General features: G+C 70.2%; 44 protein-coding genes, 1 tRNA gene and 1 pseudogene. 27 read left to right on the top strand and 19 right to left on the bottom strand.

The genetic code is table 11. The features are described from left to right. Positions 1–105: 105 nt before the first annotated feature. Positions 106–1,494, top strand: coding sequence for a type VII secretion integral membrane protein EccD (eccD, locus tag AB0C01_RS22695; protein WP_357572053.1), 1,389 nt, complete (start codon positions 106–108; stop codon positions 1,492–1,494). 73 nt (positions 1,495–1,567) lie between these two features. Here the strand turns inward: eccD and AB0C01_RS22700 are convergent, their stop codons facing one another. Then, on the bottom strand, positions 1,568–2,359 hold the full coding sequence (locus tag AB0C01_RS22700; protein ID WP_357572054.1) for an SUKH-3 domain-containing protein: 792 nt from the start codon (positions 2,357–2,359) through the stop codon (positions 1,568–1,570). A gap of 137 nt (positions 2,360–2,496) precedes the next feature. Here AB0C01_RS22700 and eccB point away from each other — a divergent pair, with 137 nt between their 5' ends. The 3 genes from eccB to AB0C01_RS22715 all read left to right on the top strand — a co-directional run bounded on the left by eccB (position 2,497) and on the right by AB0C01_RS22715 (position 4,722). Next, complete coding sequence (gene eccB, locus AB0C01_RS22705; RefSeq protein ID WP_357240935.1) at positions 2,497–3,924, top strand: type VII secretion protein EccB; 1,428 nt, start codon at positions 2,497–2,499, stop codon at positions 3,922–3,924. A gap of 162 nt (positions 3,925–4,086) precedes the next feature. Next, a complete protein-coding gene (locus AB0C01_RS22710) occupies positions 4,087–4,416 on the top strand; it encodes a WXG100 family type VII secretion target (RefSeq protein WP_357240938.1) in 330 nt (109 codons plus the stop codon). An 18-nt stretch (positions 4,417–4,434) separates the two neighbouring features. Then, positions 4,435–4,722 (top strand): WXG100 family type VII secretion target, encoded by a 288-nt coding sequence (locus AB0C01_RS22715; protein ID WP_357240941.1) that lies wholly within the window; start codon positions 4,435–4,437, stop codon positions 4,720–4,722. 115 nt (positions 4,723–4,837) lie between these two features. On the opposite strand, the gene mycP is transcribed toward AB0C01_RS22715, so the two are convergent. Beyond that, the gene (mycP, locus tag AB0C01_RS22720; RefSeq protein WP_357572055.1) at positions 4,838–6,133 is read right to left on the bottom strand and encodes a type VII secretion-associated serine protease mycosin; all 1,296 of its coding nucleotides are present in this window, start codon (positions 6,131–6,133) and stop codon (positions 4,838–4,840) included. Between the two features lie 152 nt (positions 6,134–6,285). Between mycP and AB0C01_RS22725 the strand changes: the two genes are divergently transcribed. The 6 genes from AB0C01_RS22725 to AB0C01_RS22750 are packed head-to-tail and all read left to right on the top strand — an operon-like array spanning position 6,286 to position 24,341. Beyond that, positions 6,286–6,678 (top strand): YbaB/EbfC family nucleoid-associated protein, encoded by a 393-nt coding sequence (locus AB0C01_RS22725; protein WP_357240948.1) that lies wholly within the window; start codon positions 6,286–6,288, stop codon positions 6,676–6,678. Then, complete coding sequence (locus AB0C01_RS22730; protein ID WP_357572056.1) at positions 6,675–7,019, top strand: hypothetical protein; 345 nt, start codon at positions 6,675–6,677, stop codon at positions 7,017–7,019. The genes AB0C01_RS22725 and AB0C01_RS22730 overlap by 4 nt, the downstream gene beginning before the upstream one ends. A 45-nt stretch (positions 7,020–7,064) precedes the next feature. Further along, positions 7,065–22,181, top strand: coding sequence for a toxin glutamine deamidase domain-containing protein (locus tag AB0C01_RS22735; protein ID WP_357572057.1), 15,117 nt, complete (start codon positions 7,065–7,067; stop codon positions 22,179–22,181). Beyond that, positions 22,178–23,062: a DUF6406 domain-containing protein gene (locus AB0C01_RS22740; protein ID WP_357572058.1), complete on the top strand. Its 885-nt coding sequence runs from the start codon at positions 22,178–22,180 to the stop codon at positions 23,060–23,062. Before AB0C01_RS22735 ends, AB0C01_RS22740 begins: the two co-directional genes overlap by 4 nt. Continuing rightward, positions 23,059–23,691 (top strand): hypothetical protein, encoded by a 633-nt coding sequence (locus AB0C01_RS22745; RefSeq protein WP_357572059.1) that lies wholly within the window; start codon positions 23,059–23,061, stop codon positions 23,689–23,691. The genes AB0C01_RS22740 and AB0C01_RS22745 overlap by 4 nt, the downstream gene beginning before the upstream one ends. A gap of 23 nt (positions 23,692–23,714) precedes the next feature. Continuing rightward, positions 23,715–24,341, top strand: a complete 627-nt coding sequence (locus AB0C01_RS22750) for a hypothetical protein (protein WP_357572060.1) — start codon at positions 23,715–23,717, stop codon at positions 24,339–24,341. A 65-nt stretch (positions 24,342–24,406) separates the two neighbouring features. On the opposite strand, the gene AB0C01_RS22755 is transcribed toward AB0C01_RS22750, so the two are convergent. After that, positions 24,407–24,952: a hypothetical protein gene (locus tag AB0C01_RS22755; protein WP_357572061.1), complete on the bottom strand. Its 546-nt coding sequence runs from the start codon at positions 24,950–24,952 to the stop codon at positions 24,407–24,409. Positions 24,953–25,101: 149 nt separating this feature from the next. Here AB0C01_RS22755 and AB0C01_RS22760 point away from each other — a divergent pair, with 149 nt between their 5' ends. Further along, positions 25,102–25,452 carry an STAS domain-containing protein gene (locus AB0C01_RS22760; protein WP_357240969.1) on the top strand — a complete coding sequence of 117 codons (351 nt, stop codon included), beginning with the start codon at positions 25,102–25,104 and terminating at the stop codon, positions 25,450–25,452. A 9-nt stretch (positions 25,453–25,461) separates the two neighbouring features. Here AB0C01_RS22760 and AB0C01_RS22765 read toward each other — a convergent pair whose 3' ends face one another. Further along, positions 25,462–26,706 (bottom strand): PP2C family protein-serine/threonine phosphatase, encoded by a 1,245-nt coding sequence (locus AB0C01_RS22765; RefSeq protein WP_357572062.1) that lies wholly within the window; start codon positions 26,704–26,706, stop codon positions 25,462–25,464. 232 nt (positions 26,707–26,938) lie between these two features. Continuing rightward, entirely contained in the window at positions 26,939–28,321 is a 1,383-nt protein-coding gene (locus AB0C01_RS22770) for a lectin (protein WP_357240975.1), read from the bottom strand. Positions 28,322–28,815: 494 nt separating this feature from the next. Here AB0C01_RS22770 and AB0C01_RS22775 point away from each other — a divergent pair, with 494 nt between their 5' ends. Both AB0C01_RS22775 and AB0C01_RS22780 read left to right on the top strand, forming a co-directional pair. Beyond that, entirely contained in the window at positions 28,816–30,036 is a 1,221-nt protein-coding gene (locus AB0C01_RS22775) for a DUF418 domain-containing protein (RefSeq protein ID WP_357240978.1), read from the top strand. Between the two features lie 97 nt (positions 30,037–30,133). Continuing rightward, positions 30,134–31,540, top strand: a complete 1,407-nt coding sequence (locus AB0C01_RS22780) for a glycoside hydrolase family 6 protein (RefSeq protein ID WP_357572063.1) — start codon at positions 30,134–30,136, stop codon at positions 31,538–31,540. 148 nt (positions 31,541–31,688) lie between these two features. Here AB0C01_RS22780 and AB0C01_RS22785 read toward each other — a convergent pair whose 3' ends face one another. Then, entirely contained in the window at positions 31,689–32,912 is a 1,224-nt protein-coding gene (locus AB0C01_RS22785) for an MFS transporter (RefSeq protein WP_357572064.1), read from the bottom strand. Positions 32,913–33,194: 282 nt separating this feature from the next. Between AB0C01_RS22785 and AB0C01_RS22790 the strand changes: the two genes are divergently transcribed. The 3 genes from AB0C01_RS22790 to AB0C01_RS22800 all read left to right on the top strand — a co-directional run bounded on the left by AB0C01_RS22790 (position 33,195) and on the right by AB0C01_RS22800 (position 36,736). Continuing rightward, positions 33,195–33,845: a CGNR zinc finger domain-containing protein gene (locus tag AB0C01_RS22790; protein ID WP_357572065.1), complete on the top strand. Its 651-nt coding sequence runs from the start codon at positions 33,195–33,197 to the stop codon at positions 33,843–33,845. A 356-nt stretch (positions 33,846–34,201) separates the two neighbouring features. Continuing rightward, complete coding sequence (locus AB0C01_RS22795; protein WP_357572066.1) at positions 34,202–36,154, top strand: serine hydrolase domain-containing protein; 1,953 nt, start codon at positions 34,202–34,204, stop codon at positions 36,152–36,154. A 237-nt stretch (positions 36,155–36,391) separates the two neighbouring features. Continuing rightward, positions 36,392–36,736 (top strand): DUF1801 domain-containing protein, encoded by a 345-nt coding sequence (locus AB0C01_RS22800; protein WP_357240996.1) that lies wholly within the window; start codon positions 36,392–36,394, stop codon positions 36,734–36,736. Positions 36,737–36,870: 134 nt separating this feature from the next. Here AB0C01_RS22800 and AB0C01_RS22805 read toward each other — a convergent pair whose 3' ends face one another. Both AB0C01_RS22805 and AB0C01_RS22810 read right to left on the bottom strand, forming a co-directional pair. Continuing rightward, positions 36,871–38,196 (bottom strand): sugar efflux transporter, encoded by a 1,326-nt coding sequence (locus AB0C01_RS22805; RefSeq protein WP_357572067.1) that lies wholly within the window; start codon positions 38,194–38,196, stop codon positions 36,871–36,873. A 93-nt stretch (positions 38,197–38,289) separates the two neighbouring features. Beyond that, a complete protein-coding gene (locus tag AB0C01_RS22810; protein ID WP_357572068.1) occupies positions 38,290–38,481 on the bottom strand; it encodes a hypothetical protein in 192 nt (63 codons plus the stop codon). 44 nt (positions 38,482–38,525) lie between these two features. Between AB0C01_RS22810 and AB0C01_RS22815 the strand changes: the two genes are divergently transcribed. Together AB0C01_RS22815 and AB0C01_RS22820 are read left to right on the top strand one after the other, a co-directional pair. Continuing rightward, on the top strand, positions 38,526–39,458 hold the full coding sequence (locus AB0C01_RS22815; RefSeq protein WP_357241002.1) for a helix-turn-helix transcriptional regulator: 933 nt from the start codon (positions 38,526–38,528) through the stop codon (positions 39,456–39,458). Next, entirely contained in the window at positions 39,455–40,060 is a 606-nt protein-coding gene (locus AB0C01_RS22820) for a short chain dehydrogenase (protein WP_357241005.1), read from the top strand. The genes AB0C01_RS22815 and AB0C01_RS22820 overlap by 4 nt, the downstream gene beginning before the upstream one ends. A 104-nt stretch (positions 40,061–40,164) precedes the next feature. Here AB0C01_RS22820 and AB0C01_RS22825 read toward each other — a convergent pair whose 3' ends face one another. Then, a complete protein-coding gene (locus AB0C01_RS22825) occupies positions 40,165–40,341 on the bottom strand; it encodes a hypothetical protein (protein ID WP_357572069.1) in 177 nt (58 codons plus the stop codon). A 500-nt stretch (positions 40,342–40,841) separates the two neighbouring features. Here AB0C01_RS22825 and AB0C01_RS22830 point away from each other — a divergent pair, with 500 nt between their 5' ends. After that, the gene (locus AB0C01_RS22830) at positions 40,842–41,219 is read left to right on the top strand and encodes an SH3 domain-containing protein (protein WP_357572070.1); all 378 of its coding nucleotides are present in this window, start codon (positions 40,842–40,844) and stop codon (positions 41,217–41,219) included. Between the two features lie 788 nt (positions 41,220–42,007). On the opposite strand, the pseudogene AB0C01_RS22835 reads toward AB0C01_RS22830, so the two are convergent. Continuing rightward, positions 42,008–42,121, bottom strand: a pseudogene (locus tag AB0C01_RS22835) (hypothetical protein); the annotation flags it as partial. A gap of 361 nt (positions 42,122–42,482) precedes the next feature. Between AB0C01_RS22835 and AB0C01_RS22840 the strand changes: the two are divergent. From AB0C01_RS22840 to AB0C01_RS22855, 4 genes are all read left to right on the top strand, one after another. Beyond that, positions 42,483–42,827: a helix-turn-helix domain-containing protein gene (locus AB0C01_RS22840; protein ID WP_357241014.1), complete on the top strand. Its 345-nt coding sequence runs from the start codon at positions 42,483–42,485 to the stop codon at positions 42,825–42,827. 48 nt (positions 42,828–42,875) lie between these two features. Beyond that, positions 42,876–43,520 carry an NAD(P)-binding domain-containing protein gene (locus AB0C01_RS22845; protein WP_357572071.1) on the top strand — a complete coding sequence of 215 codons (645 nt, stop codon included), beginning with the start codon at positions 42,876–42,878 and terminating at the stop codon, positions 43,518–43,520. A 647-nt stretch (positions 43,521–44,167) separates the two neighbouring features. Continuing rightward, a tRNA-Arg gene (locus AB0C01_RS22850) sits at positions 44,168–44,243 on the top strand. 267 nt (positions 44,244–44,510) lie between these two features. Then, the gene (locus tag AB0C01_RS22855) at positions 44,511–45,752 is read left to right on the top strand and encodes an MFS transporter (RefSeq protein ID WP_357572072.1); all 1,242 of its coding nucleotides are present in this window, start codon (positions 44,511–44,513) and stop codon (positions 45,750–45,752) included. Positions 45,753–46,030: 278 nt separating this feature from the next. Here the strand turns inward: AB0C01_RS22855 and AB0C01_RS22860 are convergent, their stop codons facing one another. Genes AB0C01_RS22860 through AB0C01_RS22870 form a run of 3 tightly spaced genes read right to left on the bottom strand, consistent with a single transcriptional unit; the run spans position 46,031 to position 49,153 of the window. Then, positions 46,031–46,825 (bottom strand): ABC transporter permease, encoded by a 795-nt coding sequence (locus AB0C01_RS22860; protein WP_357572073.1) that lies wholly within the window; start codon positions 46,823–46,825, stop codon positions 46,031–46,033. Positions 46,826–46,838: 13 nt separating this feature from the next. Then, positions 46,839–48,356 (bottom strand): ABC transporter permease subunit, encoded by a 1,518-nt coding sequence (locus tag AB0C01_RS22865; protein WP_357572074.1) that lies wholly within the window; start codon positions 48,354–48,356, stop codon positions 46,839–46,841. 47 nt (positions 48,357–48,403) lie between these two features. After that, positions 48,404–49,153 carry an ATP-binding cassette domain-containing protein gene (locus tag AB0C01_RS22870; protein ID WP_357241030.1) on the bottom strand — a complete coding sequence of 250 codons (750 nt, stop codon included), beginning with the start codon at positions 49,151–49,153 and terminating at the stop codon, positions 48,404–48,406. A 117-nt stretch (positions 49,154–49,270) separates the two neighbouring features. On the opposite strand from AB0C01_RS22870, the gene AB0C01_RS22875 reads away from it, so the two are divergent. Then, complete coding sequence (locus AB0C01_RS22875; protein WP_357241033.1) at positions 49,271–50,416, top strand: HAMP domain-containing sensor histidine kinase; 1,146 nt, start codon at positions 49,271–49,273, stop codon at positions 50,414–50,416. Further along, positions 50,413–51,075 (top strand): response regulator transcription factor, encoded by a 663-nt coding sequence (locus tag AB0C01_RS22880; protein ID WP_357241036.1) that lies wholly within the window; start codon positions 50,413–50,415, stop codon positions 51,073–51,075. The genes AB0C01_RS22875 and AB0C01_RS22880 overlap by 4 nt, the downstream gene beginning before the upstream one ends. A 163-nt stretch (positions 51,076–51,238) precedes the next feature. On the opposite strand, the gene AB0C01_RS22885 is transcribed toward AB0C01_RS22880, so the two are convergent. Both AB0C01_RS22885 and AB0C01_RS22890 read right to left on the bottom strand, forming a co-directional pair. Next, positions 51,239–52,117 (bottom strand): DUF1963 domain-containing protein, encoded by an 879-nt coding sequence (locus AB0C01_RS22885; RefSeq protein WP_357241039.1) that lies wholly within the window; start codon positions 52,115–52,117, stop codon positions 51,239–51,241. 203 nt (positions 52,118–52,320) lie between these two features. After that, entirely contained in the window at positions 52,321–53,205 is an 885-nt protein-coding gene (locus AB0C01_RS22890) for an NAD(P)-binding domain-containing protein (protein ID WP_357572075.1), read from the bottom strand. Positions 53,206–53,251: 46 nt separating this feature from the next. Between AB0C01_RS22890 and AB0C01_RS22895 the strand changes: the two genes are divergently transcribed. Next, positions 53,252–53,623 carry a helix-turn-helix domain-containing protein gene (locus AB0C01_RS22895; protein WP_357241045.1) on the top strand — a complete coding sequence of 124 codons (372 nt, stop codon included), beginning with the start codon at positions 53,252–53,254 and terminating at the stop codon, positions 53,621–53,623. A 101-nt stretch (positions 53,624–53,724) separates the two neighbouring features. Here AB0C01_RS22895 and AB0C01_RS22900 read toward each other — a convergent pair whose 3' ends face one another. The 4 genes from AB0C01_RS22900 to AB0C01_RS22915 all read right to left on the bottom strand — a co-directional run bounded on the left by AB0C01_RS22900 (position 53,725) and on the right by AB0C01_RS22915 (position 56,309). Further along, entirely contained in the window at positions 53,725–54,075 is a 351-nt protein-coding gene (locus tag AB0C01_RS22900; RefSeq protein WP_357241047.1) for a DoxX family protein, read from the bottom strand. A 176-nt stretch (positions 54,076–54,251) separates the two neighbouring features. Next, on the bottom strand, positions 54,252–55,016 hold the full coding sequence (locus AB0C01_RS22905; RefSeq protein WP_357572076.1) for a hypothetical protein: 765 nt from the start codon (positions 55,014–55,016) through the stop codon (positions 54,252–54,254). A 71-nt stretch (positions 55,017–55,087) separates the two neighbouring features. Then, on the bottom strand, positions 55,088–55,669 hold the full coding sequence (locus AB0C01_RS22910; RefSeq protein ID WP_357242342.1) for an ATP-dependent Clp protease proteolytic subunit: 582 nt from the start codon (positions 55,667–55,669) through the stop codon (positions 55,088–55,090). A gap of 154 nt (positions 55,670–55,823) precedes the next feature. Then, complete coding sequence (locus AB0C01_RS22915; protein WP_357241053.1) at positions 55,824–56,309, bottom strand: helix-turn-helix transcriptional regulator; 486 nt, start codon at positions 56,307–56,309, stop codon at positions 55,824–55,826. A gap of 277 nt (positions 56,310–56,586) precedes the next feature. Between AB0C01_RS22915 and AB0C01_RS22920 the strand changes: the two genes are divergently transcribed. Next, entirely contained in the window at positions 56,587–57,600 is a 1,014-nt protein-coding gene (locus AB0C01_RS22920) for a potassium channel family protein (protein WP_357241056.1), read from the top strand. Positions 57,601–57,671 lie beyond the last annotated feature (71 nt).

Here is a 57,671-nt window from a genome sequence, read left to right on the forward strand (position 1 = left end):
GACCGGACCGAACCGGCGCCCGCGCCATGGCACATGGTAGGTAGCCTTCTCTCGTCATGACAGCCGCGGGCCACGTCGGCCCGCTCCTCGTTCGAGGGGTCGTCAGTGGTCACCCAGGCCGGAACCGGACTCGCGCGCATCGCCGTCGTCGCCCCCAACCGGCGGCTTGATCTCGCTCTACCCGAGCATCTGCCGCTGGTCGGGCTGCTCCCCGCCGTCCTACGGCAGGCGGATGAGCACCCGTCGGACGGGACGGCACACGGTGGCTGGATGCTGCGCCGCACCGACGGCACCACTGTGGACCTCAATCGTACGCTCGCCGTACAGAACGTTCGGGACGGCGAGACGCTGCATCTCGTGCCGCGCCGCACCGACTGGCCGGAGCTGGCGTACGACGATCTGATGGAGGCCGTCGCGGCCGGCGCCCGCCGACGCGGGGTGGCCTGGAGCCCGCTCGCGACCCGGCTGACGGGCCTGATCGTCGCCGGTGTGCTGCTGCTGCTCGGCCTGGTCGTCATCGTCACGTCCGACGAGCCCGGCATGCTCGGCGGCGTGATCGCCCTCGGCACCGCCGGGGTGCTGCTGCTGGTCGGGATCGTGCTGTCCCGGGCGATGGCCGACTCCCTCGCCGGGGCCGTGGTCGCCGCGGCCGGCCTGCCCTACGCCTTCGTCGGCGGCGTCCTGGTGATCGGGACCGGCGAGTCCGTCTGGGCGCTCGGCGCACCGCACGTGCTGCTCGGTTCCGCCATCCTGTTCCTCACCGGCCTGCTCGGTTTCCTCGGGGTGGGCGACGCGACCCGGGTCTTCGTCGCGGCGGTCTTCGCAGGTTTCTGGGGCATGCTCGGCGGCCTCTTCGCCCTCGGCACGATGGACGCGGCGCAGGGCGCGGCGATCATGGTCAGCGCGGTGACCCTGCTGCTGCCGGCGATGCCGCTGCTCGCCGTACGACTCGGCAAGATGCCGATGCCGGCGCTGCCGCGCACCGCCGAGGACCTGCTGCGCGACGAGCCGCAGCCCCGGCGCGAGCTGGTCTATCAGGCCACCGCCCGGGCCGACGAGGTCCTTACCGGCATGATCTTCGGCTCGTTCCTGGTCACCGTCGGCTGCCTGATCGTGCTGACCGCCCACGGCTCGGTCGCCGCCCTGCTGCTGGCCGGTGTGGTCGCGCTCGGTCACCTGCTGCGGGCCCGGCTGGTGCCGACCGTGCGGCACCGCGTGCCGCTGCTCGCCGGGGGTCTGGTGGGGTTGGCCCTGCTGCCCCTGGTCGGCGCGGCCGACGCCGGGACCGGGCTACGCGTACTGGCCGTGCTTCCGGTGGCGGTGGTCGCGGCCGGGATCTCGGTCAGCGCCGGGCTCGCCTACAGCCGTCGTGCCCCGTCGCCCCGGCTGGCCCGTCTCGGGGACACCCTCGACATCCTGCTGCAGTTGGCCGTGGTGCCGGTGGCGTGCAGCGTGCTGGGCCTGTACGCGTTCATGCGAGCGCTGAACGGCTGACGCGAACGTCGGCGCCGACGAAGAGGTCGTCCACGCTGCGCGTCCCGTCCGACGATCACCCGACTCTGCTCGATCAGGGCTGGCGGTCTGAGTACCATTCGGGCATGGGCGCCGGCTCGTCCCAGGTGAGGTCGCTTGCCTCCGGCATGTCGCCACCGCGGACGAGCTTGACGATCGCGGAGTCGATGTCGGGGCCAACGAAGAAGTCGTCGGCCCAGTGCAGCATGAAGACCCGCCCCTGGGCGTCGATGACGAGTTCGGAGGGCCCGTCGGCGTTGTTGCCGAGCGGGTAGACGGGGTTGTCGAACTCCTCGGTGAAGATGCGGGCATCCTCGGCGAGCACTCCACCGCGGGTGGGGTGGATGTAGCTCCAGTAGCCCTCTTCTGGCTCGCCGAATCCGCCGAACTGGGGCAGGCGTAGCCCGCCGAATTCGACGAGTGCGGCCCGTGCGGCGGCGGAGAACTCCAGGCCGTCGAGTTTGTCGGCGAAGCGGGTCAGCCAGTTGTTGACGGAGGCGGTCATGTCGCGGCCGGGGAACCAGCCGGCCTTGTCCAGTACCGCTCGGACGTCCGGCGGGAAGCGGCCCTCGGCGGCGCGGCGCTGCGCGTAACGCTTGGCAATTGACGCACCGGCCAGCGAAGGCCACTCGGACAGCTCGCCGGTCTCCCGGTCGATGACGATTGTGGGCTGTCCGGTGGCCGACGGTGGTCGGGGTGGTCCGTTCGTCGGCTCTGGCCGGGGTTCGCGGCGGGAGACGACGAAGCCGAGGTCGAACTCGTACATGTCGACCTCGGGCGGCGGACCGGGGTGGCCGGCGGCGGCCCACTCACGGGCTCGGGCCAGTGCCTCGTCACGACTGATCATCGGAACTCCTCGCGTCGTGGTCGTCCTGGTCACCGGCCCCGGCCGGATGCCGGCACCACAGCGGTCGACGCGGTGCCTATCGTAGGCACCGCGGTCCGGCACCTGTCCGTGCCGACCGTACGCCAGGGGGAGGTGCCATGCCGTCACGGCGGGACCAGGTCCAGTCGTACCAGTTCTTCGTCCAGCGGATGACGTCCGCGCTCGTGGCGCGCGAGCCTGATCCGGAGGCCGCGCCGTTCCGGCGGCTCGGCGGCGCCGGCCTCGCGGGCATCATGGTGGCGGTGCTCTGCCTCGCCGCGGTGGGCGTCTACGGGTTGCTCCGCCCCGGTGGCGCCACCAAGTGGAAGTCGGCCGACTCGGTCATCCTGGAGAAGGAGACCGGCACGCGGTACGTCTACCGGGACGGCCGCCTGCACCCGGTGGTCAACTACTCGTCCGCGCTGCTCGCGATGGGGTCGGCGGTGCCGACCATCTCCGTCTCCCGCAACTCACTTGTCGGTACGCCGCGCGGGCCCCGGATCGGCATCCCGAACGCACCGGACGCCCTGCCCGACCCGAAACGGATCCTCACCGGCCCGTGGACGCTCTGCACCCAGCCGGCGCGGGACCAGGCGGGTGGGACCGTGGCCACGACGGTGCTCACCCTCGGTAGAGCACCCAACGGTGGGCGCGAGATGGGCGACACGGCGCTGCTGGTCAAGGACACCACGACCAAGCGGTTGCACCTGGTCTGGCACGACCACCGGTACGAGATCCGCAACCAGGCGGTCGTCCTCGAAGGACTGACCATGACCGCGGAACCGGTGGTCGAGGTTGGCGGGGCGTGGCTGAACGCGTTGCCCGCCGGTGAGCCGATCGGCTCCGAGGACGTGGCTGGCCGCGGCGAGTCGTCGGCCGCACTGCAGGACGCCCGGGTCGGCCAGATCTTCGTCGTGCAGAGTCAGAACGGCAGCCGTCAGTACTACCTCGCCAACCGCGACCGGCTGCGTCCGCTGACTCCGCTGCAGGCAGACGTGCTGCTCGCGGACCCGGAGACACGGCAGTCCTACCAGGGCGAGTCGGCTCCTCAGGCCCTGACGCTCGGGGCCGGGGCCGCCGCGGCGGCCCCCAAGGCGCCGCCTCCGGCCGAGGGGCGGCACCGCGCACCCGGCGAACGCCCCGACATCGCCCGGCTGACCGGTGATCAACCGGCGATCTGCGCCGCCTACCGTCCGGGGCAGGATGAGCCGACCCTGCTGTTGGACGCGCAGGTGCAGCCGGTGAAGGAGCCGGTACGCACCGCCGAGCAGACCGGCGACGGCATCCCGCTCGCCGACCGGGTGGTCATCGAGCCGGGGTACGGCGTCCTGGTTGCCGCCATGGCGTCACCGGAGATCACGACGGGCACCCTGAGCCTGGTGACCGACCTGGGCTACCGGTATCCGCTGGCGTCGAAGGAGGTGTCGGAGATGCTCGGCTACCGCGGTGCGCGACCCGTCGAACTGCCCGCGAGTCTGGTCGTCCGGCTTCCGGCCGGCCCGGCGCTCGACCCAACCAACGCGAAGCGGGCACTGGACCCGGAGTGACCGGTGCTGCCACAGTGGAGGTAGTTGCGAGTCTGAATGCGGCCGGCCTAGCGCGGGCTGGACATGACCCGTTACCGTTCGTAGAGCAATGGCGCGTCAGCGCCACAATAGAGGCTGCCCCCGGCGATGGGGGGCTATCGATGAGGACGGGGGTGACTCACCATGTCGATGGGTACCGACACCGGCTTGATGGTGAAGACCGAGGGCGACGTAGATGCCGTCGCGGATCGGCTCACCGGTAACCTGAACCAGCTGATGGACCAGCTCGCACCGCTGTACGACCAGTGGAAGGGTGCCGCTGCCGGCTCCTTCCAGGAGGTTCGGACGAAGTTCGACGAGGACATGGCCCGGTTGAACGTGGCGCTGCGGGCGATCGCCGAGGCCGTCGGGTCCGCCGGTAAGGACTACGACGTCAGTGACGACGAGCTCCGGTCCGAGATGACCTCTGCCGGCGCTTCTGCCGGTCAGATCACCGCAGCGCTCAAGCTCTGACGGGGGAGGAGTTCCGAAATGGAAATTCGTTACAACTTCGGTGCACTGAACGCTGCCGCGGACAGCTGCGGCGGTGCCGTGCGGAATGTGACAGGTGAGCTCGAAGGGCTCAAGTCGGGCATCGCGCCGCTGCTCGCTACCTGGGACGGTGACGCCCGCGAGGCGTACTTCCGTCGGCAGAGCGACTGGGAGGCGGCGGCGAACGACCTTCGTGACCTGCTCGGGCGCATCGAGAAGACGCTGCGCGAGTCGGCGGCCAGGATGCAGGCCCGTGAGGCCGCGAACCGGGCGAAGTTCGGCGACTGAGCCCGACCGTACGAAGCGATGGCCCGGCCGCGTGCCGGGCCATCGTCGTTCGCACTGTCGTCTGTGCCGCGACTGCCGGGCGTCGTGACGATGCGTGTCGGCCTCGGGCGGGCCGTCAGCCGCGGGGCAGCGAGGTGGGCACCCGGAAGAACAACTCTTCGGGCTCGTCGATCTCGCCGACCGGAGTCGGCGGGGCCGCCGGCCGGGTCGGTCGCCACCGCAACCGGCGTCCGCGCGGCAGCAAGGAGGCCATCGCGCCGATGGCGAGCGCGATCACTGCGACCAGCAGCCCGACCCAGAGGGCCACCCGGCCGAAGACGCTCCACCGCTCCGAACGCTCCTGCGCCGCCGCGTCGAACGACGGGTCGGGCATCGGGGGTTGGGCAACCGGCGCGTCATTGGTCAGCCGTTCGGTCACCGCCCGGTACGGATTCAGCAGGCCACGCCCGTAGCCCTCCCCGGGGCCACCACGCGCCGGGTCCACCGTCGCGAGGAGACGGCGGCTGACCCCCTCTGCGGGCAGGCCGGGTTCGGCAGCACGGATCAGGGCGGCCGTTGCGCTCACCAGCGGGGTTGCGAAGCTGGTGCCGCTCCAGACGTCGTGGCCGGCGAGGCGGGTCGCCGCCACCACCGCGCCGCCAGGGGCCACGAGGTCGACGTACGGCCCGACCTGCGACTGCTTCACCCGCACGCCCTCCTGGTCGATGGCGCCGACCCCGATCACACCGTCGTAGGCGGCGGGGTAGGGCACCGGATCCGGACGGTCACCGTTCTGGTGCAGGTTGCCGGCAGCGGCGACCAGCACGACGTCGTGCTCCCGCGCGTACTTGATCGCGCTCTCGACGGCGGGGTCGGGGCGGTAGAGCGTCACGGACATGTTGATCACGGCGGCACCGTCGTCGACCGACCCGCGGATGGCCTGCGCGAAGACCTCCGCGGAGACACTCTGACCCCGCGCCTCCTCGCCCTCGTTGCCGGCGCGTTCGCTGACCCGGATCGGGATGATCGTTGCGTCCGGGGCCAGGCCGTGGAAGCCGACGCCGTTCTGCGGGCGGGCGGCGATGAGGCTGGCGACCGCGGTGCCGTGCGAGACACAGTCGACGTTGCCACCGGGTGTCCCACGCAGGGAATCGAAGCCGGTGGCCACCCTGCCGCTCAGCTGCGGGTGGGTGTCGTCGGTGCCGGAGTCGATGACGGCCACCTTGACGTTGACGCCGGTGCTGAAGGGCCACACCCGTTGCGGCGCGAGCCACCGCTGGTGCCATGGCGTCTCGCTGATGACCTGACCCGGATCGCTCGGGTTCTTGCAGATCGCCGGGGCCGCGACAGCCCGAACCGGCACGCCGAGGATTGTCGAACCCATCAGCGCCACCACCAGAGCAGCGGCGGACGTACGACGGTCGAGACCCATTCCGCGCTCACCTCCCGTCACTACGGCGCCGGTGCATCGTAACGATCCTCGGACGATTACCGGATCCCCGATGTCGCGTCGATTCAGTATGGTCGAGGTGTCACGCCGTTGGCGGGTTGCGGCGGCACGTGGACGTGCAGGGGGAGGACGCCATGGACACGCAAGGACTGCGCGCTCGGGCCGACGAGCTGATGGCCCAGTTCGAGCGGATGCGCTCGGGCGTGGGTGACCTTCAGCAGCGGCTCAAGGCAGTGAACGCCACCGTCACCTCCGAGGACGGCTTCGTCTCGGTGACGGTCGGCCCGCGTGGTCAGGTGGTCAAGGTGGAGTTCGACCCGCGCATCTACCGCCGGCCAAACTCGAAGGAACTCTCCGCCACCGTCACGGAGACGATCCGGAGGGCCACCGAGAAGGCGATGACCGAGGTCGAAGAGCTGATGCGGCCCTTCGTGCCGGACAGCCAGTTCCAGGCGTACATGGGCCACGACCTGGACGGCATCTTCCGTCAGCTGGACAGCGAACTTCCACGGGAGGACGACCGATGACCGACGCAGACGAGACTTTCCTCAAGCCCGACGCCGCCCGGGCTGGTGCCCAGCGGCTCGGCGTCGCCGGCGCGACACTGGCCAGCCGTTGGGCGCAGCACGCCGCCACTATCTCGTCGTTGAACGCCTCCGCCCCCTGGGGCACCGACGAGCCGGGCCAAGGCTTCAACAAGCACTACCTGGAGGGTGGCGACAAAGCCCCCGCCACCAACGTCCTGAGTGGGGGAAAGGCCATCGTGGACCTGATCAAGGTGCTGGGACCGGACGTCCTCAGCGCCGTCGATGGAACGGTCGAGGTCGACGACATGGTCGACAAGTGGTTCGGCGGCGACGGTAAGTAACGTCCGACCTCCGAGCGGTCTGGTGAGGACAGAGGGGCAGAGCGGGTGGCGGTACCAAATCCCAGGGGCATGCTCGGCGAATACACGTGGGTCTGGGACGCCGTCTGCTGGGCCAGTGCCGGTGAGGCATGGCCGACCGGTGACGAGGACCGCATGCGCGACCTCGCCGACGCGTGGGAGGGCCTGGCCAAGGCGATAGGCGACGCCCTTGCCGACGCGGACCCGGCCGCCATGAAGATCCTCCAGAACTGGGGTGGCGGCGCCGGCGGCGCCTTCGGGCAGCTCTGGAACCAGATCGGCGTCGATCCGGGCTCCGGCCTGCCGCTGATGCAGGAGGCCGCGTCCGCCTTCGCCAGCGGTTGCGACAACGCGGCCATGGAGATCGAGTACGCCAAACTCACAGTCCTCATCGCCGTCATCATCACCGTGATCGCGGTCTTCGTGGCTCTGCTGATGGCCTGGTTGGGTGGGGTCTCGGCCGGAGCGATCCCGGGCATCCTCGCCGCCGGGCGGCATGCCGTGACTATCGCGTTCCGGCGGCTGATCGCGCAGATGGGCCGGCAACTCCTCACCCGCGCCGGGATGCAAGCGGCCCTGCGTACCGCAGGCACCCAGATCACCCGGCGCGTCACCAGCGAGACGCTGCGCAACGCCGGGCGACGGTTCGCCCTCGAGCTCGCCGAGGAGGTCGGTGAGGAACTCATCATCGACATCGGCGCTCAGGCCTACCAGATGAAGAACGGCACGCGGACGGAGTGGGACGTCCGCCGCACCGCCACCGCGGGTGTCGGCGGCGCCTTCGGCGCGGTCCTCGGCACCGGCCTGAACGCCGGCACCCGCTTCGCCCGCAACAATGTGGCGCCGCGGATGCCGATCTCGTTCAGCCCGCCCGCGATGAACTTCCGTGGCGCCGGGCTCGTCCGCTGGGGAGGTAACTCGCTCGCGGCCGGTGCGCAGAACGCCGTCATCTCACCAGCCGCCAGCGTCCTGGCCAACGGCACCATGTCCGGTCAGTGGAGCATGCCCGGGGGCGACGCGTTCCTCGGTGGCTTCAGCAGCGGTGCCGGTCGCGGCGGCGCCACCTTGGCGGGCAGCAATGCCGGCGCCGGCCTGGCGAATTTGCACAACAGACTCGCCGGCTTCGACCCCGGCGCCGCGACGGGCAACGGCACCGGAACCGGCAACGGGACCGGCACGGGCACCGGAGACCCGACCGTTGGCGAAGCGGACCTCGGCAACCTCGGCGGCACGGGCAATGGCACGGGCTCGGGCAGCGGTTCCGGGAGTGGGTCGGGTTCGGGCAGTGGTTCAGGTTCGGGCAGTGGGTCGGGTGCGGAGAGTGGCTCGGGCTCGGGTTCGGGCAGCGGGTCGGGCTCGGGCAGTGGATCGGGTTCGGGCAGTGGGTCGGGTGCGGAGAGTGGCTCGGGTTCGGGCAGTGGGTCCGGCTCGGGTTCGGGCAGCGGTTCGAGCGACAGCAGCCAGGGCGACGGCAGCACCGATGCCGGCCCGAGCAACGCGCCGAACACCGGGTCCGGATCGATCTCACTCGCCCCACCGACCGTCGATGCCGGCGCTCCGCCGGTCGCGGACACGTCCGACCCGTCGGGCACGGGCACGGGTCAGGGCACCGATCCGGCCGCGACCGCCGGTTCGCCGGCCACCGGCACCCCGGTCGCCGCCGAGGCGCCCGCCGCTGGTCCGGTTGCCGACCAGGCAGCCGATGTCAGTTCCGGTGCGGGGACAGACTCCGACGCCAGCGCCGCCCCGGGCACCGGACCCGATACCGAAACCGCTGTCCCTCCCGCGGCGGACACGAACGCCGGCGTGGATTCCGGCAACTCGGCTGGTGGCGTCAACGGCGACACGTCCGGTGGTGGCAGAGCAGGGTCAGACACCTCGACCACCGGCGGCCCTCAGGTCGACACGTCCACGACCAACGAGAGCAGTTCCGGTGGACCCTCGTCGGGCTCGACGGTGGACAGCTCGCCGTCGCGGGTCCCCGACAGTTCCGTGCCGGGTAACACGAGGTCGGACTCCGCGAATGACCCGCTCTCCAGCGACCAGGCACCCGCGGTCGTACCCGGCACGACGGTGGGCACCCCTGCGGCCGCCGGACCTGCACCGGGCGCCGTGTCGTCGGCACCGGTCACGGGTGGCACCGCCACGAACCCAGCCGTAGCCGGGTCGCCGGCACCGACGACCGCGCAACCGGCTGCCACCACGAACGCGCCTGCCACGAACGCGCCTGCCACGAACGCGCCTGCCACGAACGCGCCTGCCACCGGCACGAGCAGCCAGACCACGACGGCTCCCCAGACCACACAGGCGACCAACACTGGCACGAACACCCAGCCGGCCACCGGCCGCCCGACTCCGACGGTCAACCCGACGGTGGCGAACTCGGCCGGCTCCATCTCGCTCACCCCCGCCACCACGCCTTCGACAAGTGCCCCGACGACAAACACCGTGCCGGACGGCAGCACCACTCAGGGCGCGACGAACCAGCCGGGCACACCGGTGCAGCAAGCGGAGACCAACCAGCCGGGCACCAGCGAGACCAGTCCGTCGGGACGGCCCGACGGGCGTACCCCGGTCGTCGGGGTTGGGCCCACGGACGTTGCCGCCGCGCCGGATGGGTCGACTCGGCCGGATGCGGTGCTGGACGGTTCGACTCGGCCGGATGCCGTTCCGGCTGTTCCGGAGACGAGCGGTGACGCCAACCCGTCGAACACGCCGGACCCGACGGCCGACCCGGACGCCAGCACCGATGCGACGACGGACCCGGTTCCCGCCCAGCGGACCCCCGGCGACGGCGTGGTGATCGTCGTCCCTGGTTCGACCAGCACCACCGACCCGACCACGGGTACTCCGACCGGGCCAAATGCCAACACCGGGACGGTGGACCCGGCGACGCTGAAGCGCTCCGAGGGCCCGACCGGAAAGGGCACCCACAGCTGGCACCTCGACCCGATCACCGTCCCCGGTGACCCGAACGGCCCGGACGCTGAACGGATGCTCATCGAGGCGTCCCGGACGTTGGCCGAGACAGTCCGGACGGCCGTCAAGGCTAAGACGATCTCCAAGGGCAAGATGCCGGGCATGGCGGGCGCGCTGATGATGCCGAACGGCGACATCACCACCCACACCAGCATGCAGGGCAATAAGAGCACCAAGCCGGCCACCCAGCCGGCGGTGCACCCGCTCGCTCAGGCCGCACTCGCTCGGACCAAGGTGGCCTTGGGCACCGGAAAAGGCGCTGGCCACGGCAACTGCGCCGAGGTCGCCCTGGTTTCGGACCAGCTCTACCGGCTCGAACAACAGTGGCGGGAGGCCGGTGAGCCGGGCACCTTCGAGCAGTACGCGTCAGATGGTCTTAAAGGCGCAAGAATCGTCACCCATCAGATCAAGTCTGCTCTCGAGGAAGGCGTCGAGTACGACCTGGGCCACTATCGTCCGCCGTGTCGATCCTGTAGGCATTTCCTGCCGCAGTTCGACATCAAGGCGATCGAAGATCCGGAGCGGTCGCCAGCGAACTACCAGCCATCGGTCCCCGGGGTGGTGGGCACCGGGCGACCGCTGAGCGACGCTCGTCCGTACGGGGATCCCCAGGGCCTGGTCCCGCCGGACCCGGCCGACCAGCAGACACTCGACGATGCCGTGCCCCGCGACCCGGAGACCGGCCGCCCGGAAGTGCATCCCGATCCCACCAAGGGCATATGGGCACGCCTGCTCAACGACGGCGGCCCAACGGTCTCCGGTCGGGCGCGGAACTGCGCCGATGCTGGTCTTTCCTTCCTGTCCACCTGGTTCGGCCGGCCCGAGGTGGCAGCGGCCGTGGCGGTCCCGGGGAGCGTCGAGAGCAACAGCACCGCCCGGCAGGAACAGGCGTTGCGCACCCCATTCAGCCACCGTGGCACCGGACCGGCCGGGCTGGCCGATGTCGCCGCTGCTCTGCGGGAGGCCGGTCACGGCTCGGCTGCCCTCATCATCACCGCACCCGCGGACGCCAACGGCCGAGCGCACACCTGGAACGCGGTGAACCACCAGGGCACGATCGTCTGGGTCGACGCTCAGACGGGAGAGGTCTCCGACACGGACCCGATCCACAGCGTCGACAATGTCTGGTCGATCACGCTCGACGCCGAAGGTGACCCGATCACGCCGGCAATCGACCGGACCGGCACCGACGCGACGGCCGCAGAGCCAGACCCGGTGCCGCCGCACTCCACCGCACCGGCGGATCCGAATTCCGAGATCAGCGCCAACGACCCCTCGGCCGCGCCGGACTCGACGGGAACGACAGACAGCGAGTACCTGAGCGGGTTGTCCGACACCGACCAGACGACGTTGGTCGAGGCCGTCGCTGCTGCCCTGCAGGATGCCAACCAGATCCTCGTCGACATGCAGGGCGTCGCCGCCGAGGTGAACGAGCAACTCGGACTGACCGGCGAGAATGCGCTGCGGACCCTGGGCGAGGGCAACCGGGTCAAGCCTGCGGAATCGCTCGCCCGCAAGTTCCGCACCGAACTTGAGCCCATGGGTCATGACCTGGAAAGCGCGCTGCAAACCGTCAATGACATCGTGCGTTTCTCGGTTCGCGGTCCGGAGTCCGAGGCGTACGGTCCGGCCGTCGACCAACTGCTCAGCAGCCTGGAGACCAACGGCTATCAGGTCACCGACCTGAAAAACTTCTGGCATCCCGGTAACCGGTTCTTCGGACTGAACTGCACGCTCGTGTCCCCGAACGGCCGTACCTTCGAGCTGCAGTTCCCGACCGCGACCAGTTACGCGATCGGCAATCAGACCCACATACCGTACGAGGTGATGCGGGATCCCGCATCACCTGCCGTCGACCAGGTCCACGCGTACCTCGACATCCTGGCGATCAACAAGGCGAACGGTGCGGCAGCGTCCATGCCCGGGGGCACGGACAGTCGACCGGATCGATTCGGTACGCCGAAGGACACGAGCTTCGCGGCCTGGGCTGCCAAGCCGACCCAGGCGGACCTCTTGCAGGAGTACACCGCCGAGTTGGCCGCACAGGGCCGTACATTCCAGGAAGCCCTCGCCGAGCGCGGGTTGGATGCCTCCGACCTGCCCGGCTTCGATCCCGCCTCCCTGGGGAGCACCGATGGCCGAACCCAACTTCCGATACCACCTGTTGTTCCGCCCGGACAATCCGGAAGTGCCGGTCAACCTGATCGCGCTGCTCCGGAGCAGCGGACCGACGAAGGCCGTGATCTGGGACCGTCCACCCAAAGCGTGGACCTTCAGGCCGGACGTGGCGACGGCGATCCTGTACGCGAACCCGGAACGCCATCTGACAAGAGCGGTCGACCGGGCCACGGCCGAGAGGGAGACGGCCCACTTCACGACGGTCCCGCTGCCGACGGAAGCGGAATTGACGGAGATCTGCCGCCAGGGGACCTGACCGTTGACGACGCTTTGGCCGAGGAGACGGCCGGCGAGCAGACTGTCGAAGATTTGTCCGGGGACGACCAGGCCGAGGGTTACCCGGACATGCGGGGCTGGCCGATGCCGGACACCAGGCGTTTCGGGCCGGACGAGCTGACGCAGCTCGAGGATCCCCAATTCCAGGACGATGTCGCCGACAGCCTCTTGACTCCCGACGGGTACGCCACCCTCAGGGATCCGTCCGTCCACCCATACGGCCAGCTGATCAACGACGGTGGCCCTGGCCAGCCTGGCCGGAGCAACAACTGCATCGATTGCGCGTTGGCTGCGCTGGCCAGCTTCCTGGGCGATCCCCAGGTAGCCCTTCCGCGCTGGCCGGACCAGCTCGAAGATGGCTCCCTCGACACTGAGACCGGTGAACTGGACGGCTTCGGCCGGGTGGAGAGTTGGATCGGCGGCGAGTGGATTGGCGACAGCGACGCGATGCCGTCGGCTCCCGCTGAACGCGCTGCAGCAGTTGCCGATCGGTACGCAGAGCTCTACCAGCGGATTCGGGACGCCGGCCCAGGGGCAGCGGCGGTCGTGGTCGTCGAGTGGCTCGCCTTCGACGAGAACACCGGTGAACCCGCGCTCGACGAAGACGGCAACGTGCTCGGGGCCGCGCAACACGCCTTCCTGATCGTGTTTCCGGAGGGTGCGGACGGGCCGGTCTGGTGGGATCCGCAGAGCGGCGACACCACCTCGGAGGCGCTGCCCGGAGACTACGTTGATGGGACGTACGACCTATGGTCGATGGAGGTGGAGCCGAGCGATGGCGATGACCAAAGAGGAAGCCAGGCAACTGATAACCCGCCTACTGGGGACCAGCAACCCGGTGGCGGTGATCCCGTTCGAGTTCGGCTGGGCGGCTCAGGAGACCCTCTCGCCACAGCAACGAGCGCAGGGCAGGCATCTGGGCCAGGGGGTCTTCATCATCGACGAGACGGGAGTGGTGACGGCCCACTCCAGCCTGCCGCCACCCCTGGTGATGAAGCGGTACGCGGCGGCACGCCGGGAGGGTCGGGTAACCGGCCGGCAGGTGTGGCCGAAACTGGCCCAGCCGGACTGACCCCAACCGCTGCCGACACCGACACGACCGCGCCTACCGTCGACAGCGACAGCGACAGCGACAGCGACACCGACACCGACACGACCGCGCCTACCGTCGACACCGACACCGCGCAACCGGCGACCTCGGGCAGCACCGACGCGCCCACCGACGCCAACGTGGCGACCGACGGACCGATCACCGCGAGCGCGGTGCCCGGCACGGCCTTCCATGGCGAGGGACGGGCGCAGGCCGATCCCGACGCCGTCCTGGACCGGGCGCGGACCGCGCTACCCGGTGTGGCCGCGCACGCCGGTGTGCAGGCCGTGACCGCCCTGGCCGACGGGACGTACCAGGTCACCCGCGCTGACGGTAGCCAGTTCAACCTCCGGGTGGACAGCGGGCCGGTGGCCGACCGCGCGGTCGCGGCCAGCGCGTTCGACACCGACGGTACGGCCGTGGTGACGGTCTCCGACCGGGCGGCCGACGCGGTGATCGATCGTGCGGTGGCCCACGAGGTGGCCGAACTGGCTGCCCTCGGTCAGCCACTGGCGGACGGCGCACCGGTCGTGACGCCGCTCAGCCCCGCCGACGTGGCCGAGCTGGTGACGGCCGCGCACCAGGTCGAGATCGCCAACGCGTCGTCCCGGACGGCGGTGCGGCGGGAGTTGGCCGCCATCGTGGACCGGTTGGGTCTGCGTGACGGGATGCTCGGTTCCGAGCAGAAGATGGCCGCCCTGCCGGCCGACGTGCGGGCCGCGCTGGCCGACGCGACAAGCCACCGTTCGACGTGGACGAGCGAGCGTTCCAGAGTGCGAGCCGAGCGCCGCACCGCCTTGGCGGAAGCGAACGGCCGCCCGGTCGGCCTGCCGCGGATGAGGACGTACCTGGCCACGCATTTCACCGTGAACTCGATCCTGGTCGCGCTGGCGACGAAGCTCACCCTGGATGCCGGAGGGCGGCCGGAGCTCGCCCTGATGCTGGGCGCCGGCGCAGTCGTCGGAGCCGTCGCCACCGGCCCGGCGAAGTGGCTGGCGAAGCGGTCCGGCCTGGCCGCCGAGGACCGGCGGGCGCGGTACGACACCCGCCAGGACGCGCGTACCGCCGCGGAGACGGACACCACCACCGCGGAGGCGCTCGCGGCCCAGACCGGGGACGCGAGCCCGGCGGTCCAGGAGCTGGGCGAGGCGGTGACCGGGCTCGGTGAGCAGCTCAGGGCCGTCCAGGAGCAGTTGCAGCAGGGCGAGCGCCGGTACCGGCTGGTGGGCCGGCCCCCCCAGCGCCCGGCGGTCGGCGCAGACCCATCGGCGGCCACCGGCCAAGACCCCGGCAACGGTACGACGTCGCCCGCCGGCCACGGCGGTCCGTCACGTGTCGGGCTGACCCCGCACGAGCAGGGCCGACTTGCCGAGTTGCGCAGTCTCGTCGCCCGGCACGACGGGGCGCGGCCATGGGCGCGGCTCGGCGCCGGCCGGGAGGTCAGGGCGCTGCTGGACAGCCTCGGGCTGCGGCAGGGGACGCCCGGTGTCCAGCAGCGCCGGGACCTGGTGCCGGCCGACGTGCGGCCGCTCGTCGACCGGTTCGGTGGCTCGCGGACGGCGGCGGTGCGGGACCGGGCCCGGGCCGTGGTCGACCGCCACCCGGCCGATGGTCAGCGGCCGGGCAAGGTCGCGCCGTGGTGGATGTCGGTGACGGAGAACGCCCCGAACCTGTTGACGGCCGCCACCATCGTGGGGGTCGGTGACATCCTCGGCCAGCTGCAACTCGGCTGGTCCGGCATCGTGGGCGCGCTCGCTGCAGCGGCGACCGGCGTGGCGGTCGACCCGGTGGTCGCCCGCAAGGAGGCCGCCGCCAAGGACGCCCGGGACACCTGGGACGCAGAACATCCGGCGCTGCCGGCGGAGGCGCTGCTGTCGCAGGCGACCGAGGCGCTCGTCGACCCGATCGGCGCGGTGGACGCTCGCGCCGCCGCCGCCGTGCAGCGCACGGCCGACCTGGCGCAGCGCCTCGCCGACGTGGAACGCCGGCTCGCCGAGTCGCAGCGACGCAACGGCGTCGCCGACTCGTTCCGCAACCTGCTCTTCGGCAATCCGGCCTGGGCCGGGCTGGCCCCGCCGAACGCCACCATCCCTGCGCCGCGTTCGTCCACCGACCCGGCGACATCGACCGGTCCGAGCGCGGCTCCGTCGGCCGATCCACGCACGCCAGCCCTGCAACGGCTCGCCGAGCTCGCCGCACGGCACGAGGCCGCAGGCCCGCTGGCCCGCCCGTCGGTGGCCCGGCAACTGCGGGTCCTGGTCGACCAGCTCGGCCTGCGCGAGGGTACGCCGGGCGTGGACCAGCGCCGTGAGCTGGTGCCGGCGGAGCTGCGGCCGGTGGTCGAGCGGCATGGTCGTCCGAGCCTGACCGACCGGGCGACGCAGCGGCTCACCCGCACGCCGGCACAGGCGACGGACAGCACCGCACGGCCGAGCAACGTGCCGAACCTCGGTGTGTACGCGGTCGAGCAGACACCCGGACCACTGATTCAGGCCGGTACGACAGTCGGGGTGGCCCAGGCACTTCAGGTGGCCGCCGGGGCCGGACCGGGCAACATGCTGGCCGGCGGTCTCCTCGGGCCGCTCCGCGACCTGCTGCTCAAGCGTGTCGAGGCCCGGTTCAAGGACGCTCGACGGACCTGGGACCTGGCCAACCCCAACCCGGCGATGGACCCGACCGCACGGGTGGCAGGACTCGCCGGCCCGTCAACGACGACCCTGACCGACGCCGCTGGTCAGCTCGACGCGGCGTCGCGGCACCTCGACGAGATGAACGCGACCCTGGAGCGGCTGGCGCAGGGGCGAACCACCGCCCCCGGCACCACATCTCCGGAGACCGGCATCGGCACCACCACGCCCGGTTCGACCGACCCCACGGCGGGGGCCGACCCGGCAGCCGCCACCGGAGCCCCGGATTCGGCGGCCACCGCCCCAGACCAGAACCAGGAAGGGGCCGGTCCGGACCCGCTGAGCAGGGCGGACGCCTGGGAGGTGCAGACGGCCGCGCACCACGTGCGTACCGCTGATCGGGTTTCTCTGAAGCCGGCGTTGCGCGAGCTGCACGCGGTGATCGACCGGCTGGGTCTGCGGGAGGGCATGCTCGGGGCGCCGGACCGGGTCGCGCAACTACCCCCCGAGGCCCAGCAGGTGGTTGCCGAGTTCGGTGGCGACCGCTCGGGCCGGGCGCGGCAGCTCCGGACGCTCCGGGGCGAGCGGCGATCCGCCGAGGACGCTCGTCCCGCGGGCATTCCCCGACTGCGGACCTACCTCGTGTCGAGCGTGCTGACCACCGCCGCGACCGCTGGTGCGGCGACCGCGATCGCATTCGCGGTGGCCAGTCCGCTGGCACCGGTGATCCCCATCGCCGCGGTAGCCGCCGCGCCGGTGATCGGGTTGGCGAAGTGGCACGCCAAGCGGCAGGGCCTCGCCGCCGACGATGTGCGTACCCGGTTCGACGGGCGTAGCGATGCCCGGGATGCCGCGAATCGGGTCGACCAGGTCATTGATCGGCTGAACGAGCCGGTCGCAGAGCTGGAACAGGCGGCCGACCGGGTCGAGGGCCGGCTGGCCGCCGCCGAGGTGGCCACCGACCGGTTGGCCGAGCGGCTGGCGGAGACCCACCGCCGCAACGGCCTGCTGTCCCGCCTCCTGGGCACCGCCGACAATGGTCGGACCGACCCGGCCGCGACCAACCCGGAGAGCGGCGGCAACCCGGATAACCCCACGGACCCCGCCGGCAACGGCGACCCCGGCACCGACTCGGGGCGGATCACTGCTGCGGCCGTACCGAACTCGGGCTTCCACGGTCTGGGGCGCCCGACTGCCGACCCGGCGGCGGTGCTGGACACTGCCCGCGCCGCGATGCCGCAGGTAGCCACGTTCGCCGGGGTGAACGAGGTCACCGCGGTCGGGCCGGACACCTTCGAGGTGCGCGCGGCCGGTCTGAATCCGCTGCGGGTGCAACTGACCGTCGGCTCACTGACCGACGGAGTGGTGGCCCAGTCGACGCGCAACCCGGACGGCTCGTTCACGGTGACCGTCTCGGACCGGGCCGTGGATGGAGTGGTCGCCCGGGCGCTCGCGCACGAGGTCGCGGAACTGGTGGCCCTGCACGAGGCCGGGCAGGCCCTGGTCGGGCCGCTCGACCCGGGCAACGTCGAAGGGCTGATCGACCCGGCCGGGCTCACCGCGCACGACCGGGGTCGGATGGCCGAGATCCGCCAGCTCGCCGCCGAGTACGAGACCGGCGACCAGGCCACCCGCCTCGCCGTGCGGGCCGAGATCGACGCCCTCGTCGACCATCTCGGCCTGCGCGTGGGTGATCCGGCCGCACGCGCGCGATGGGCTGCCCTACCGTCTGACGCGTTGGCGCACCTGATGCGACTGAGCGTGCCGTCGGTGACACCCGAAGCGGTCGCCGCGGTGCTGAAGGGCAGCCCGACGCTCACCGACGTCGAGCGGTTCCGGATGATCGACTACCGGGCCCGGCTTGCCCCGGACTTCCAGGTGCCGGCGACCAGCGAGCTCGACGCGCGGCTGCGCGAGCTGGCGGTGCAGGGTGAGCAGGCCCAGACCAGCCTGCCCCGGATGCCCGCGTACGCAGGACAGATCATCGCCATGCCGCCGGCCCAACTGGACCTGATCCGGCAGGTGGATCCGCAACTCGCCGACCAGATCGCCGCCCAGGGCGTGTACGTCGATTTGACCGGTCAGTTCGACCTGAGACCGTACGCGGTGGACAGTCAGCCCGAGATCAACGTGGGTGACGCCCGACCGGCGTTCGACCTGGGGACGCCGGATGGCCGGCAGGCGCTGCTGGTCGAGGACCGGGTCCGGGCACGCGCCGCGTTGCGCGGTCACACCGGCGGCCGGTCGGTCTCGCTGCTCGCCACCCACGATTTCCACTACCTGGGCTCGGGTCGGGTGATGGGTCTGGTGCCGGATGCGCTGACCCAGGTGTTGCGCGGGTTCAGCCCGATCGCCGAGGCGACGACCGCGGAGACCACAGTCGCCGTAGGCCCGGCCGAGACCGCCGTGGTCGCCGACCGGGTCACCCTGCCGGCCGCGGAGGCGGGCAAACCGGGCGTGGTGTACGGGCCGGCGCTCGACAGTCGGACCGGCCAGCCGCCGCCGCTGTTCGACGGGCCGCCCAAGCGCGAGGACGTGCAACAGGGCATGCTCGGCGACTGCGGCATGATCGCGGTGATCGGCGCGGTGGCCGGCCAGGTGCCCGCCGCGCTCGCCGACGTGTTCCACGTCAATCCCGACGGCACGGTGGACGTGCTGCTGCACGAGACCAGCCTGCCCGGCTCGTCGGTGACGCCGACCGGGCGGCGGCTGCGGATCACCGTCCAGCCGGACGTGCCGCTGCACCCCGGCCCGGACGGGCCGCAGCGACCTGGCCCGAACGGCCGCACGGCGTACGCGGACCAGTCGACGGTGGGCGTGGCCTGGGCGTCGCTGCTGGAGAAGGCAATCGCCGCAGTCGACCGAACCTGGACGCAGGACCGCCACGACCAGTGGCAGCAGCAGTGGACCAACCAACCCGGCGTGAACGACACCCAGGCTGCCCCGCTCGGCTATGCGCGACTCAACAACGGCAGCTCGCGGTTGGCGCAGGCGGAGCTGCTCAGCCAACTGACCGGCCTGCCGACGTCGGTCAACCAGCTGGACACCACGCCCGGTCAGGAGGCCGTCGCCGAGGCGCGGCTGGCGGAGCTGTTGGCCGCCGGCAGTCCGGTGATCACCGGCACCCGATCGGCGTCGACGTACCCGACCGGGAAGCTTCCACACGGCCTGTACGCCGGACACGCCTACGAGGTGGTTGGTGTCGCCAACGGTGAGGTGCAGCTGCGTAACCCCTGGAACAGCAAACACCCCACACCGATGCCGATGCGCGCCTTCCTCGACCTGATGAGCCCCTGGTACGCGCACGTCGAGCTGGCCCGTACCGCGACCCCGGCGGTGCCGGGCTCGTCGTTCAACGGGCTGGGTCGGCCGGCGGCCGACGCCATCGCGGTGGTGGACGCGGCCCGGGCCGCGCTGCCCACGGTGACGGCGGCCGTACGGGCCCACCAGATCGTCGCGGTCACCGCGGATCGTTTCGAGGTGCGGGTGAGCGGCCTGGACCCGCTGTCGGTGCGGGTGGCGGCCGGCCCGCTCGCCGACGGCGCGGTGGCCCAGACGGTGCGGCACCTCGACGGCTCGTTCACACTCACCGTGTCGGACCGGGCGACTGACGCCGCGGTCACCCGCGCGCTGGCGCACGAGGTGGCGGAGCTGGTGGCGCTGCACGACACCGGCCAGGCACTGGTCGGTCAGCTGGACGTGGACCACCGCGACGGGCCGATCGACCCCGCCGGCCTGACCGCCCAGGACCAGGGTCGGCTGGCCGAGCTGCGGATCCTTGCCGCGTCGTACGCCGGCGCGGATCCGGCGGCCCGGCTCACCCTCCGGACCGAGATCGACGCCCTGGCCGAGCACCTCGGGCTGCGCCTGGGCACCCCGGACTCGCATGCCCGCTGGGGCGTCCTCCCCGGCGACGTGGCCATCCACCTGATGCAGTTGAGCGTGCCGCTGGTGAGCCCGGACTCGATCGCCGGAGTGCTCCGCGGTGCTCCGTCGAGCCTCGTCGAGCGCTTCCGCGCGATCGACTACCGGTCCCGGCTGGCGCCGGACTTCACGGTGCCTGCGACCGCCGTGGTGGATGCCCGGCTGCGCGAGCTGGCGATCCAGGGCGAGCAGGCGCAGTCGAGCCTGCCGCGGATGCCGGCCTGCGCCGGGCAGATCATCGGCCTGCCGCCGGCCCAGCTGGACCTGATCCGGCAGGCGGATCCGCAGCTCGCCGACCGGATCGCCGCCGAGGGCGTGTACGTCGACCTGACCGGCCGGTTCGACCTGCGCCCGTACGTGCTCGACGGCGCACCGGAGATGAAACTGGCGGAGTCGACGGCGGCCTTCGACCTGGGTACGGAGGTGGGGCGGCAGTCGCTGCTGGCCGAGGATCGGGTTCGCACCCGGGTCGCGTACCGAGCCGAGTACGGCGCGAACCCCGCCGCCGTGGCGGCGCTGAACACGCACGACTTCCACTACCTCACGACTGCCCGGGTGCTGGCCCTGGTGCCGGACGTACTTGCCCGGGCGTTGCACTCGTTGGTGCCCGGCGCGCCGCCGCTGGACGTGGAGGTCGAAGCGACGGTCACGGCCCACGAGACCGCGGTGGTCGCCGACCGGGTCACGCTGCCGACCCCGGACAAGGACCAGGTCCTCCCCGAGTACGGCCAGGCGCGCGACGCGCGGACCGGGCAACCGGCGCCGCTCTTCGACGGACCGCCTCGCCGCGAGCAGGTGCAGCAGGGTGCGCTCGGGGACTGCGGGATGCTGGCCAGCGCTGCCGCCGTCGCCGGTTACCGGCCCGACGTGATCGCCAACCTCTTCCGGCCCAACCCGGACGGCACCGTCGACGTGCTGCTGCACGAGAGCACCCTGCTCGGTAACGCGATCAACCCGACGGGGCGGCGACTGCGGATCACCGTGCAGCCGGACGTGCCGCTCGATCCCGGCTACGACGGTGTGACCGCCTACGCCGATCAGTCCGCGAACGGCAGCTCCTGGGCGTCGCTGCTGGAGAAGGCGCTCGCCGCCGTGGACCGGACGTGGAGCGCCGAGCGGCACGTGCAGTGGCAGCGCGACTGGCTTTCGTGGCAAGAGCGACCGGATCCGCACATGGCGGCGCCGACCGGCTATGCCCGGCTGAACGTCGGCAGTCGCCCGCGGATGCAGGCAGAGCTTCTCACCCAGCTCACCGGAGTGCCGAGTCGTGCCGCGATGTTCGACGTCACACCCGGGCGGGAGGCCGCCGTCGAGGCCCAGCTGGCCGCACTACTGGCCGCCGGTAGCCCGGTGATCACCGGAACGCTCGCGGAGAAGGACTACCCGGCATCGATCCGGAGGCAACTTCCGCACAAGCTCTATGCCGGACACGCCTACGAGATGGTGGCGGTCAGCAACGGTCAGGTGCAGCTGCGCAACCCGTGGAACACGAGGCACCCGACGCCGATGACGGTGCGGGAGTTCCTCGATCTGATGGACCAGGAATACGCCTACCTGGAGCCGCAGCCGGCCCCACCAGTTGCGACTTCCGGAGCTACCGTGGCACCTCCACTTCCACCTCCACCGCCGCTTCCGCCGCACCTTCCGCCGGCACCTTCACTTCCACCTCCACCGCCGCTTCCGCCGCACCTTCCGCCGGCACCTTCACTTCCACCTCCACCGCCGCTTCCGCCGCACCTTCCGCCGGCACCGCCGTATTCGCCGACGTCGCCGGCTTCACCGGAACACGTCCCCCGCCGGCACACCCTCGGACGGACCCATCTGGAGGAGCCGAGGTTCGCCATCGTGTACTACGCCCTGCTCGCGGTCGACGGTACGGTGGGTGGCCTGGGGGTCGTCGAGCCGTCCGAGCAGGGGCAGCGCTCGGCCCACTGGACGGTGGGCGGGGCGCCGCCCGGTGCGGGGGGCTCACTGCCGGTCGGCCGGGCGGAGGCCGAGCGGATCGCGCGCGAGGTGCTCGGCTTCGCGCTGCCCGACGAGGCGACGTTGCACGACATGCTGGACGGGTGACCGTGCCGAACAGAGAGCTGGGAGGAGAGCCGTTGCGCTCCTACACGGACGTGGTGTCCATCCGCAACAACGCGCCGTCGAACGTCGGGCCAGCCCGGCTCGGCGTTCGATGGATCGACGAGGGCCCCCCGGTCCGGGCGGAGATCAACGTCATGCCCTGGCGCGACGGGGACGGAGACGACTACGAGGTCACCCTGGGCGAGACCTTCCCGGTGGGTGACGAGACCTGGCGCTTCGCGGACGTCGACATGAAGAACGCGGACGAATGGCGGGTGATCGTCCGACGGGTCGACGACAACGAGGTGATGACGCCACCAACCGGCCACGTCTGGAAGGGGGTGAAGCTGCGGCCCTACGGCCAACTGGACGAGGCGCAGTTGCTGGCGGTCGAGGCCGAGCTTGGCGCTCAGCTGCCCGCGAACTACCGGAGGTGGCTGGGGCAGAACAACGGGGCGCAGCCCGAGGTCGAGCACCACGTTCCCGGCCTGCCGTTCGCGCTCATCCCGGAACGCCCCCTGCTCGGCGTCCACCCGCAGTACCCCCCGTTCGACCTGGTGCACGCGCAGCGTGTACACCGGGATCCCTGGCTCTCGCCGGACCTGCTGGTCATCGCGAACCTCTCCGGCGGTCTCCTGGTGCTCACGCTGCGGGAGCGCGACGAGGAACGGGAGGGTATCTACTTCCTGCCGGACACCGCCCTGGGCGGGCCGATGGGTCCCGCGGGTGCTGCGGCGCGTGAACGGCACCTCGTACCGATTGCCCGCTCGATCGGCTATTTCCTGGGCAAGCTGACCCCGATCGAGCTGCCCGACCTGCCGCCAGTGCAAATGATCTGGCCCGGTGAGCCCGGCCACTCCCAGCACGAGGATCAACAGCGATGACGACGACGCAAACCGCGCAGGCAATCCTGCTGCCGGTCGGGCAGTTCTTCGGCACCTTCCACCCGGTGGCCGGCTCGGCCGAGCGTTATCACCGGGTCCGCCTCGGCGACGAGGTGTGGGAGCTGGACGACCAGCGCTTCACCCTGTGGGCGCTGGCGCACGGCACCGACGACCGACCGGCCGAGCAGCCCTGGACGGTGCCGGCGGTATCCGAAGCGGCGGCGAGCCAACTGCCGGGCGTCGACAGTGCGTCGTTGCTGCACGGGCTGCTGGCCGAAGGGCTGGTCGTCGAGGTCGCCCCCGGCGAGGCGGTGGAGTTCGCTCGCCGGCACCGGGTCGGCGCCCGCATGCTCGGGTTGGGCAACAGCGCCGAGCAACCCTGGCTCTGGTCGATCGGCTTCTTCGAGCGCCCGGTGGTGAGCGTCACCCGCACGGTCTACGACCTGTGGGAGCGGTGCCCGTCCGGGGAGAGCCTGTGGACGATGTGCCAGGCGCTCGCCGACGAGGAACGGGAGGCCGGCGGTACCGAACCGGAACTGGTCGACCCGGAACGGCTGCTCACCTCGTTCCTCTACACCGTCCACCCCCTGCTCAGGGCCAGCGTCGTCTACCTGGACCCGCTGCCGTGACCGATACGACGAGGAACCCCGCGATGACCGCTTCGCTGATCCTGCCGGTAGGGTGGTACACCGGGGAGTTCCACCCGGCCGTCGGCGCCCCGGTGAAGTACCACTCGCTGAGCATCGGCCGCCTCTCGGTGACCATCGAGGACCCACAGGCCTTTGCGGTCTGGGCCGCGGCGCACCGCCCCCTCGACTGGCCCGAGGCGACCTGGGACCGGGCTGCGGTTAGCGATGCGGCGATGCGGCTCGGCGTGACCCACCCGGACCGGATCGTCGCGGAGTTCCTGGAGGACGGCCTGCTGGTGGAGGTCACGCCGGACGCACCGGACGTGGAGGACTTCGCCCGCGCTCATCGGGTGCAACCGCTGATGGTGTCGCTGGGCAACACCCCGGAGGATCCGCTGCGCTACGGCATCGGTCTCTTCGGTACCGCCCCGGTGCTGCGGCTGCCGGCGCTGGCGCACGACCTGTGGCAGTGGAGCAGCGTGGGCGCCAGCCTGTGGGACGTCTGCCAGGTCTTCGCCGACGCCGGCGCGCAGGCCGAGGTGGCGGACACCCGCGAGCACGACCCTCGGCACCTGCTGCGGGAGTTCCTGGCCGTGTTGCCCCTGCTGGTCGGCGCGAACGCCGCCTGTCTGGACGAGGCCCGCCGGTGAGGACCGCCGCATCCAGGGCCTGGCGGGCCTGAGGGGTTGCTATCCGGGTCGCGGGTCGCGCCGACTCAGACCGCCTGCGGCAGCATCCCGGCGTACGCGGCGCGGACCGCGGCGAGCCGGTCGCGCCGGAAGCGCCCCGGCTCCCGCCGGTGCAGATCGCGTCCCTGCTCGGTGGTGAAGGCGGCGGCGGGCACCACGTCCTCGCCGGGTGGGACGAACTTGAGTACCTCGTCCAGGGCCGCGACAGCCCGGATCAGTGTGGCGCGGGCCCTCTGCGCCGCGTCCCCGGTCGCCACCTCTGCCGGCACCGACCTGGCGTACCCGTCGGCGACCCGGAGCCACTCGCCGGGATCGAGCAGGTGTGACGGCTCGTCCCCGCCGTAGCGGAATCCCCCCGCGGGAGCCACGGCGGGCTCGGCCGGCAACCGGAAGATGAATTCGCGTGGTTGGCCGCAGGTGGGGCAGGCGCCGGTGTAGCGGGCGGCCACGTCACCGTCCTCGAGCGCCACGACCGCGCTCTGCCGGGGAAACCGCGTCTCCCCGCAGGAGCAGGGCCGCAGGTCCATGTAGAGGTGCGCCTCCGCGTTCGTGCGACTGGGGGGCAGGATCATGCGCTCCACCGTACCGATCCTTCGCCCTTGCCGACCGCCCCGCGCGGTGGCGCCCATGCGTCGACGAGCGATCGCGGCCAGTTTCTGGCACCGTGAGTACGGCGCGACGTGTTGCCGAGTGCCGGTGACGGCCGTATCGAGGGGGTTACGTGGACTTCACGCTGTCGACGCGGCAGGGGCGGATCGGCACCGTGGTGGAGGTCGTCGGCGACCTGGACATGAGCACCACGCCCGAGCTGAGGGACCAGTTGCGCCTGCTGGCGGAGAGCGGGGTCCAGGTGGTGGTGGTCGACCTGACCGGCGTCGGTTTCCTGGACTCCAGTGGCCTGGGCGCGCTCGTGGTCGCCTACAAGGACCTGCGGGAGCGGGGCGGTTCGCTCGCCCTGGCCGGGGTCGGTCGTTCGGTGCGTACGGTGTTGTCCATCACCTCGGTCGACCGGGTCATCGACGTCTTCGACACGGTGGACGACGCCGAGGAGGCGGCACGGGTGGTGTCGTGACCGCCCTCCCTAGGGGAAGGTGCTGGCGCGGGAGGTGTCCGCGCCGGCAGTGCTCGACCGCGATCCCTCGCCGCCGTACCAGTCGATGATGAGCAGTGTCGCGTCGTCGGCCAGGACCGGTCCGGCGATTGCCAGCACCGCGTCGGACAGCGCCCGCACCGCCTCGCGTGGGTGCAGGTGGGAGATGCCGAGCAGGGCGGCGGGCAGGTCCAGGTCGGCGGCGTTGCGTTCACGCATCCCGTCGGTGACGATGACCAGCCGGTCACCGGGCAGCAGGGACACTGCGCCGCTGCGGTAGCCCTCGTCGGGAAACATGCCCAGCGGGAAGTTGGCGGGCAGTTCGAGCGGCGTGGCCCGGCCGTCCCGGACCAGCATCGGCGGAACGTGTCCGGCGTTGAGTAGCTCGCACCGCCCGGTCGACAGGTCGATGCGGCCCAGCACGGCGGTCACGTAGGCGCCGCGTACGTTGGCGTGCTCGGCGACGGCCCGGTTGGCCCCCTCGGCCTGTTGGATCAGGCTGTCCCCGCGGCGGCGGGTGTTGCGCAGGCTACCCACACCGAGGGTGGCGGTGAGCGCGCTGGCCACGCCGTGGCCCATCGCGTCGGTGACGCTGACGTGCAGCACGTCGCGGGCCACGCTGTAGTCGAAGGTGTCTCCGCCGATGCTGGCGGCGGGTTCCAGCCAGCCGGAGAGCGCGAACGAGCCGGCCTCGCAGGTGAACGAGGCGGGCAGCAGGCGGCGTTGGATCTCGGCGGAGAGAGAGAACGGGGTGCTGCGTTGACCCCATTCGAACAGGTCGGTGTGCCGACGGTTGGCGATGACCACGAACGCCAGCGCGTGCGCGGTGCGGGCGATCTCCGCGACCGCGGCGGTGTCCGGCTCGTCGGGCAGGTCGATCTCCAGCAGGCCGATGGCCTCGCCGCGCTCGGTGACGGGTGCGAGCACCGTCCAGTGGCCGTCTCCGGGAAGCACCAGGGTGGTCTGCTGGCGCAGTGCCCGCTCGTAGGGCCCGCCGTCGAAGGGGAAGACCTGGGCGGCCTCCGTGCCCTGACGCCGATCGGGGCGGCCGATGATCGTCTGGTGGGTCAGCCGGACCAGTGCCCGGCCACTGAGGTCGGCGATGAGCAGCGAGACGCCGAGCGCGCCCAACGCCGTGGCGACGGCGCCGGTGACCGCCTCGACAGCCTCGACCGGAGCGGCCTCCTCGGCCGACTGGAGCATCCCGGCCAGCACGGCCTGATCGTTGTCCTCCACCCGTCGAGCATAGGCAACCAACGGACCCGCCGACATGGTCTGCCGGCGGCACGGTCCGTCGACCCTTCCCGTCACGGCCACCGGACGACTGCCGGCCGCTCAGGTGAGCGGCCGGCAGCCAGGAACCGGGTACGAGTCCTCGTCCGGAGGCCGACGGGTCAGCCTCGGATCCCCTGTGCCGAAGGCCGGCGACCCGGGACCTACCGTTGCCCTCCCGCGACGGTCGCAGGGTTCAGCTGCGGCTCCATCGTTGGTTGGCCCCGCCGTTGCAGTCCCAGATCTGGATGCGCGTGCCGTTGGCCGTACCGCTGCTGACCACGTCCAGGCAGCGGCCCGAGCCAACGCCCGTGATCGAGCCGTTGGCGTTTACCGACCACCGCTGGTTGGACTGGCCGTTGCAGTCCCAAATGATCACCGAGCTGCCGTTCGCGGTGCCGGCGCCGTTGACGTCGAGACACTTTCCGCCGAAGACGCGCAGCTCCCCGGCGGCGGTCGCGGTCCAGCTCTGGTTGCTCTGACCGTGGCAGTCCCAGATGATCGCCGCCGCGCCGTTGGCCTGCGAGGCGCCGTTGACGTCCAGGCACCGTCCGGAGGCCGCGTTGCGCAGGGGCGACGTGCCGCCCGGCGGCGGGGTAGTCGGGCTGCCGGTGGGCGACGTGGTCGGCGACGTGGTCGGGGTCGGTGTCGGATCGGTGCTGCCGAACTGGGTGAAGAACCTCCACACCTCGCCCTTGGTCCAGGTCCGGACGCCGCTTTCGCCGCCGCCGTCCACCGGGCCGGGGCCGTGCCCACCGTCGAAGGCGGCCCACACCACCGGATAGCCGGATCGGCAGCCGGAGTAGGTGGTGGTGATGTGGGTCAGGCTGCCCGCTCGTGGCTCGGGCGGGTTCTGCGCGGTGCAACCGTTGTTCCGGACGAACCTGTCCCGCAGGGACCGTCCGGCGGAGATGTTGAGCACCGAGTCCCCGAGGCCGTGGATACCCATGTACGCGATCGGCTGGGTGCCGCCGCTGCACCCGCTGAGCTGCCCGCCGGAGTAGACCGCGACGGCGCGGAAGACGGTCGCCCGGGAGCAGGCAAGCGAGTAGCTCATGCCTCCGCCGTAGCTGAAGCCGAGCGCGAAGAGCTGCGTGGTGTCGACGCACAGGTCCGCCTCGATCAGGCTGATCATGTTGTCGACGAACGTGACGTCCTGGCCGTTGGGGTTGGCCCAGCCGTTGCCGTTGCCCTGGGGGGCGACGAAAATGGTGCTGTTGTTCGCCTGCTGCCGCAGCCCGTAGTAGGACCAGGCCGCCCCGTCCGACCCGCCACCGTCGACGTCGCCGGCGGTGCCGCCGTTCCAGTGGAACCCGAAGATCAACCGGTACGGGTGGTTTCGGTCGTAGTTGTCCGGGATTCGCAGGATGAAGCTGCGGTTCTGGCCGCTGCTCTGGATGGACCGCTGACCGCTCGTCAACGTGGGCGCCTTGCCGCACCCGGCGGTCGCCGCGGCCGGGACGATGTCCGCTGCCGACGCGGTGGTGCCCAGGCCGCCGGCCAGTGCCCCCGCGCTCACGGTCACGACGACAGCCGCGGCCGTTGCCAGAAGACCAAGGATGGGTCTACGTCTTGTCATGATGAGGCTCCCGCCACTCGACACGAACTGACTTAGGCGCAGGGGTCCACGGCGACACCCACGCCGCTATGACGCGCCACTCCCGTCGCCCCCGCCGACCGCACTCCTGGCGGAGGAAACCCTGGAGGACGCGATGTGCCCATGGCGCCCGGCCGGCTCATCGCCAGAGGTTCCCGCGGCTGGTCCGCCGCCCACGCGGGACCAGTTGGTCGATGAATCGTCGGCGACGGACACCGTGGTTGCCCGAACACCAACGGTTGACCGCCGGACGGTGCCGGAGCGCCCGGCCAAACATCGAATCAATTCGCCTCGACGCTAGATCGCACAGTGAAATATGTCAATGCCGTGTCCGGCGGGTTGCGGCCTGGAGGGAGCCTGGGTAGGGCCTGCCCCACCGGCGGCCTTCCCGCTCACTGGCTGTCACCTGGACGGCCCATTTCCTAGCGTTGCAGGAGAGTCCTCCAACACAACTCCTGTCGCTCCGGAGGTGGCCAATGAACCCTTCCATCGAAGACCCGCCCGCCAGGAACCGAGCACCAGCCGGTACGCCCTCCCGGATCGTCGACGTCGACGCTCTGCGCGCCGTGGCGCTGCTCCTCATCCTGATCGTCAACATCGCCTACTTCGCCGACGGCTATTCCTTCCAGCTGGTTCCGGATCCCGCCCACGACTCGTGGGGTGACCAGGCGGTCCGGTGGCTCGTCGAGGCGCTCTTCGCGATGAAGGCGTACCTGCTCTTCTCTTTTCTGTTCGGTTACAGCTTCACGCTCCAGCTCGATTCCGCCGCACGGCGCAACGTCGATTTCGCCCCACGATTCCGGCGACGACTGGCCGGGCTCTTCGTGCTCGGAATCCTGCACGCGGTGCTGCTGTTCCACGGCGACATCCTGACCACGTACGCATTGCTCGGTCTGATCCTGCTCGCCATGCGACGAGTCGCCGTCGGGACCGCGCTGCGTACCGCCGTACTGGTGACCGGCGGGATCGGCTTCGTCCTCGCGCTCGCCGCCACCGGCGGGGTGCAGCTGGTCACCGATCCGGCGACGGCACTCGCGGCCGGGCAGCGGTCGACCGAGGCACTGCAGGGTGGGTTCGGCTCGGTGATCGCCGAGCACGTACGCCAACTGCCGGCGATGTTCGGCGCGCTCCTCGTGCAGGGGCCGCTCGCCTTCTCGGCCTTCCTCTTCGGTTATGTGGCCGGGCGTCGCAAGCTCCTCGCCACCATCGGCGAGAACCGGCAGCTCCTGCGCCGGGTGCAGCAGGTGGGCTACCCGATCGGCCTGGCCGGTGGCGTCATCTTCGCCTCAGGCGGGGGCACCGCCAACCTGACCGGTCTGACGGCGGGCGTGCTCACCGCGCCCCTGCTCGCGGCGGCGTACGCGGCCAGCGTGCTCCAGTTCTTCAGGAGTGACCGGGGGCGGCGGGTCGTCGCCGTGCTCGCGCCGGCCGGACGGATGTCCCTGTCGAACTACCTGGGTCAGTCGCTGCTCTGCGTGCTGGTGTTCACCGGAGTTGGTCTGGGCCTCGCCGGCAGCGTCGCACCTGCGGTCGTCGTCCTCATCGCGGTCGCGATCTACGGTGTGCAGCTTGCCGTCAGCGCGGCGTGGATGGCGCGGTTCCGGTACGGGCCGATGGAGTGGGTGTTGCGGGCCTGGACCGAGCGGCAGTGGCCGCCGTTGCGGGCGACCGACCGCAGCCCGGTACTGCATCGATAGGTCTCCACGTCTTGGCAGCGACGCGTGCCTCCGCTACCGTCCATGGGAACGCTCCCACACACTTGGAAACGTCTATGTGACCAGGAGGCAACACGTCGTGGCTATCCTCTCCTCGCTCCGCCGCAGATCGGTGGCCACCAGCCTGGCGGCCGTCGCGGGCGCCACCGCTGTCGGCGTCTGCCTCACCGTCGGCAGCGCCTCCGCGGGCACGCTGTCCGGATCGCTCTACCGCGACCCGAGTTCGGCAGTCGTACGCTGGGTCGCCGCCAACCCCGGCGACTCGCGTACCGCCGTCATCCGCGACAAGATCGCGAGTCAGCCGCAGGCCCGCTGGTTCGCCAACTTCAACCCCTCCACGGTGCAGTCCGAAGTGTCCGGGTACATCGGCGCGGCCAACGCGGCGCAGCAGATCCCGGTGCTGGCGGTGTACGAGATCACCAACCGGGACTGCGGCGGGGCCAGTGCGGGTGGGGCGCCGGACCTCAACCAGTACCAGACGTGGGTGTCCAACTTCGCCCGGGGACTGGGCAACCAGACGGTCATCATCATCCTGGAAACCGACTCGCTCGCCCTGCTGACGTGCCTGAGCAGCGCCGAGATCAACGCGCGCAACCAGGCGATCTCGACGGCCACCCGGACCATCAAGTCGGGCAACCCCAACGCCAAGGTGTACCTCGACGCCGGGCACTCCACCTGGAACAGCGCGGGTGAGACGGCCAACCGCCTCCGGGCGGCCGGCGTGCAGTACGCCGACGGCTTCTTCAGCAACGTGTCCAACTACAACTCCACCTCCAACGAGGCGAACTTCGGCCGGGCGGTCATCTCCGCCCTCAACGGCATGGGCCTCTCGGGCAAGCGCCAGGTCATCGACACCAGCCGCAACGGCGGTGCCAGCGGCGACTGGTGCGGTGACGACAACAGCGACCGGCGCATCGGGCAGTACCCGACGACGAACACCGGCGACAGCAACATCGACGCGTACCTCTGGGTGAAGCCGCCGGGGGAGGCCGACGGCTGCCGCTACACGGCCGGATCGTTCCAGCCCGACCTGGCCTACAGCCTGGCCAACGGTGTGCCCAATCCGCCCACCACCGCCCCGCCGACCACGGCTCCGCCGACCACGGCTCCGCCGACCACGGCTCCGCCGACCACGGCTCCGCCGACGACCGCTCCGCCGACCACGGCTCCCCCCACCACCCCGCCGCCGACCGGTAACGGTTGTTCGGCGTCGGTGGCGGTCAACCAGTGGTCCGGCGGCTTCACCGCGAGCGTGACGGTCACCGCCGGATCCGCGGCCATCAACGGCTGGACCACGACCATCACGCTGCCCAGCGGCGCCGCGGTCACCGGCGTCTGGAGCGCCCAGGCCAGCGGCACCAGCGGCACCATCAGGTACACGAACGTGAGTTACAACGGAAGCGTCGGCGCCGGACAGTCGACCAGCTTCGGCTTCCAGGGCACCGGCACTGGTCCGGGCACGTCGGCCATCTGTGCGGCCAGCTGACCCCACCCGATGTCACGAGCCCGGTGCGGAGGACCTTTCCGCGCCGGGCTCGTGCGCGTCCTGCGGTTCGGGCCGGCCGGTGCCGGAATGACGGCCGGGCCCAATGGGCGTGAAGGACTCGTCGACTCAGTTGCTCCGGTGCACGGACTCAAGCAGCAGCTACGGATTGTCCGACCGGTGGTAGGTCGGAAGGGCGACTGCCGGTTTCCCGGTGTCGGCTTCTCCCTCTCCGGGACGTCTCGTGGCAGGCGAGCAGCGCGAACGCCGCGGCCGTCAGCAGGCCACCGAACAACGGGATGACGCGTACCCCGAACGTCGCCAGCAGGCCCGCACCGATGAGCGAGCCGGCGGCGAGGCCGACGTTGAACGCGACACTGAGGCTGGCCGATGCCATGTCGGTGGTCGACGGGGCCACCTGCATGATGCGGTGCTGGATTCCCGCGATCAGCGAGCTGAAGGACATCCCCGCCACGGCGAGCAACGGGATCGTCAGTGCCTTGCTCGCTCCCACCCCGTAGAGGCCGAGCATCGCGGCGGTGATGAGCCCGAGCAGGCCCAGCACGACACCGATCGGGAACCGGTCCAGGACCCGGCCGACCGCCCAGGTGCCGGCGACGCCGAACGAGCCCTGGACGAAGAGCAGCAGGCCGAGGGATGCGGCGGCGAACCCGCTGACGTCGAGGAGGAAGACGGTCATGTAGGTGAACGCGCCCATGGCGCCGGTGACCGCGAGGATGGTGGCGACGAGGAGCACGACGAAGCGGGGCCGATCCGGCATGGGTCCGAAACTGCCCGCACTCTCTTGCGCTGTGTCGCGCGGCAGGAGAAGGACGACCGCGATGCAGGTGACGAAGCCGAGGATGGCCATCGCGAGGAAGGCGGCCCGCCATCCGGCCTGCCCGCCCAACCAGGTGCTCAGCGGTACGCCGAGGACCGGGCCGAGAGCGTTGCCGATCGACAGTCGAGCCACGATGCGGCCGCGGATGTTCGCGGGGAACATCGAGATCGCTACGGGGAACACCACCGCCCAGAAGACCCCGTTGGTGGTGGCGGACACCAGCCGCGCGGCGAGCAGCACCTCGTAGGAGGTCGCGAAGGCCGACACCGTCGTCGCCGCGGCGAACACACCGAGGGAGCCGGCGAGCAGTGGGCGCCGGGGCAGTCGCCGAGTGACCCGGGTCAGCGGGAGCGCCACAATCATGACCACCACGGCGTACCCGGTCACCAGCAGACCGGCCTCGGATCTGGAGCGGCCCAGGTCTGGGGCGATCAGCGTGAGCAACCCGATCGGCAGCACCTCGGTGGTGACGTAACAGAAAGTGGCGGCGGACAGCGCGGCGAGGGCATAGGCCGCGCGTCGTTGGTGCGCCATTGGCTACCTCCCAGATCCTGGACAAGGCGTAGCGGGAAACAGCCAGGCAGGCGGTACGCGGGAAGCCCTCGATCATCTCGATGGCATCACTCATCGCTGCTGCACGGGCGTGATTCCAGCAAAACGGGTTTTGAAGGTAGCATAGACAGTCGGAAATTCCTCGCCGTGGCATGGGCCGACGCCGTTCTCCAGAGTGGTCGCTCACCGAGCTCACCGCGCTCACCCGGCTCTACTCCAATCGGCCGCAACCGCCCCGGAGGGCTTAGGTGGTAGCCTCTCGGCATGCCCCTCGATGTGTGCCAGCTACCGTTGGTTGGTGGGCACCCTGTGCTCGATCTGGTCAACACACGTGAGCGAGGGGGCGCGTCGCCGCACGACTTCCTGTCCGACAGCTCCGCTCTGCTGCGCTGGTCGGTCCGGGTGGGCGTGATCAGCGACGCGGAGGTCGACGAGATTGGCCGTGCGTGGCGCGACGAGCCCGCGGCGGCGCACGCGGGAGTGGTCGCCGTCCGGGACATTCGTGAGGCGCTGCATCTCGTGCTGCTCGCGACGATCACCGACGCGGACGCGGGCACGGCAGGTGACCCGGTCGCGGCCGGAGCCGCGTTGGTCGCACTCCATCAGCGCTGGTCCGGCGCTGCCGCCCGAGCGAGATTCGTGCTCGACTCGTCGCGGGTGCGGCTGACCTACGGCACGGTGCCGGCCATGGTGGTGCCCGACCGGATCGCCGCGGCAGCCCTCGATGTCATGCTGACGGCCGACCTGACCCGGGTACGCCGCTGCCCGGTGCTCGAGGGCGGTTGTGGCTGGCTGTTTCTCGACCGGAGCCGCAGCGGTTCCCGCCGTTGGTGCCGCATGGCCGACTGCGGTAACGCGGTAAAGGCACGACGGCTCACCGAACGTCGCCGTGCCGCCCGGACAGCCGGCCCGTAGGCAGTGACGAAGGGTGGCGGGTCAGCGGCCTGTCGTGCCGGTGGACATCCTGGCTCAGCCGCTCTCGTCGACGAACCTGTAGTAGCTCATCCGGAACCGTTGCAACAGGGCCTGCATGAACTCCGGACCGGCCTCCGGCGGCGGCCGCTCCGCGAAACCGCGCCCTGCCGGATCGCCGCCCGACCTCCACCTCGGCCCGACCGCCTTGTGTGGGGTGGGGTTGGCGGCTGGTCCACATCCCGGGTGGTCCTTGTCCATATCGGACGCTCGGTCGGCGGCTCGGTAGGGATAGCCCTACCCCGTAGACGAGTGCCAGCATGATCGGTATCCGGCCGCCGTTTCGGAAGGCTCGGGGTATGCACCTGACCCGCCCGATGCGCATGCTGGTCGCCGGGGTTAGCGCTGGGGCTTTGGCGCTCGTTCCTCTCTCGGCGGCCTCCGCGGCGCTCGTGACCCGGGATTACCCTGCCGTGGCGCCGGCGGGAGCACCGGCCTCCGAGCTAACCGGTATCGGGCAGCTGGTGGACCAGGTCGTCTCGACCCAGTTGGCACGGGACCGGATCCCTGGCGCTGCGGTCGTCGTCGTAGCCGGCGGAAAGCAGGTCTTCGCCAAGGGATACGGCGTCTCGAACGTCCCCGCCCGAACGCCTGTCGATGCGGCCTCGACCGTGTTCTTCACCGGCTCGGTGGCCAAGATCTTCACGGCGACGGCGGCCGCGCAGCTGATCCACCAGGGCAAACTCGATCCGAGCGCCGACGTGAACACGTACCTCAAGGCCTTCAAGATTCGCGACACCTACCCCGGGCACCCGGTCACGGTGGCGGATCTGCTGACCCACACGGCGGGCTTCGACGACGACCCGCGGGGGGTCGCCGTGGCCGACCCCGCAGCCGTGCCGGCCCTGGGGGAATACCTCGCCGCGCACCAGCCCCACCGGGTCCGCCCGCCGGGAACCCTGGCGCGATACGACAATTACGGCGTCGCACTGGCCGGATATCTGGTGCAGGTCGTCTCCGGCCAGCCGTTCGCACAGTACGTCCAGGACCACGTCTTCGGACCGCTGGGGATGAGCGGCACGACATTCGTTCAGCCGCATCCGGCCGCGATCCAGGCGCACGTGGCGGTCGGCTACCGTCCCGTAGGTCGCGGTCAGGTCCGCGAAAAGGGCCAGTACGGCGCGTGGTCACCGACCGGGGCGGGCACGGTGGCCACCGCGACCGACATGGGCACGTTCATGATCGCCCAGATGGCCGACGACCCACGGCTCGGCGCGGGCGTCGCCCAATCGCTGCGGCAGCAGCACTTCACGATGGACCCGCGTCTGCCGGGGATGGGCTGGATGCTGCAGCAGGCGCCGCGCAACGGACAGCCGCTGCTGTTCAAGAACGGCGACGTCCCGGGCTTCCACGCCAATCTCGCGATGCTGCCCGACCAGAAAATCGGGATCTACGTGGTCTACAACGGCGACGGGACGAACGGCGTCGCGAGCTGGAGCGGCAGGGACCTCATCCACCAGATCGTCGACCGCTACGTCCCGGACACGAGTCCAGCACCGAAGGCGGTCAGCGGGATCGACACGTCCGGTCTGGCGGGAAACTATCGGGTCAACCGCATCAGCCACACCCAGGTGACGAAGGTGGTGGCGCTGCTCTCGACGGTCACCGTCGCCGTGGCCCCCGGCGGCTCGCTGACCACGAGCGGTCTGTCGTTGAATCCGAACGCGGGCGACCAGCACTGGTACCCGATCGGCACGGGACTGTTCCAGGAGCAAGCCGGCCAGGCTCAGATCGCCTTCGACGGCAAGGGCAATTTGTTCATGTCGGACGACCCGACGGTCGCCTTCACGAAACTGGCCTGGTATTCGTCGCCGACCCTGCACCAGATCATGCTGGGGGCCGGCGTGATGGTCCTGCTGGTGGCGTTCCTCTGGCTCCCGATCCTGGCGTTGGTACGACAGCGGAAGGGCAGGCCGGCGCACTCGCGCTGGGCGCAAGCGGCGCGGGTAGCAGCGTGGCTCACCGGCGGACTGACGACGGTATTCATCGGCTGGCTCGCCGTGCTGGCGTCAGACATGAACGCCCTCACCGAATCGGTCGTGCTCGGCTCGGTGGTGCTGACGGTCCTGCTGTCCCTGAACGCAATAGCGGTGGCGACAACGGCGGTGATGATCGCCGGCACGGGAGCGGCGTGGGCCAGGCGATGGTGGACCGTCCAGGGCCGAATGGCGTACACGATCACGACCGTCGCTGCCATCAGCTATCTGATGGTGGCCTTCACCTACAACCTGATCGGAACCCCCATCGGCTGAGGGCGCAGGGCACACGCCGCAGCTCACCCGATCACCGGGCGGCACCGCAAGGTGGCTGAGTCGCTGCCTGGAGAGATTGCCGACGTGGCTCAGCCCGCAACGGGGCAGACGGACCGGGGGGTACCGCGGGAGGATTCGCCCGAGGCGGTTGGCACTGCAGGGTGGGAGCGAGGCGGTCACCGACCCTCGGCTACGGCACGTGTGCAAGACCAGCGAGCACCGATGAGGGAGAAATTAGTGAACGACGAGGTCACCCAGTACATCAACAAGGCGCAGCCGTGGCAGGTCGAGGTCTGCGAGAAGCTTCGCGCGATGATCGACCAGACGGTTCCGGGCGTGGACGAACGACTCCAGTACGGCAAGCCGCACTACCTCAAGAACGGCCACTACGCGGCCGTCATCGCGGTGGCCAAGGCCAAGGTCTCGTTCATGGTCTTCAACGCGACGGACGTACCCGAGGTAAAGGGTTTCCTCCGGGCGATGGGCAAGGGGGAGCGCAAGACCGTCGACATCACCGAAGGGCAGGACGTCGACTTCGGTGCACTCGCCGGCATCCTGGAGAAGACCACTGCTGGCCTGTAGCTGCCGACGTGCCGCGATCGTGCCGGCCGGCGTCCGTCCGGCCGGTCCGGCGTTCCAGCACCCGCCGGTGTACGACGACCTCGTGGTCGTCGCTCAGCAGCGGCACGGGCCGATGCCGTCGGTGGATCCGGTGATCAGGACACGTGCCGTGTGAACTCCTTGGCGCCGGATGAGGCCGTGCCAGACCAATCCTCCGTTGGGGCGTCGCTGTCGGTGCTGTCCGGTCCGGCGCCTCGCTGGTCGATGACGGGAGTTGCAGGGCCGGGCGTCTTGGGCAGGCGAGTTCTGTTCAGGAAATTGGTGAGGAACAGCAGCAGTACTGCGCCGGCATAGAGAAACGCTCCGATGACGAATGACACGCGGTAGCCGGTTTGCTGTGCCGCACCGAGGACGGGGCCGGCGAGGAGGGCACCGATCGGGATGGTGTTGGTGTACAGCGTCGAGGCGCGTCCCCGTTCACGGGGCAGCAGGTCCTGGACATAGGTGATGCCGAGGCCACCGACGGCGGCGACCGTCGCCGCGTTGAGTAGCTGCGCGGCCATGAGTTGCCAGACATCGGTGGCGTAGGCAACCGACACCATGTAGGCGAGGCCACAACCAGTGCCGATGACGAGCAGCCGGTGTATCGGGACGCGGGTGGCGAGATACCCGAAACCGATCATGAGAGGTATCTCCAAACCTGCGCAGAGCCCCAGGAGCAGCCCGGCGCTGCCGATGCCCGCGTCGAGCTCGCGCAGGACGAACAGGGGTAGGGCTTGGACGGCGAGATTGCTGGCGGCGTAGAGAAGCGTGAAGGCGCCCACGCTCATCCAGATAGCGGGGTGCCAGGTAGCGGCTTCCACCGCGTGCGGCAGGTGATCATGTTCGGCTGTTGCCGGTTGTCGCCGCCGCAGGACCGCCAGGACCACGACGGCGACCGTGACGTACATCAGTGCGGAGAAGGCGTAGGTCATCGCGAAGCCGCCGGCGGCCAGCAGCAGCGAGGCAAGAGGTGGACCGGCCACCCAGGAGACGGAGAAGAGCATGCGGAACGTGCTCATCTGCATCGCGACGTTGCTACCGCCGCCCAGTGATTCGCGGGCGTAGGCAAAGATCTGGGGCATCACCGCGTTGGCGACGGCGGTCAGCGTCACGGTGATGAGGAGAAAGAGCCAGTAGTTACGGACGATCGCGGAGAGCCCGCTCGATGCGACACCGGCCAGTGCGGTGATAAGCAAAATGCCACGGCGGTGGGGCAACCGGTCGGAGAGGCGGCCGAACAGGCTGGCGACGATCACGGCACTGATCGGTGCGGCAGCAAGAAACACCGCGATGCGAGCGGTGTCAGCACGCAGCGCTTCGTCGAGAAACAGAGTCAGGTAGGGAGTGGCCATCGCGGCGGACAATCCGACCGCGATGAAGACGATGCCGAGAGCGATGAGATGACGACCACCTCGGCCCTGCTCTGATGCTTCTGACACGAATTCTCCGAGGTTGCGTGGGGCATGGGCGTACTCATCAGGACAACGCGCCTGGACCTGAATGTCACACCCACGTCTGCCGCCGTACTCAGCTCAGCGGTCGATCGAGGCCATGTTGGCCTCGTCGTGGCGGGCGCCGGCGGGCGTGAGCGAGTCGAGGCGCTTGAGTTGGTCGGCGGTGAGTCTGACGGCGTCGGCGGCGGTGTTCTCCGCGGCCGGAACTTCGTCCACGCCCTGCGGCGCCAGCTCATTCTTGATCTTACCCGTGTGCAAAGGGCCGTTCATGGGAGGAGTAGGCAACACGCGGAGGTCCGCGAAGGTGTCCCTGTTTGGGGCAGGCGGAGATCGGCGATCGGCGCGACGATGAGCTGGTGGTCAACAAAGGCACGAACGATCTCGGCGGCTTTCTACGTAGCCGGCGCGAACGCCTGACGCCAGACGCTGCGGGTATCGAGCCCGGCGCCACTCGTCGGCGAGTCCCGGGACTGCGCAGGGAAGAGCTGGCCGAACTCGCCGGGGTAAGTATCGGCTACTACACGCGACTGGAGCAGGGGGTCAGCGGTAGCGCCTCTGCCGCCGTCATCGACGCGCTGGCCGCGGCGTTGCAGCTCTCTCCGGCGGAGCACGAACATCTGCGGATCCTTGCTGCTCCGCGACGACCGACTCGTCCTCGTGCCCGTAGAAGCAAGCTCAGGCCCTCAGTACGTGAACTGCTCGCCGCCCTGCCTGCAACACCGGCGATCGTGATCGATCACCGCGCCGACGTCCTCGCGTGGAACCGCCTCGGACACGCTCTGCTGGCCGGCCATGTCGACGTCGACGCCCCGGACCTGCGGATTCGGCCCAACATCGCCCGAATGCTGTTCCTCGACCCGCACCATCGCGCGTTGTATTGCGACTGGCACGCCAAGGCGCAGGTCACCGTCGCGGCCCTGCATCAGGCGGTTGCGCGGCACCCGGCCGACCCAGTGCTCGAACAGCTCGTCGGCCAACTCGCCGTCGACAGCCCGGAGTTCGCGCGAATGTGGGCGCGGCGCCCCGTCCGAACGTGCTCGTACTACCTACGAGAACTCGACCATCCGATCGTCGGGCGAGTGACTCTGGCTAACGAGACGGTCACCCTCCCTGACGATGACCAGCAGATCGGCCTGTTTTACGCGCGTCCCGGCACATCTGATGCCGACGCGCTCACCTTGCTGGCACAGAGCCTCGTACGACGCGTCGCGCCAGGAACCCTGTCCCGGAAGGAGGAAGCACGATGAGGATCGTCGTCGTCGGCGGCGCCGGCACCATCGGGCGACGTTTGGTGCCCGCGTTGCGATCGCGCGGCCACGACGTTGTCGTGGCCGGACGCACCTCGGGTGACGTCCACGTCGACCTGACCTCGCACTCGACCATCGAGGCCATGTACCGCGAGGTCGGGGCGGTCGACAGCGTCGTGAGCATCGCAGCGCACGGCGCGCTCGACGAGTTCACGACGCTGACATCCGACGCGCTGTTCGAAAACATGCGAGCCAAGTTCTTCGGGCAGGCAGATCTGGTTCTCACCGGCCAGCACCACTGCGCCGACGGTGCCTCGTTCACCCTGACCTCCGGTATCTTCGCCGACCAAGCATGGCCGCACGTCACCGGCGGCGGCGTCATCAGCGGCGCCCTGCACAGCTTCGGCCTGTCGGCCGCGATCGAGCTACCGCGGGGTATGCGGATCAACGTGGTCAGCCCCACGATGATCGGCGACTCCCTCGACGCCTTCGCCGAACACTTCCCCGGCATGCGTCCGGTGCCGATGGACGAACTCGTCGGCCACTACCTGCACTGCGTGGAAGGTGACGACACCGGCCGCATCATCCGGGCGTACGGCTGACCACGCGACTCGCGCTCACACGTCGTCGTCACGATCATCACGGCTGAACGCGCCGGGCTGCCGCCCGTCCGAGTGGCACTGGAGCCGCTGACGATCGGTGTCGATCAGAACAGGGTGTCGCGCCAACGCAGGTCAACGCGGGTCACTCCCTGCCAGAGCACGTAGTGGGCGGGGCATTCGTGGGCCAGGCGGAGAAATCCGCGGCCGGCGGTGACGCGCCGCTGCAACTGGGCGAAATTGGTGCGCCCGCGCTCGAAAACGATCAGCTCACCGTCGAGCACTGCGCCGAGCGGTACCGCTGCCCGGATCGCCCGGGTGATGTCTGATGGCAACGTCGGGTATTAGAACCATTGGAATGCCAACGCCGTGCAGTCGGTAGCGGCGACGGTTCGAGAGGTCGAGGCGGAGGAGTGACAGCCTCTTGTCGGGGTTTCCGCCGTCCGTTCACCGTCTGCGACAGGCAAATCGAAGGTTGATATTGCCCACGACCGTCGCCCCAAGCTCTTGTCTGACGGGCTCCGGGTTTGGTGGACAGCAAACGAGACGAACGGCCACTGCCGGCGGCGACATGCGGACTGATGGCTGCCCGAGGCGTGTTCGGGACTGTTCGGGACAGAGATAGCGGCCTCGTTGTCTTGAGGTCACAATCGAAGCGGGCTAGCTTCGAATCTCATCGATGGGCGGAGGGCGACAGTGGCGCCTGTTGTGCTGCGCGTAGATCGTGAAGGAGGAAGTGTGACTGTTGCCGGACAGATGGGGCGCCTGGTGATGGGAGATTCGAATGTTCACCAAGTTGCGCAAGATCGGAGTGGTGGCGGCTAGCCTGCTGCTTGCCGCCACAGCAATGCTGGCGGGGGTCACAACTCCTGCGTCAGCCGCAGCAGTGTCGGCAGCCTGCCAGTCTCGTACGGGGCCGGACCAGGACTTCAATCCGTACGGATATCACTTCACCGAAAGCGTCCACCTTCGCAGCGGCCCAAGCTGGGAGTGTGGGGTGGTGGGTTTTGCGAGCGTCGGCAATAAGGTCGACTACCATTGCTGGCGCTGGGGCGATGACGATAGCGGCTACTGGACCTACCTGCGTACGCGGAATACCGTGTACGGCTGGGTCTGGGAGGGTTATCTGGAGTATGGCGGAACTACTTTCTCTTGCGCCTAATCCGGTCCACAAAGGGTGCCTAGTGCGTCGTCATGCCGCCTTGAACAGGTAATCCGGGTGGCGGATTCTGAAGTTGGTCGCAAACCCTGACTCGAAAACCAAGGCGTCCCGCTCCGCCAAGCCGCACATCGCGGTCGGTGGAGCGGGGCGCCTTTCGTCGTCCCAGGGTCATCGACGGCGGGCAGCGACTTCCCGCCGGAACGCCTCCAACCGGGGTCGGCTCCAATCGGTCAGCTCGCAGCCGTCGGGGGCGCACTGGTGACAGGCACGGTCGTTGCGGTGCAGGTCCGCGATCATGCTCGCGACAACCAGATCACCGGATGGTGCGTGCGGCTCGGGGCAGCAGCACGGCACCTCCCGGCCATCAACGACATCACCCGAGCGCAATCGTGCCCCAGATCCAGGGGTTGGCCGGATCGGCAACCCGCGCACCAATGCTTCAGGCCGCGCCCGCGAGTCCACGCTCATCGGCTGTGTCCGGATACCGAGCCAGCTCAACCGCAGGCGTAGACCGTCAGAGCCGCTGCGTGGTCAGCGCGCAATCACAGCTGCAATCCGTGAGGTGAGTTCAGCATGTTGATCAGCTTCCGCGGCCCGGCGTACTGCGGACGTCGGCGGCAGTGAACACGGACAGCTCAATTCCCGCACGGGCAAGGCGCCGCCCCGCCGGACGCTCGGTCAGCCGGTCGTGCGCAGTACTGGTGGGAGGGTGTTATCGCGCCCGTGCACTATTCCCCGGGAGACTGGGCATTGTTGAGCCCGTATGCCCCGTTCGAGCAGGCGACGGGGTCGAGTGAGTCCTTCAACGGCGAGAACCACAGGCAGTCGTACACCAGCTCGCCCCAGCGCTGGTCCACGCCCCTCTTGAACCGGGCCAGGTCCCGCTCCACGGTCACTGGTTCCCCAGCCGGGATCCTTCACGTGCATGACGTCGATCTTGATGTGTTGAACCCTGGGACAGGGGCTTTGAGGCAGTCGACGGAGCCGCTGTCGTGCCGGCTGTTGCTGACGTCCTTCCATGGTACTGCCCTCGGCCCGAAGCCGGGTCACTGATGACGGTAATGCCGAGTGACGACGGGTCGCCCGAGCGGACATCGACCAAGGTGCGCTCATCGCGGCTACGGACACCGCCGCCCCGCCTTGGCGGCGAGCGTGGGGAAGCGAAGGATGCGACGGCCGACTGCGCCAAGCGGTTCTGCCATGCTCGAGCAGGCCCTGGGCTGACCGCCGGAGGGCATGACGAGAAGCGAAGGTGGGCGTTGCGTGAGTGACTACGACGTGTTTCTCGCTGACTGCCCTGCCCGTACGACGCTGGAACTGGTGGCTGACACCTGGTCGGTGGTCGTGGTGTTCGGGCTGGGACGTGGTCCGCACCGCTATAGCGATCTTCGCGATCGAATCGGCGGGATCAGCAAGAAGATGCTCACTCAGACACTGCGCAAGTTGGAGCGCAACAACCTCGTGGAGCGACGAGTCTTGGCTACCGCGCCTGCGGGCGTGGAGTACCGATTGACCCACCTCGGGCAGAGCCTGCTCGGGCCGGTGTCGGTCCTCGCTCGGTGGGCCGAGGACCATGCCGACGACCTTGCCGTCGACGACGGCAGCTGACCAGGCGGGGAACCGGATAGTGCCCCACGGCTGCCTAACGTCGCTGTCATGAAGATAGGTGTTCTTGGTGCCGGAGTGATGGCCGATGCGCTCGGCACCCGATGGGCGGCTGCCGGCCACGAGTTGATGATCGCGGGCCGGACGGCGGTCAAGGCCGACGCGTTGGCCCGTAAGTGGGGCGCCCGCGCCGGCAGCTTCGAGGAGGTGGCCGAGTTCGGCGACATCGCGCTGATCGCGGTCCTCTACCAAGGCATGCCGGCAACCTTGGCCGAGATCGGTGACGGGTTGCGCGGCAAACCGATCGTCGACTGCAACAACCCAGTCGAGATCGAACACTTCACACTGGTCACCGAACCCGGCCGGTCGATGGCACAGCAGATCGAGTCGGCCACCGGCGGTCACGTCGTCAAGGCGTTCAACCTCTGCCAGGCGCTCGTGTGGCAGATGGAACCGCCGGTATTCGACAATCGCCGTCTCGTGGTCCCCTACTGCGGTGAACATTCCGCCGCACTGGACATGACCCGGCAGCTCATCACCGACCTTGGCGGCGAACCACTGCCGATCGGCGACCTCCGACACGCGCACCACCTCGAGGCCATGGCAGCAATCGTGATCTCGCTGCTGTTCGGCGGGCGTGATCCGTACACGGTCTTCAACCTCGTGGATCGGGCCACCCACAGCATCGATGCGTAGCTGAATCGCCGGCACATCGTTGGCCACAGCCGCAGAGCTATCGGGCAGCCCGTCGAGATGTGTCTACTCGGACGCGCAGTCGTCAAGTATGAGCGGGCGTTGCGGGCCGAAGGACGACCCGTGCTTAGTACTCCAGCCGCATTTGGTGGAGTCGGCATCTTCGCTGGTAGTGGGCTGTTTTGGTGCGGTGCTGGCGTCGGCGTCGCCATCGTGACCATCGATGGATGTGGCCGAGGGTCGTGGCGAGGAAGTCGCTGACCACCGGTGAGGTGCGGAATGCCGCCACCGCGAGGCACACCTGGTCGGGCGCCAGGTCCGTGACGGACACATAGCTGACTTCCGGGTGGGAGTAGAACACGGCTGTCGAGTCGATGGCCGGCGGGCAGCACCGCCACCCGTGGCTCGGTGTACAGCGGGGCGACGCGCAGGCCGGTCTCGTCGATGGGCAGCCGCACATAGCCGAAGGTCACCCCGGGTCAATCCGTGCCACTCCAGGTCGGCCCTAGTTAATGATCATGGTCGCCGACCGGCCCGGTGTGGTCGCCGTGTAGTCGTCGGTCGGGCGGTTCGCCGGGTCAACGCAGGTCAACGCGGGTCACTCCCTGCCAACGCGGGTCGACCCGCAGGTCGTTACACTGAGCACTCGCGCCCCCGTAGCTCAGGGGATAGAGCATCGGTTTCCTAAACCGTGTGTCGCAGGTTCGAATCCTGCCGGGGGCACCAGGCAAAACGTAGATCACCTCCCTGATCTGGCACCGGGCGTGGCCTCACCACTTCCGCAAGAAGCCGACATCCTTAGCACTTCTCTGCGAGTCTCCGTGGGGCTGCTAGGTGCTCAGGTGTGCCGAGCCCGCCGGCAAAGTCAGCGGGCGACGACTGAGTCAGCCTGATCCACCGAGCCCTCGCAAGCCGTCAACCGCCTCGCCGTGAGCGCTGAGAATCATCGAACCCTGATGATCACGATCCCGCCGGGAGCACTACGGTAAGGAGATGTCTGCGGATAGACCCCTTACCTTATGGGCGGGACGCGTAGCCGCGCTGCTGGGCATCGTGCTTGTCGCGCTCACCCTGCGCCAGACGGTTGCGGTGATGTCGCCGATCCTCGGTGACATCCGTGCGGACATCCCGATCTCGAACATCGGCGTCGGGCTGCTCGGCACGTTGCCACCGATCCTGCTGGCGGTATCGGGGTTCGTCGCGCCGCGCGTCGCCCGCGGCATCGGCCTCGACGGCGGCATCGTGCTGGCGCTGCTGCTCATGACCCTCGGCCATCTCGTGCGCGCAGCCGCCCCGGGCTACGCGGTGCTGCTCGTCGGCAGCGTCGTCGCGCTCGCCGGCACGGGCATCGGCAATGTGCTGCTGCCGCCGATCGTGCGGCGCTACTTCCCCGACCGGATAGCGTTGCTGACCGCCATCTACGTCTGCATCCTGGGAGTGAGCACGGCCTTGCCCGCGGCGGTCGCCTCCCCGGTCGCCGAGCAGGTCGGATGGCGGTTCTCGCTCGGCATGTGGGCGGCGACCTCGGTGGTGGCGCTCGTTCCGTGGCTCGTCATCAGCACGCGGGAGCGCCGCCGACGACTCTCGGACAACGACGCCGTCGAGTCCCCGCCCACCACCCTCGTCACGCGACTGTGGCGGTCACGCGTGGCCCTGTCGATCACCGTCGTTTTCTCGACCAGCACGATCCTTACCTACGCGTGTTTCGCCTGGCTGCCCGAGATCCTCGGCGACATCGCTGGCTCGACGCCGACCGAAGCCGGTGTGCTGCTCGCCGTCACCGGCATCATCAGCGCCCCCATCGCGCTCATCGCACCCCTGCTCGTCGCGCGGCTGCGCTCTGTCAGCTGGCTGATCGCCGCCGGTACCGCCAGCTTCGTGCTCGGCTACCTTGGCCTGCTGCTCGCGCCCGCGACACTCACACTGCTCTGGGTGCTGCTCATCGGCTCGGGCTCGATCCTGTTCCCGGTCAGCCTCGTACTCGTCAACGTACGCACCCGAACCCAGGGCGGCACCGTCGCGCTGAGCGGCTTCGCGCAGGGGATCGCGTACGCGCTGGGCGCGCTCGGTCCTCTGCTCGTCGGGCTGCTGCACGACGTGAACGGCGGATGGACCCTGCCGCTGCTGTTTCTGCTCGCCGTCGCCCTCGTGGCGGTCATCCCGGCGTTCACGCTGGCCAAGCCCGCGTTCGTCGAGGACGAACTCGCCCGCTCCTGCTCCAGCCAAGGATCGTGACCACGGATTCGGTGAGCTCTTCTAAGGGCGCAGAATCAAAGGAAGTGGACGGTCGGCGCTAAACACTCGCCAGGCTTCTCGCGGGCCGACACCGATGTCGCGGATCTGCCTGCCGCCGACCGTCGGCCCTCTGGAGTGCCCGTGGATGCTCTGCGGACCACCCCGGGGCATTCAATCGGACATATCATTGTGCTTTGACTCCAATTGAGTCCAATAAGTCCTTGATCGCCGAGAGGAGTTCTTGCTCGGTGGGGCCTACGGTCGCGGGGAGGGGCGGGTCAGGGGTCGCGGTGGTGGAGGAGGAGGGCGCCGAGGAGTAGGGACGCGGCGGACCAGGCGGCCAGGACGGCGAGGCCCGCCCAGGGGCCGATCGGGAGGTTGTCCAGGTCGGTGGTGGCCTGGATGGCGAGGCCCGACGTCATCGGCGCGAACCGGCGCAGCGTCCGTTGCAGCTCCGGGTCGTTGATCACCGCCGCGACGAGCGGCACGGTGTAGAGCAGGGCGAACATCGCCCCCGCCGAGGCCGCCGAGTCTCGGATCGCGGCGGCGACGCCGAGCGCGAGCAGCCCGATCAGCACCAGATAGAGCACCGACCCGACGGCCGCCCGCAGCGTGGGACCGTCGGCCAGCGACGGCGCGGCGATGCCGTTGCCGGGCAGGATCGCCCGGCCGGCGGCCACGCAGCCGAGCACGGCGACGGTCCCGGCGGCCAGGGTCAGGCCGCCGATCAGGACCGCCTTCGCGGCCAGCACCGCTATCCGGCGGGGCGCGGCGGTGAACGTCGTGCGGAGCAGGCCCGTGCCCTGCTCGCCGCCGATCGCCAGCACGGCCAGCATCACGACGACAGCCTGGCCCAACTGCACCCCGGCCAGGCTCAGCGCCGCCGGATCGACACCGCATCCACCCACCTTGCAGCTCGCCGCGGCGACCGCGAACAGGCTCACCAGCACCGTCGCCACCACGAGGCACGGCAGCAGCCAGCAGGCGGCCGGCTCGGTCCGCAGCTTCGTCCACTCGGCGTGCAGCGCCCGGCTCACGCCGTGCCCCAGGTGCGTTCGCTGTGGGGCTCGCAAGCTCGCTCCTCGCTCACGCGTCGCTCCGGCGCAGCCGTGCGGCCGCCAGGCCGAGGGCCAGCGCGGCGTACCCGGCCATGACGGCGAGGCCGCCCCATGCCGGCAGCGGGTAGTAGCCGGACCCGGGTGTGTAGTTGGCCACCACGTGCGCATACTCGGGCGTGACCTGCTGGATCGCGAAGGCCGCGGCGGGGGTCAGCCGCAGCAGCCATTCCGACGCCGCGGTCGGCAGGCCGCCGATGATCACCGCCAGGTACGGCAACACCACCACCGCCACGGCGATGCCGACCGCCGCCAACCCGCGCCGGAGCAACGCGCCGAGCCCCAGGGTGAGCAGCGCCGTGCCGGCAACCAGCAGACCGGCCTCGACGGCCACCCGCGCGATGGTCGGCGGCGGCAACCCCGGCTGCCGGAAGCCGTTATCCCGCAGCAGGTCCCAGGCGAGCGGGATGACCAGCGCGGCCGCGGCCGTCCCGGCGACGAAGGTGACGGTGCCGAGCACGACGGCCTTCGCCGCCAGGACGCGACCCCGCCGTGGGCTCGCCAGCAGCGTCATCCCGATCAGGCCCCGCCGGAGTTCGGTCGAGACGTTGAGGGCGGCCACCACGATCACCACGATCAGGCCGATGACCAGTCCGATCAGTACAAGCGGGACAGCGGGCCCGGCTTCGCCGGTGAGTGGTGCCATGTCGCCGTTGCCGGAAAGGGTCATGACGCCGCCCGCCTCCTCGACGCTGCCCGGGTGGTGCGGGACGCCGTCCAGGTTCGGTTTGGCCCCGACGTCGTCGCGGAGCCAGTCGCCGCCGGGCGCGGTGCCGGTCAGCCCGACGTTGTCGAAGGTGGCGGTCGCCTTGGCCAGCCGGGCCTGGGCGGTCCCGCCTCCGACACCACCATCCACGGTGAGGTCACTGGGTGAGGTGACGAAGAGGCCGATCTGGACGGTGCCTGCCAGCGTCGCGGTGCCGACTCTGGTCCAGGATGCGCCGTCGGTCGACTCCTCTCCGGTGAGCGTGTCACCCGCGCGGGTCAGCCGCAGCCAGCGCGGGGCGTCGGCGGATACGGCGCCTGGTCTGCCCGCGGTGTCGTGGATGAAGTTGTGCTGCATCCGCACGCCGTGCTTGGCCGTGACCATGACGGCCACATAGCGGGATCCCTCGGCGGTGCCGTCCTTGGCGATGACGCCGGCCTTCGCCCACTCCACCAGGCCGGGGACGATCTCGTTGTGATTCGGCGGCGGGTAGGTGATCAGGCCGGTCATCGACGTCACCCGTACCGTGATGGCGCCGTCCCCGGCCAGCGGCTGGTGCACGAAGTAGAACTTGTCCCGCACCGCCTCGCCGTCCGGGCCGACCGGGGGCGTCGGGCACTCGACCTCGACGGTCCCCAGAGAGCAGGACGACAGGCTGTTCGACGCGACGTACAGCCCCAGCAGCACGGTCACCACGGCCGCGGCCACGATGCCGAGCACCCAGCCGCGGACCGTCCGGAACTTGGTCCATTCGGCCCGCACGAGTCGTCCGAAGTCGCTCATGCCGCCACCGCCGCTACGCTCCGACGCTGATTCGCCCGCACGCTCGCTCATCGGGTCACCTCCCCGCGGAACTCAACCGCGTCGCGGGTCAGCGCGAAGTAGGCGTCCTCCAGCGAGCCCGCGCCTCCCCCCGGTGTCGCCGCCAGCAGTTCGGACACGGTGGTGTCGGCGAGGACCCGGCCCCGGCCGGCGATCACCACGTGCGCGGCGATGTGTTGGAGCTCGCTCATCAGGTGGCTGGAGACCAGCACGGCCCGCCCCTGGGCGGCGAGGGTCCCCAGTAGCCCGCGCATCCACACGATGCCCTCCGGGTCGAGGCCGTTGAACGGCTCGTCCAGCATCAGCACCGGCGGGTCGCCGAGCAGCGCGGCGGCGATCCCGAGCCGCTGCCGCATGCCCAGGGAGAAGCCGCCGGCTTTGCGGCGGCGGACCTCGCCCAGCCCGGCCTGCTCCAGCACCTCGTCGACCCGCCGGGCAGCGAAGCCCTGCGAATGGGCCAGCCAGAGCAGGTGGTTGCGGGCGGAGCGGCTCGGCTGTAGCGCCCCGGCGTCGAGCAGCGCCCCCACGTGGGTCAGTGGCCGGCGCAGCGTCCGGTAGGGCACGCCGCCGACGAGCGCGGTGCCGGCGTTCGGGGCCGCGAGACCGAGGACCACCCGCATGGTGGTGGACTTGCCGGCGCCGTTCGGGCCGACGAAGCCGGTGACGTGCCCCGGCCGTACCGTGAAGGACATGCCGTCCAGGGCGACGGTGCGCCCGTACCGTTTGTGGAGGTCTGAGACCTCGATGGTGGATTCCATGGGCTCGGTTCTACGGCGCGCGCCATAACAGCGGTCGAACGCGCACCGTTATGCCGTTGTTAGGTCCGGACCGGAATGCTGGTCACGTGCCGGTCGGCGGCGCGGCAGGGGGAACGGATGCGGACGGCTCGGCTGCGGTTCACGATCATCTACGTGGCGCTGTTCATGCTCTCCGGCGTCGCGCTGCTCGGCCTCACCAGCTTCCTCACGATCGCCCGCACTACCTCCCCGGTCGTGCCCGCGCAGCAACAACGGCCGGACGCCTCCGCCGCGCGGATCGCCGAACTGGAGGCCCGACTGGAGGCCGTGCACCGGGATCAGGCCCGGCAACTGCTGGGAGGCTCGGCGATCGCGCTGGCCGTGATGGGGGTGGCCTCGGTGCTGCTGGGCCGGTCCGTCGCCGGGCGGGTACTGCGCCCGCTGCGCACGATCACCGCGGCCACCCGCCGGATCACCGCCGACAACCTGCACGAGCGGCTGGCCACCCCCGGTCCCGACGACGAGGTCAAGGCGCTCGCCGACACCATCGACGAGTTGCTCGAACGCCTGGAGCAGGCGTTCGCGGCGCAGCGCCGGTTCGTCGCCAACGCCTCCCACGAGCTGCGCACACCGCTGGCCACGATGCGTGCGTCGCTGGACGTCGCGGTCGCGAAGCCCGGGCCGGTGCCGCCGCAGACGGTCGCGCTCGCCGGCCGGCTGCGTACCGAGCTGGACCGGGTCGACGGGCTGCTCGACGGCTTCCTCACCCTGGCCCGCATCCAGCACGGCGCGCTCGCCGACCGCGAACCGGTCTCCGTAGGCGCGCTGGTCACGGAGGTGGTGTCCGCCCGCGCCGCCGACATCGAGGCCAAGCGGCTGACGGTCCGCGCCGAAATGCGGCCGGACGCCTGGACCCGCGGCAACGCGGTGCTGCTCGCCCAGATGACCGGCAATGTGATCGACAATGCGATCACCCACAACGTGCCGGACGGCTGGGTCCGGGTGGTCGCCGCGCCCGAGGCCGGCACGGCACTGCTGGCCGTCGAGACCGGCGGCCCGCCCCTCGACCCGGATCAGGTCGCCCGGCTCGGCCAGCCGTTCCAGCGGCTCGGCCTGGAGCGGACCGCCGGCGGCGGCACCGGGCTGGGCCTGTCGATCGTGGCGGCCGTCGCGGCGGCGCACGGCGGCACGCTGGTGCTGCGTGCCCGGCCCGAGGGCGGCCTGCACGTGGCGATCCGGCTCCCGCTGATACCGCCGGCGTCCGGGGAGGACGAGGCCGCGTGAGGGTGCTGGTGGTCGAGGACGCGCGGGCGCTCGCCGAGGTGATCGCCGAGGGCCTGCGTGACCAGGGGATGGCCGTTGACGTCGCGGTGGATGGCCTGGCGGCCGCCGAGAAGCTGGACCTCGCGCCGTACGAGGTGGTGGTGCTTGACCGCGACCTGCCGGGCCTGCACGGCGACACCCTCTGCCAGATGATCACCGAACGGGGCGACCGCCCGATGGTCCTGATGCTGACCGCGGCTGGCGCGCCCGGCGACCGGGTCACCGGCCTGACGCTCGGCGCCGACGACTACCTGGCCAAGCCGTTCCACTTCCCCGAGCTGGTGCTGCGGATCCGCGCCCTGGCCCGCCGCCGCCCGTCGGCGCAGCCGAGGACGCTGCGCGCGGCTGGCCTGGAGCTCGACCCGGCCCGGCGCACCGCCACCCGCGACGGCCGCCGGCTGGACCTGTCGGTCAAAGAGTTCGCCCTGCTGGAGGCGCTGCTGCGGGCGGCGCCTACGTTCCTGAGCGCCGAATCGCTGCTGGACCAGGTCTGGGACGAGAACACCGACCCATTCACCAACACCGTCACGGTCACGATCGGCCGCCTGCGCCGCAAACTCGGCGAACCGCAGATCATCACCACCAGGGCCGGCGTCGGCTACCGCATCGCCGACCAGTAGGCCGGGGTGGCCGCCGGGTTCGCATCCGCCCACAGATTCCGGACGTGCTGGAAGGCTTCACGTCGACCCCTCCGACCGCGACCGCTACCTCGCCGGGGGTTGTGGACGTGGCCCGCCTTGCGCCGGGCTGCCTGGACTTCGTGCAGGCGCCAGACCCGCTCTTCTATGGGACCAACTCAGCCACGGAAAGTGCCTCGTCCAGCCGACCAGCGGCCAGGTCGTCGTGACGGATCACGAAACTCCCGTCACTCCGGTAATAGGACTCGTTGTCTACGGGGAAGCGGGCGAGCGACACCCACTCACTCGTTAGCCGGTGCGTCTCCTTCTCCACATGGGAATACCATTTCGCGACCGGGATGACGATCTCGCCGATCTTCTCGCGCCACGCGAGGGTCTGCTCCGCGATGCTCTTGATTACCTCCTCGTCGGCGTACCCACCGATATAGGCGCTGGCGTACCCGTTGTCAGGCGGCCAGAGATCGTTGGCCAGGGTGCGAAGTTCGTCAAGGTGCGGCAGGTCCCGCTCGAGGTCACGGGCCAACTGCTGCTGGAAGGGCGACAGGTCGTCCTCGTCCTCGTCCTCGTCTGCCTCGAACCAATCGGGGAACTCCGCGCGCAGCGTGGCGCCGACGTCGTACTGCTTGTCGACGAGCGCGTGGCCGGCGGACCCTGCCGCCACCTCGGTATCGGCGTCGGCCGGCACATACACGACTCGCCCGTACCTCCGCTCCCCGGTGGCAGCGGCCTGCTCGTGGTTCAGGAAGAACAGCAGCGAGCCGTCTGCCGGCAGGCCGAAGCCGTCGACTCTTGGCAGTGCCGCACAGTCGACCGAGAAGATGAACGGCAACGGATCGACCCCGTCGGACGGCCAGTCCATGTCCACCGGCAGCCGGGGCAACCCGCCGAACTGCCCGACCGGAACACCGCCGGATCCTCCGCTCAACCGGATCGACAAACGGAGGTGCTGATTGAACCGGCTGACCTCGTCGTCCGGGACGCCCAACGCGAGCGCTGCACGACAAAACTGCCCCTGATGATCCACAGCGCAACATGATGCCACGAAGACAACGACCAGGAGGCGAGCCCTCAGCGACCGGGTGCCCATGGCCCGCACGCCCTGTCGTCGGCATCGCTGCCGCCGTGCTCGGGCGCGCGCAGATCGGCAGACGAGGAAGCCGAGCAGCCAACCGGCGGGATGCTCTGGCTGACTGGGATGCGGCTCTGTCGCGGACCGGCGTCCGACCCTCAGCGCCGTCCCAGCATCTCGGTGACCCGGATGAACCCGTCGGTGCCGTGGCCCAGTCCGATCACGCGGCGGGCCATGCCCTCGACGGCGCGCATGACGCCCGCGTCGATGCCGTGTGCCTCCGAGGTGTGGACGATGTGGGCCATGGAGGATGCCGCCGAGGTGATGGGGTTGTCCTCGCCGGAGAAGCGGCCGCTGTCCACCTCCTCCGCGGTCTGCTCGAAGATCGGCGGGAGGATCGCACCGATGCCCTTGGCGAACGGGGCCAGGTCCCGTGCGGTGACACCTTCCGCCCGCGCCACCGCCAACGCGTGCGCGTAGCCCGCCATCGCGGTCCAGAAGATGTCGAGCAACGCGATGTCGTACGCCGCTGCCCGGCCGATCTCGTCGCCGAGGTGGGTGTGGGTCCCGCCCAGCGCGTTCAGCGCCGGCCGGTGCTCCTGGTAGAGGTCGGTCGGTCCGCTGTGGATGAACACCCCGTCCGGCGTCCCGATGGTGGGGATCGGCGTCATGATCGCCCCGTCCAGGTACCCGATGCCGTGCCGTGCCGCCCATCGCGCGGAGTCCCGGGCCCGGTCCGGAGTATCCGCGGTCAGGTTCACCACCGTGCGCCCCCGGAGCGCATCGGTGACCGCGTCGGGTCTCAGGATGGCGTCCGACGCGTCGTAGTTCACCACGCAGACCACGGTCAGCCCACTCGCGGCGACCGCCTCCTCGGCCGACCGGGCGGCGGTGGCGCCCCGCCCGACCAACTCTCGTCCCCGGCCCGGGGTCCGGTTCCAGACCGTGGTCCGCAGGTCGGCGTCCAGGAATGCGTCGGCCAGGGCTCGTCCCATCGGCCCCAGGCCCAGCACCGTGACAGACTTTTCGGAGTACGAGGACACGATTCAACTCCCGGAAAGCATAGTAAAAGCAGCGAATAGGACGGATATGACGCGCAGTCGTGCACAGGACCTGAATGTCTGCGGGGTGACCGCCGCGATCGCCGTGATCGACGGCAAGTGGAAGACGGCTCTGCTCTGGTTGCTGGAATCCGGTCCGCACCGGCCCGGCGAGCTGCGCCGTCAACTGCCGGGCCTGACCGAGAAGGTGCTGACTCAGGCGCTCCGTGAGATGGAGACCGACGGACTGGTGCACCGGGAGGTGCACGAGGTGCTGCCGTTGAAGACCGTCTACTCGCTGACGGCGTTCGGCCGGGACCTCTCCGAGGCGCTGGCCCCCGTTTCCGACTGGGGCCACCGTCGCCTGGAGAAGCTCATCGAGGCCGGGGGGCCTCCTGAACCATCGGCCACCTCCCCGTAATCCGGCCCTCGCGACTGCCCACCACCAGACTCATGCCGCGCCCACGCGCCGGCAAGTACCCACAAATAAGTGGCTACCGCAGGCGGCGCGGAGCCCTCGGATCACCAGTGGTAGGCCACATTCACCGCCAGCGTGGCCACCGTGGTGGTGAAGAAGACGGCCGGCCCCGCCAGTTGGCGGGAGCCCACCCGCAGGTGCGCGATGAGCGCGCCGACGAAGTACAGCACGAGGCCGGCGGCGGCGAGGGTGCCCAGCAGCGGTACGGCGAATCCGACAAGCAGGCCCAGGGATCCCGCCGCCAGCGTCAGGCCCAACCGGGGCAACCACGAGTGTGGGACGCGCTTCATGTCGGCCTGGGCCTTCGGATAGTCGTGGCCGATCAGGTAGGTGACGGCAGCGATGCCGGTGAAGACCGAGGCAAGAATCGTGAGCGTGACGTACGCGGCGAACATGTGCCCTCCCTGTGGTTGTCTGCCTCAAGGACGGATCGGTGCCGCGGATTGTTACCTGCGGTGCTGTGACCTGAGGCACAGCGCGTGCCACATCGGGTCGTGTCGGGCGTCCGACGCAGCGTGGGCTGCGGGAGACCCGCAGCCCACGCTTGTGACGCCGACGATGTGCCGGTCGGTCAGAGGAACGCGTACATCTCGTCGGCGGCCGCCTCGGTCTCGCCGGCGGGTGGGGCTTCCACAGTGACCGGCTTGCCGAATTCGCTCATCCGCATCTCGGTGACGAGGTCACCAAGCGACTTCGTGGCGATGGTGTAGGAGAGCGTGGTGAGGCGTCCGTCGGCGTCGAGGGTCGCCTCGAACGGAATCGCCTTCGGGTCCTTCGCCAACTTGGCGGTCGACTCGAGGCCCTCCCGCATTCCGGCCTCGGTGCTGGCGACCTCGGCCGCCTTGTTGAGATCGGCGACGCCGGTGTAACGGCCCTCGCCCACCTCCTGGGCGGAGACGGTGCCGCCGATGAGGCCGGTCTGCGACTTGACGTCGAACGACTGGCGCAGCGTGCTCGTCGGCTTGAGCTTGCCGAGGTCGATCTTCATCCAGGGCTTCTCGCCCTCCATCGACTCGGACTTGATGTAGGCGGTGTTGTCGAGCATCCGGACCTCGATCGGTTCCGGGGCCTTGCCGCTGATCTGGATCGCCTTGGCGACGGGATCCATCTTTCCGCCGAGGGTCATCGACTGGCTGCCGGCCTTGATCGAGGCTTGCATGCTGAGCGTGCCGGAGAGGCTGCGGTCCATGCCCTGCTTGACGGCCGCGACAGGTTCGAGTTTGGACGGTGCCGAGGCCGTGGCGTCGGGCTTCGCGGAGTCGTCGGACTTGGTGCCGCAGCCGCCGACGAGGGCGACGGCGAGGACTATCGACAGGGTGGGAATCAGTCGGCGCATAGACGTGACCCTAATAAACGGCCGCCACCGGATTTTCGCCAGTGGTGGCAGCGTCGACAGGCCGGGACGGATCAGGCAATCGTGGGCAGTTGCTCGGCCCGGGTGATCACCTGGTCGATGAGGCCGTAATCCCGGGCCTGCTCGGCGGTGAACCAACGGTCCCGGTCCCAGTCCTGCTGGATCTCGGCGAGGGTTCGTCCAGTGTGCTGGGCAATCAGCTCCTGCATCGTCCGCTTCACGTGCAGCATGTTCTCGGCCTGAATGGTGATGTCCGAGGCGGTGCCGCCCATTCCACCGGACGGCTGGTGCATCATGATCCGCGAGTGCGGCAGCGCGTACCGCTTGCCGGCCGCGCCCGCACAGAGCAGGAACTGCCCCATCGAACCGGCGAACCCGAGCGCCAGCGTGGCAACGTCGTTGCGGACGTAGCGCATCGTGTCGTAGACCGCCATCCCCGCACTCACCGACCCGCCCGGCGAGTTGATGTAGAGGAAGATGTCCCGCTCGGCGTCCTCGGCGGAGAGCAGCAGGATCTGCGCGCAGATCTGGTTGGCCGACTCCTCGGTCACCTCGGTGCCGAGAAAGACGATCCGTTCCCGCAGCAATCGCTCGAACACCTGGTCGCCGAAGGACGGCTGTGCGCCGTCCAGCATCCGTACCCCGGAGGAGATCACGCCGCCGCCTTCCACCACGCCGGCGAGCGGTGGGACCGCCCGGTGGACCGGCCCCTCCAGCGTGCGGGCGACGGTGGTCGCTGGCCCAGTGATTCTGCCGCCGGCAGATCCGCCGACGGCAGAACCGGGCGGCCTACGCGGCGGTCAGCCGCCGCGCGCCCGCCCGAGCCCACGCACAACCCCGCAGAGCGGCGGTACGCGGACCGGAGCGCGAGCCACCAGCGGACGCCGTCGCCCCGACGCAGAGGGTCGGGCCGCTCGCCCCGGGTGCCCGGTGGGGGATCGGCCTGCTCGTCCGCAGGGCGTGCTGGCGCGCGTCGTGTCGGACGACCTCGGCCCGTTCGATCCGGTTGAGCTGTGCCCGTGGTGCGGCCGGGATGCGAGGCTCGACGCGCCGCAGGTCGTCGCGGGCCTCCTCCAGCAGGTCGGACAGGCGGATGCCGAGCGCTCGGCAGATCGCCGCGAGCACCTCCGACGAGGCTTCCTTGCGGCCCCGCTCCACCTCGGACAGGTAGGGCACGGAGACTCCGGCGGTGGCGGCCACCTCGCGCAGCGTGCGGCCCTGGCTCTGACGCAGTCGGCGCAGCACTCCGCCGATGACTCGTCGCAGCAACGACATGCCGGCCTCACTTTCGCGGTCGTCGTCGGGAACACCCTCATCATGCCCTTCCCGGGCCATCCGGACCGTCCCATCCTTTCTCGGTCGCGTCGTCCGCGGCTGGTCGTCGCGAGGGTCGCGACCGCCTCCGTCTGCCGGCCCGCACCGGTTCGTCGTTGTCGTCCGACAGCCGGTGCGGGAGGGACGTCGGTCGTCCCTGCCCAACCCGGACGTGCCGGGGGCGGCGTACCCGCTATGTTGTGCTCGTGCAGGCGACGGTGGCGGGGCAGGTTCGACGGTGATCCATTTTCCCGCGCAGCGCAGGGGTCCGTTGAGCGCGCTGAGCCTGCGGCTCGCCGCCGCCCTGGGCCTGGTCTTCGCCGTGGTCGCCGCGGTCTACCTGGGCCGGGACGGCTACCGTGATGTCAACGAGGACGGCCTCACCCTGCTCGACTGCTTCTACTACGCGGTCGTGTCGCTCTCCACCACCGGCTACGGCGACATCACGCCCGCCGCGCCGTCGGCCCGGCTGGTGAACGTCCTCTTCATCACCCCGGCCCGAGTGATCTTCCTGATCATCCTGGTCGGTACCACCCTGGAAGTTCTGACCGAGCAGTACCGGACCGGCCGTCGCCTGTCGCGGTGGAGGAGAGCCGTGAAGGACCACGTCATCATCTGCGGCTACGGCACCAAGGGGCGCAGCGCCGTCTCCGCCCTGCTGGAAAATGGTCTGGACCGGTCGCGGATCGTGGTGGTGGAGCGCAGCGCCGCTGCCCTGCGGCAGGCCACCTCCGCCGGGCTGGTGGCGATCGAGGGCTCGGCGACCCGCTCGTCGGTGCTTAACGAGGCGCACGTGAAGAACGCGAAGGCCGTGATCATCGCGACCGACAGTGACGACGCGTCGGTGCTCGTCGCGCTCACCGTGCGACAGCTCACCGCCGGGCAGGTCCGGATCATCGCGGCGGCCCGCGAGGCGGAGAACGCGCCGCTGCTCAAGCAGAGCGGTGCGCATCACGTGATCGTCTCGTCGGCCACCGCGGGTCGGCTGCTCGGCCTGTCCACCTCGGCCCCGCCGCTGATCGACGTGGTGGAGGATCTGCTCACCCCCGGTCAGGGCATGGCGCTGGCGATGCGCTCGGCGGAGCGGGACGAGGTGGGTCGTTCACCACGCGAGTTGGACTCGTTGGTGATCGCCCTGGTGCGACGGGGCAAGGTGGTCACGCTGGCCGACCGGGCCGGTGCGGTGATCGAGACCGGAGACATGCTGGTGCATGTCCGCGACGATCGTCCGCAGTCGGCGACGACCTCCTGACCGTCCCGCCCTCGCACGCTTGACCGCCCGTCCCGGCGCAGCTTGTCGTCCGGCCGGTTGATCGTCCCGTC

The sequence above is a fragment of the Micromonospora sp. NPDC048905 genome (genome assembly GCF_040649655.1).
In the GTDB taxonomy this organism is placed as follows: Bacteria; Actinomycetota; Actinomycetes; order Mycobacteriales; family Micromonosporaceae; genus Micromonospora.

Bases quoted from the DNA above. Each gene is read 5' to 3' on its own strand.
- AB0C01_RS22710 (WP_357240938.1), top strand. From the start codon at position 4,087: ATGTCGATGGGTACCGACACCGGCTTGATGGTGAAGACCGAGGGCGAC.
- AB0C01_RS22730 (WP_357572056.1), top strand. From the start codon at position 6,675: ATGACCGACGCAGACGAGACTTTCCTCAAGCCCGACGCCGCCCGGGCT.
- AB0C01_RS22895 (WP_357241045.1), top strand. From the start codon at position 53,252: ATGACGCGCAGTCGTGCACAGGACCTGAATGTCTGCGGGGTGACCGCC.
- AB0C01_RS22745 (WP_357572059.1), top strand. From the start codon at position 23,059: ATGACGACGACGCAAACCGCGCAGGCAATCCTGCTGCCGGTCGGGCAG.
- mycP (WP_357572055.1), bottom strand. From the start codon at position 6,133: ATGGGTCTCGACCGTCGTACGTCCGCCGCTGCTCTGGTGGTGGCGCTG.
- AB0C01_RS22775 (WP_357240978.1), top strand. From the start codon at position 28,816: ATGAACCCTTCCATCGAAGACCCGCCCGCCAGGAACCGAGCACCAGCC.
- AB0C01_RS22845 (WP_357572071.1), top strand. From the start codon at position 42,876: ATGAAGATAGGTGTTCTTGGTGCCGGAGTGATGGCCGATGCGCTCGGC.
- AB0C01_RS22750 (WP_357572060.1), top strand. From the start codon at position 23,715: ATGACCGCTTCGCTGATCCTGCCGGTAGGGTGGTACACCGGGGAGTTC.
- AB0C01_RS22810 (WP_357572068.1), bottom strand. From the start codon at position 38,481: ATGAACGGCCCTTTGCACACGGGTAAGATCAAGAATGAGCTGGCGCCG.
- AB0C01_RS22790 (WP_357572065.1), top strand. From the start codon at position 33,195: ATGCCCCTCGATGTGTGCCAGCTACCGTTGGTTGGTGGGCACCCTGTG.
- AB0C01_RS22915 (WP_357241053.1), bottom strand. From the start codon at position 56,309: ATGTCGTTGCTGCGACGAGTCATCGGCGGAGTGCTGCGCCGACTGCGT.
- eccB (WP_357240935.1), top strand. From the start codon at position 2,497: ATGCCGTCACGGCGGGACCAGGTCCAGTCGTACCAGTTCTTCGTCCAG.
- AB0C01_RS22905 (WP_357572076.1), bottom strand. From the start codon at position 55,016: ATGCGCCGACTGATTCCCACCCTGTCGATAGTCCTCGCCGTCGCCCTC.
- AB0C01_RS22910 (WP_357242342.1), bottom strand. From the start codon at position 55,669: ATGCTGGACGGCGCACAGCCGTCCTTCGGCGACCAGGTGTTCGAGCGA.
- AB0C01_RS22870 (WP_357241030.1), bottom strand. From the start codon at position 49,153: ATGGAATCCACCATCGAGGTCTCAGACCTCCACAAACGGTACGGGCGC.
- AB0C01_RS22700 (WP_357572054.1), bottom strand. From the start codon at position 2,359: ATGATCAGTCGTGACGAGGCACTGGCCCGAGCCCGTGAGTGGGCCGCC.
- AB0C01_RS22770 (WP_357240975.1), bottom strand. From the start codon at position 28,321: ATGACAAGACGTAGACCCATCCTTGGTCTTCTGGCAACGGCCGCGGCT.
- AB0C01_RS22795 (WP_357572066.1), top strand. From the start codon at position 34,202: ATGCACCTGACCCGCCCGATGCGCATGCTGGTCGCCGGGGTTAGCGCT.
- AB0C01_RS22875 (WP_357241033.1), top strand. From the start codon at position 49,271: ATGCGGACGGCTCGGCTGCGGTTCACGATCATCTACGTGGCGCTGTTC.
- AB0C01_RS22755 (WP_357572061.1), bottom strand. From the start codon at position 24,952: ATGATCCTGCCCCCCAGTCGCACGAACGCGGAGGCGCACCTCTACATG.
- AB0C01_RS22715 (WP_357240941.1), top strand. From the start codon at position 4,435: ATGGAAATTCGTTACAACTTCGGTGCACTGAACGCTGCCGCGGACAGC.
- AB0C01_RS22725 (WP_357240948.1), top strand. From the start codon at position 6,286: ATGGACACGCAAGGACTGCGCGCTCGGGCCGACGAGCTGATGGCCCAG.
- AB0C01_RS22900 (WP_357241047.1), bottom strand. From the start codon at position 54,075: ATGTTCGCCGCGTACGTCACGCTCACGATTCTTGCCTCGGTCTTCACC.
- AB0C01_RS22865 (WP_357572074.1), bottom strand. From the start codon at position 48,356: ATGAGCGACTTCGGACGACTCGTGCGGGCCGAATGGACCAAGTTCCGG.
- AB0C01_RS22820 (WP_357241005.1), top strand. From the start codon at position 39,455: ATGAGGATCGTCGTCGTCGGCGGCGCCGGCACCATCGGGCGACGTTTG.
- AB0C01_RS22855 (WP_357572072.1), top strand. From the start codon at position 44,511: ATGTCTGCGGATAGACCCCTTACCTTATGGGCGGGACGCGTAGCCGCG.
- AB0C01_RS22785 (WP_357572064.1), bottom strand. From the start codon at position 32,912: ATGGCGCACCAACGACGCGCGGCCTATGCCCTCGCCGCGCTGTCCGCC.
- AB0C01_RS22830 (WP_357572070.1), top strand. From the start codon at position 40,842: ATGTTCACCAAGTTGCGCAAGATCGGAGTGGTGGCGGCTAGCCTGCTG.